This is a genomic window from Hallella colorans (genome assembly GCF_003096815.1).
GTDB classification, from domain to species: Bacteria; Bacteroidota; Bacteroidia; order Bacteroidales; family Bacteroidaceae; genus Prevotella; species Prevotella colorans.
On sequence record NZ_QENY01000006.1, the window covers coordinates 1 to 57,671 of the forward strand.

Annotated in this window: 40 protein-coding genes, 1 tRNA gene and 6 pseudogenes (1 of these 47 running past the window's edge); 18 read left to right on the forward strand and 29 right to left on the reverse strand. The window is 43.3% G+C overall.

All coding sequences use genetic code 11. The features are described 5' to 3' along the window. From C7379_RS04145 to C7379_RS04165, 5 genes and pseudogenes are all read left to right on the forward strand, one after another. Positions 1 to 186 (forward strand): helix-turn-helix domain-containing protein (locus C7379_RS04145; protein WP_133241868.1); only part of this gene is annotated, 186 nt, incomplete at its 5' end. Positions 187 to 209: 23 nt separating this feature from the next. Next, positions 210 to 521, forward strand: coding sequence for a helix-turn-helix domain-containing protein (locus C7379_RS04150; protein ID WP_004355529.1), 312 nt, complete (start codon positions 210 to 212; stop codon positions 519 to 521). A gap of 353 nt (positions 522 to 874) precedes the next feature. Next, a pseudogene (locus C7379_RS04155) lies at positions 875 to 1,255 on the forward strand (plasmid mobilization protein). Further along, positions 1,252 to 2,531 (forward strand): annotated as a pseudogene (mobB, locus tag C7379_RS04160) (conjugal transfer protein MobB). The pseudogenes C7379_RS04155 and mobB overlap by 4 nt, the downstream one beginning before the upstream one ends. 69 nt (positions 2,532 to 2,600) lie before the next feature. Further along, a pseudogene (locus C7379_RS04165) lies at positions 2,601 to 3,119 on the forward strand (YWFCY domain-containing protein); the annotation flags it as partial. A 154-nt stretch (positions 3,120 to 3,273) separates the two neighbouring features. Here the strand turns inward: C7379_RS04165 and C7379_RS04170 are convergent. The 4 genes from C7379_RS04170 to C7379_RS12905 all read right to left on the reverse strand — a co-directional run bounded on the left by C7379_RS04170 (position 3,274) and on the right by C7379_RS12905 (position 7,821). Then, positions 3,274 to 3,495 (reverse strand): TIGR04149 family rSAM-modified RiPP, encoded by a 222-nt coding sequence (locus C7379_RS04170; RefSeq protein WP_103002880.1) that lies wholly within the window; start codon positions 3,493 to 3,495, stop codon positions 3,274 to 3,276. A gap of 84 nt (positions 3,496 to 3,579) precedes the next feature. Further along, entirely contained in the window at positions 3,580 to 4,434 is an 855-nt protein-coding gene (locus C7379_RS04175) for a GLPGLI family protein (protein ID WP_116616134.1), read from the reverse strand. A gap of 13 nt (positions 4,435 to 4,447) precedes the next feature. Continuing rightward, positions 4,448 to 7,054, reverse strand: coding sequence for a peptidase associated domain and porin domain-containing protein (locus C7379_RS04180; RefSeq protein ID WP_116616226.1), 2,607 nt, complete (start codon positions 7,052 to 7,054; stop codon positions 4,448 to 4,450). Between the two features lie 485 nt (positions 7,055 to 7,539). Next, positions 7,540 to 7,821: a hypothetical protein gene (locus C7379_RS12905; RefSeq protein WP_229039243.1), complete on the reverse strand. Its 282-nt coding sequence runs from the start codon at positions 7,819 to 7,821 to the stop codon at positions 7,540 to 7,542. A 308-nt stretch (positions 7,822 to 8,129) separates the two neighbouring features. Here C7379_RS12905 and C7379_RS04200 point away from each other — a divergent pair, with 308 nt between their 5' ends. Beyond that, entirely contained in the window at positions 8,130 to 8,501 is a 372-nt protein-coding gene (locus C7379_RS04200; RefSeq protein WP_116616135.1) for a DUF2958 domain-containing protein, read from the forward strand. Between the two features lie 435 nt (positions 8,502 to 8,936). Here C7379_RS04200 and C7379_RS12910 read toward each other — a convergent pair whose 3' ends face one another. The 9 genes from C7379_RS12910 to C7379_RS04245 form a co-directional block, all read right to left on the reverse strand. Then, a complete protein-coding gene (locus C7379_RS12910; protein ID WP_229039241.1) occupies positions 8,937 to 9,113 on the reverse strand; it encodes a hypothetical protein in 177 nt (58 codons plus the stop codon). Continuing rightward, positions 9,113 to 9,421, reverse strand: coding sequence for a helix-turn-helix domain-containing protein (locus C7379_RS04210; RefSeq protein ID WP_103003047.1), 309 nt, complete (start codon positions 9,419 to 9,421; stop codon positions 9,113 to 9,115). Before C7379_RS04210 ends, C7379_RS12910 begins: the two co-directional genes overlap by 1 nt. A gap of 13 nt (positions 9,422 to 9,434) precedes the next feature. Then, positions 9,435 to 9,983: a hypothetical protein gene (locus tag C7379_RS04215; RefSeq protein WP_116616136.1), complete on the reverse strand. Its 549-nt coding sequence runs from the start codon at positions 9,981 to 9,983 to the stop codon at positions 9,435 to 9,437. Between the two features lie 63 nt (positions 9,984 to 10,046). After that, the gene (gene dnaG / locus C7379_RS04220; RefSeq protein WP_116616137.1) at positions 10,047 to 13,160 is read right to left on the reverse strand and encodes a DNA primase; all 3,114 of its coding nucleotides are present in this window, start codon (positions 13,158 to 13,160) and stop codon (positions 10,047 to 10,049) included. A gap of 108 nt (positions 13,161 to 13,268) precedes the next feature. Then, positions 13,269 to 13,472, reverse strand: a complete 204-nt coding sequence (locus C7379_RS04225) for a helix-turn-helix domain-containing protein (RefSeq protein WP_116616138.1) — start codon at positions 13,470 to 13,472, stop codon at positions 13,269 to 13,271. Then, positions 13,465 to 13,794 carry a hypothetical protein gene (locus C7379_RS04230; RefSeq protein ID WP_116616139.1) on the reverse strand — a complete coding sequence of 110 codons (330 nt, stop codon included), beginning with the start codon at positions 13,792 to 13,794 and terminating at the stop codon, positions 13,465 to 13,467. Before C7379_RS04230 ends, C7379_RS04225 begins: the two co-directional genes overlap by 8 nt. 538 nt (positions 13,795 to 14,332) lie before the next feature. Next, positions 14,333 to 15,397 carry a phosphate ABC transporter substrate-binding protein PstS gene (gene pstS, locus C7379_RS04235; protein WP_116616227.1) on the reverse strand — a complete coding sequence of 355 codons (1,065 nt, stop codon included), beginning with the start codon at positions 15,395 to 15,397 and terminating at the stop codon, positions 14,333 to 14,335. A 108-nt stretch (positions 15,398 to 15,505) separates the two neighbouring features. Further along, the gene (locus tag C7379_RS04240; RefSeq protein WP_102698271.1) at positions 15,506 to 16,222 is read right to left on the reverse strand and encodes a hypothetical protein; all 717 of its coding nucleotides are present in this window, start codon (positions 16,220 to 16,222) and stop codon (positions 15,506 to 15,508) included. Positions 16,223 to 16,381: 159 nt separating this feature from the next. Beyond that, positions 16,382 to 17,317 (reverse strand): DUF6383 domain-containing protein, encoded by a 936-nt coding sequence (locus C7379_RS04245; protein ID WP_133241869.1) that lies wholly within the window; start codon positions 17,315 to 17,317, stop codon positions 16,382 to 16,384. Between the two features lie 372 nt (positions 17,318 to 17,689). Between C7379_RS04245 and C7379_RS04250 the strand changes: the two genes are divergently transcribed. After that, complete coding sequence (locus tag C7379_RS04250) at positions 17,690 to 18,274, forward strand: REP-associated tyrosine transposase (protein ID WP_116616141.1); 585 nt, start codon at positions 17,690 to 17,692, stop codon at positions 18,272 to 18,274. Between the two features lie 352 nt (positions 18,275 to 18,626). On the opposite strand, the gene C7379_RS04255 is transcribed toward C7379_RS04250, so the two are convergent. After that, the gene (locus C7379_RS04255; RefSeq protein ID WP_243406705.1) at positions 18,627 to 21,872 is read right to left on the reverse strand and encodes a TonB-dependent receptor; all 3,246 of its coding nucleotides are present in this window, start codon (positions 21,870 to 21,872) and stop codon (positions 18,627 to 18,629) included. Between the two features lie 85 nt (positions 21,873 to 21,957). Then, on the reverse strand, positions 21,958 to 22,956 hold the full coding sequence (locus tag C7379_RS04260) for a FecR family protein (RefSeq protein ID WP_116616143.1): 999 nt from the start codon (positions 22,954 to 22,956) through the stop codon (positions 21,958 to 21,960). Positions 22,957 to 23,358: 402 nt separating this feature from the next. Between C7379_RS04260 and C7379_RS04265 the strand changes: the two genes are divergently transcribed. Next, complete coding sequence (locus C7379_RS04265; RefSeq protein ID WP_243406710.1) at positions 23,359 to 23,946, forward strand: RNA polymerase sigma factor; 588 nt, start codon at positions 23,359 to 23,361, stop codon at positions 23,944 to 23,946. On the opposite strand, the gene C7379_RS04270 is transcribed toward C7379_RS04265, so the two are convergent. Then, on the reverse strand, positions 23,936 to 25,171 hold the full coding sequence (locus C7379_RS04270) for a clostripain-related cysteine peptidase (protein WP_116616145.1): 1,236 nt from the start codon (positions 25,169 to 25,171) through the stop codon (positions 23,936 to 23,938). The two genes, C7379_RS04265 and C7379_RS04270, sit on opposite strands and share 11 nt — an antisense overlap. An 862-nt stretch (positions 25,172 to 26,033) precedes the next feature. Here C7379_RS04270 and C7379_RS04280 point away from each other — a divergent pair. Further along, the gene (locus C7379_RS04280) at positions 26,034 to 26,792 is read left to right on the forward strand and encodes a phage integrase SAM-like domain-containing protein (RefSeq protein WP_116616146.1); all 759 of its coding nucleotides are present in this window, start codon (positions 26,034 to 26,036) and stop codon (positions 26,790 to 26,792) included. Positions 26,793 to 26,885: 93 nt separating this feature from the next. Here C7379_RS04280 and C7379_RS04285 read toward each other — a convergent pair whose 3' ends face one another. The 5 genes and pseudogenes from C7379_RS04285 to C7379_RS04305 form a co-directional block, all read right to left on the reverse strand. Then, the gene (locus tag C7379_RS04285) at positions 26,886 to 27,146 is read right to left on the reverse strand and encodes a helix-turn-helix domain-containing protein (RefSeq protein ID WP_116616147.1); all 261 of its coding nucleotides are present in this window, start codon (positions 27,144 to 27,146) and stop codon (positions 26,886 to 26,888) included. Positions 27,147 to 27,374: 228 nt separating this feature from the next. After that, positions 27,375 to 27,563, reverse strand: a pseudogene (locus tag C7379_RS04295) (helix-turn-helix domain-containing protein); the annotation flags it as partial. A gap of 678 nt (positions 27,564 to 28,241) precedes the next feature. Further along, positions 28,242 to 28,991 carry a transposase gene (locus C7379_RS04300; protein ID WP_243406707.1) on the reverse strand — a complete coding sequence of 250 codons (750 nt, stop codon included), beginning with the start codon at positions 28,989 to 28,991 and terminating at the stop codon, positions 28,242 to 28,244. Then, entirely contained in the window at positions 28,966 to 29,310 is a 345-nt protein-coding gene (locus tag C7379_RS12915; RefSeq protein WP_243406708.1) for an IS110 family transposase, read from the reverse strand. Before C7379_RS12915 ends, C7379_RS04300 begins: the two co-directional genes overlap by 26 nt. A gap of 189 nt (positions 29,311 to 29,499) precedes the next feature. Then, positions 29,500 to 29,728 (reverse strand): annotated as a pseudogene (locus C7379_RS04305) (IS4 family transposase); the annotation flags it as partial. Between the two features lie 346 nt (positions 29,729 to 30,074). Between C7379_RS04305 and cas9 the strand changes: the two are divergent. From cas9 to cas2, 3 genes and pseudogenes are all read left to right on the forward strand, one after another. Further along, positions 30,075 to 34,535: a type II CRISPR RNA-guided endonuclease Cas9 gene (gene cas9 / locus C7379_RS04310; protein ID WP_116616148.1), complete on the forward strand. Its 4,461-nt coding sequence runs from the start codon at positions 30,075 to 30,077 to the stop codon at positions 34,533 to 34,535. A 4-nt stretch (positions 34,536 to 34,539) separates the two neighbouring features. After that, a pseudogene (cas1, locus tag C7379_RS04315) lies at positions 34,540 to 35,477 on the forward strand (type II CRISPR-associated endonuclease Cas1). 24 nt (positions 35,478 to 35,501) lie between these two features. Then, on the forward strand, positions 35,502 to 35,840 hold the full coding sequence (cas2, locus tag C7379_RS04320) for a CRISPR-associated endonuclease Cas2 (protein ID WP_116616149.1): 339 nt from the start codon (positions 35,502 to 35,504) through the stop codon (positions 35,838 to 35,840). A 1,894-nt stretch (positions 35,841 to 37,734) separates the two neighbouring features. Here the strand turns inward: cas2 and C7379_RS04325 are convergent. Continuing rightward, positions 37,735 to 37,807: transfer RNA gene (locus C7379_RS04325), tRNA-Lys, on the reverse strand. 511 nt (positions 37,808 to 38,318) lie between these two features. Continuing rightward, positions 38,319 to 39,986, reverse strand: coding sequence for a formate--tetrahydrofolate ligase (locus tag C7379_RS04335; protein ID WP_116616151.1), 1,668 nt, complete (start codon positions 39,984 to 39,986; stop codon positions 38,319 to 38,321). 368 nt (positions 39,987 to 40,354) lie between these two features. Here C7379_RS04335 and C7379_RS04340 point away from each other — a divergent pair, with 368 nt between their 5' ends. Beyond that, the gene (locus tag C7379_RS04340; RefSeq protein ID WP_133241870.1) at positions 40,355 to 40,720 is read left to right on the forward strand and encodes a hypothetical protein; all 366 of its coding nucleotides are present in this window, start codon (positions 40,355 to 40,357) and stop codon (positions 40,718 to 40,720) included. 465 nt (positions 40,721 to 41,185) lie between these two features. On the opposite strand, the gene C7379_RS04345 is transcribed toward C7379_RS04340, so the two are convergent. Both C7379_RS04345 and C7379_RS04350 read right to left on the reverse strand, forming a co-directional pair. After that, positions 41,186 to 42,097, reverse strand: coding sequence for a sugar phosphate nucleotidyltransferase (locus C7379_RS04345; protein WP_116616153.1), 912 nt, complete (start codon positions 42,095 to 42,097; stop codon positions 41,186 to 41,188). 297 nt (positions 42,098 to 42,394) lie between these two features. Further along, positions 42,395 to 46,789 (reverse strand): acyl-CoA dehydratase activase-related protein, encoded by a 4,395-nt coding sequence (locus C7379_RS04350; protein WP_116616154.1) that lies wholly within the window; start codon positions 46,787 to 46,789, stop codon positions 42,395 to 42,397. A gap of 175 nt (positions 46,790 to 46,964) precedes the next feature. Here C7379_RS04350 and C7379_RS04355 point away from each other — a divergent pair, with 175 nt between their 5' ends. From C7379_RS04355 to C7379_RS04365, 3 genes are all read left to right on the forward strand, one after another. Beyond that, the gene (locus C7379_RS04355; RefSeq protein ID WP_165815022.1) at positions 46,965 to 47,654 is read left to right on the forward strand and encodes a GIN domain-containing protein; all 690 of its coding nucleotides are present in this window, start codon (positions 46,965 to 46,967) and stop codon (positions 47,652 to 47,654) included. 426 nt (positions 47,655 to 48,080) lie between these two features. Then, positions 48,081 to 48,548, forward strand: a complete 468-nt coding sequence (locus C7379_RS04360) for a hypothetical protein (RefSeq protein WP_116616156.1) — start codon at positions 48,081 to 48,083, stop codon at positions 48,546 to 48,548. Between the two features lie 135 nt (positions 48,549 to 48,683). Next, positions 48,684 to 49,244 carry a DUF3256 family protein gene (locus C7379_RS04365; protein ID WP_207773389.1) on the forward strand — a complete coding sequence of 187 codons (561 nt, stop codon included), beginning with the start codon at positions 48,684 to 48,686 and terminating at the stop codon, positions 49,242 to 49,244. Positions 49,245 to 49,341: 97 nt separating this feature from the next. Here the strand turns inward: C7379_RS04365 and C7379_RS04370 are convergent, their stop codons facing one another. Then, a complete protein-coding gene (locus C7379_RS04370) occupies positions 49,342 to 50,808 on the reverse strand; it encodes an SLC13 family permease (protein WP_116616158.1) in 1,467 nt (488 codons plus the stop codon). 417 nt (positions 50,809 to 51,225) lie between these two features. Next, positions 51,226 to 51,621, reverse strand: a complete 396-nt coding sequence (locus tag C7379_RS04375; RefSeq protein ID WP_116616159.1) for a DUF1573 domain-containing protein — start codon at positions 51,619 to 51,621, stop codon at positions 51,226 to 51,228. 922 nt (positions 51,622 to 52,543) lie between these two features. Between C7379_RS04375 and C7379_RS04380 the strand changes: the two genes are divergently transcribed. Next, the gene (locus C7379_RS04380; protein ID WP_116616160.1) at positions 52,544 to 53,185 is read left to right on the forward strand and encodes an HAD family hydrolase; all 642 of its coding nucleotides are present in this window, start codon (positions 52,544 to 52,546) and stop codon (positions 53,183 to 53,185) included. Here the strand turns inward: C7379_RS04380 and C7379_RS04385 are convergent. Together C7379_RS04385 and C7379_RS04390 are read right to left on the reverse strand one after the other, a co-directional pair. Further along, on the reverse strand, positions 53,180 to 55,402 hold the full coding sequence (locus tag C7379_RS04385; RefSeq protein ID WP_116616161.1) for a tetratricopeptide repeat protein: 2,223 nt from the start codon (positions 55,400 to 55,402) through the stop codon (positions 53,180 to 53,182). The genes C7379_RS04380 and C7379_RS04385 overlap by 6 nt on opposite strands. A 41-nt stretch (positions 55,403 to 55,443) precedes the next feature. Continuing rightward, positions 55,444 to 56,361, reverse strand: coding sequence for an ABC transporter substrate-binding protein (locus tag C7379_RS04390; RefSeq protein ID WP_116616162.1), 918 nt, complete (start codon positions 56,359 to 56,361; stop codon positions 55,444 to 55,446). 217 nt (positions 56,362 to 56,578) lie between these two features. Between C7379_RS04390 and radA the strand changes: the two genes are divergently transcribed. Then, a protein-coding gene (radA, locus tag C7379_RS04395) for a DNA repair protein RadA (protein WP_116616163.1) crosses the window boundary here: on the forward strand, positions 56,579 to 57,671 show its 5' portion. The gene runs 317 nt beyond the window's last position; the window shows 1,093 of its 1,410 coding nt (coding positions 1-1,093); its start codon is at positions 56,579 to 56,581; the stop codon falls past the right edge of the window.

Sequence of the window (57,671 nt, forward strand, 5' to 3'; positions counted from 1 at the left end):
CTTATCGGCAATCCGCCCGAAACGGACGAATGGCTCGACAATGAAGCCGTATGCCGCAGGCTCGGCATCAGCAAACGCACCCTGCAATCCTATCGCGATACGGGTAAAATCCCCTTCTCCATCATTGGGCATAAATGCTATTATAAGGAGAGCGACATCGCAGAGTTACTGAATGCAAACAATTAATGAAATCAAACACAGAATGAACTATGGAAGAGAAAGAAATCATTACACAGCAAGACCCTCAAATGCAGATGTTTGCACAGTTGATGGAGGGAATATTGAAGAAACTGAAGCGTTATTGTTCTACAGCCCGTCCAATGTTAGGCGGAGAGGTTTACCTAACAGGCGAGGAGGTTTGCAGCCAATTACGGCTCAGCACACGCACGCTCCAAGAGTACAGAAACTTAGGAACGCTTCCTTTCTACAAAATCGGAGGGAAGATACTATACAAGCAGAGCGACATACAGACAATGCTTGAAAGGCATTATAATCCAATACCGCAAACAGGTAAGTTATGAGTTAAGTTAAGAAATCAGTCGCGACTTAAGTCAAATGGTCAATTGTGACTTTGGTCAAGAAATTAGTTTCGACCTAAGGTAAAATTAACTTTAGTCAAAAATATGTCAGCTCATAAAGTCAGTAAGTCAAGAGATTAGTCTAAACTTATCTCTTGACTTACTTCTTGAACTTTGAACTCTCGTCTATCAAAAGCACCCCAGAAAGGTTACTTTATGGAACATAACAAACTATCTCTTTCTTTATACTGGCAAGGTGTGTCTTTGTCCGACAAACTCCGTTTTTGCCGACAAAGACCCTAGCCCCAAAGGGGAATTAAATTACTCCAAAGTCGTAATTACAAAAAGGAAAGATAATGAATGACAAGATTGAACGTTGGGACTGATGGGACACCCGTCTTCCCAACCCCAAAGACCAGCAACGGGCGATAGATTTGTTTAAGCGTTCGGGCGCAGAAACCAAGTCGGATTTTGTGCGTGGGCGTATTCTTGGAGAGAGTTTCAAGGTGATAACGGTGGATAAATCCGCCGTAGAATACTACCGTAAACTCTCTGAACTGACGGCACAAATCCATAAGATTGGCGTTCTGTATAACCAAACCGTGCGTGCCATTAACTGCTATCATTCGGTCAAGACCGCACAGATTCTGCTTGAAAAGTTGGAGAAACTCTCGGCTCAAATCATTGCCTTGCAAGAACAGGCTATCCGTTTAACCATTGACTACCGCAAAAGATGATTGCCAAGATTTCATCGACGGAGAACCTTGGCGGGGCACTCGGATACAACTTCAAGAAGGTGGAGAAAGGGGAAGCAAGCATTCTCCTTGCCGCTGAGTTGTATCAGAACAAGGAGGGACGTTATACGATGGAGGACGTGCTTGCCGACATGGAGGCATTGATACCAGAGAAATGCCGAACAAAAAAGATGGTCTTCCATTGTTCCCTCAATCCGCATCCGGACGATAAATTCTCCGATGAGCAACTCGTGCAGGTAGCCAGGGAGTATATGGAGGCACTCGGCTACGGCAATCAACCTTATATCGTGTTCAAGCACAGCGACATCGCCCGTGAGCATATACACATCGTGTCGCTTCGGGTGGACGGAGAGGGAAAGAAAATCAACGACAGATTTGAAAAGCGAAAGAGCAAACAGATTACCGACACCTTGGAAAGGAAGTATAACCTTATTCCGAGTTCAAAGGTTAGTGAGAAAGCGGTAACAGAAACGCCCAAGGTGGATACCATAAAAGGGAATATCAAGGAACAGGTGGCAAATGTTGTCCGCATGGTGCTGAAACATTATAAGTTCTGTTCATTAGGAGAACTGAACGCCATTCTGAGCAAATATAACCTTGCCGTAGAAGAAGTAAAAACGGAGTTCCGAGGAAAGAAATATGACGGACTGGTCTATGTTCCGACAGATGACAAGAGCAATAAAGTAAGCACACCCATCCATGCCTCGGACATTGGCCGTGGTGTGGGCTATACTGCCATACAGAACAGGATCAGAAGTCGAAACAAACCGTCAAACCACTGATACCAACCATAAGGAACAAGGTGTTACAAACAATGCGTACCTCTCCCAATACGGAGAAAGAACTTCGGCAAAAATTGGAGGAACAAGACTTGCGTGTGGTAATCCGAAAGAATGATAATGGAAGAATTTACGGCATTACCTTTATTGATGACGAGCAGGGTGTTGCAATCAATGGTTCCAGATTGGGCAAGGGATATGCCGCCAATATATTCAATGGTTATTTCTCCAATCCTGTCCATAACCCATTCTTGGACGAAACGCTGTATGGCAGACCTTCTGCCCGTTTGGAACAATCGGCAACTGTCCAGCCTTTACAATCCAATGCAGAAGAAGGGGATAACCTTATCGATGAACTTATCGAGGACATGGTGGGTGACTCTTTCACATCTACGGGCAACGATGATTGGAAAGAAGCGGCTTGGCAACGTAAACTCCGCAGACAAAATAAGGTAAATCTTAAACGCAGGAAGCGCTAAGTACACTGTTCAAATAATATTCAAAAACTTTTCAAATAGTATTCAAACGATATTCTAAATAAAACAGCAATGACACAAGAAGATGATTTAAGGGCATTGGGTAAAGTTATGGACTTTATGCGAGGTATATCGGTGATATTCCTCTTGATTAACTGTTATTGGTTCTGCTATGAGGCTTTCCATACATGGCACTTTACAATAGCTATAGTGGACAAGATTCTGATGAATTTCCAACGCACGGCGGGCTTGTTCTCGTCCATACTTTGGACGAAACTCTTTTGTGTGGTATTCCTTGCACTGTCCTGTTTGGGAACAAAAGACGTGAAGGAAGAGAAAATCACGTGGCCAAAGATTTGGACGGTGTTTTTCTCCGGATTTGTCTTTTTCTTTCTCAACTGGTGGCTGTTGGCATTGCCTATTGGTAAGGTTGGGGCGGCTTCGCTCTATATCTTTACGCTTTCCGTTGGCTATATCTGCCTGCTGATGGGTGGTGTATGGATGAGCCGGTTGCTCAAAAACAACCTGATGAACGATGTGTTCAATACGGAAAATGAGAGTTTCATGCAGGAAACACGGTTGATGGAAAATGTAATTTGTTGAGTATTAGCGAAAAATAATTTTACGTCTTCTGCTGTTAATTGTTGCATTTATCTTAGTTTAGAAGGTAATATACTAAGGAATAAAGTAGGGGGCGCATGGCTTAGATCTAATTCATACGCCCCCTTCTAAAGGGTGTGACTGCTTATGGATTATGTACCACAACTTGTCCATCGCTCATATCTGCAATTACTACAGTCTGGGAACCATTAGATGATTTGTTCCCTTTGTAGTTAGCATTAGCATTAGCTTGGGTTGAAGACGGACCATGACATCCACAACCACAAACGTTGCCACCAGTAAGCGCATTCATTTCGCGTGCGCCCATAGCTCTTCTTGAGAGCTCAATTATACTGATCTTTTTCATAATCAATTATTTTAATTTATTAAACTTAAATTTATTAAACACATCAGTTGCTTTACAACTGATTTTGACATATTGATTTGATTTTTATTCATCTCCAATCTCTAACGATTTGTATGGAATGGTATAACTATCGGCATCATTTGATTTCTTTACCTTTCCATTTTTATCAAGCATTGTGATTTTTCCTCCGCCCATACTTGCAGAGATGAAAGATAGCGGTGATTTGAATATGCGAGCGATTGTTTTACTCGCTTCTTCTACAGAGCATTTTTTCTCTCCTTCATATTTGTATGTCAATATCTGGGCGTTTGATCTTTCAAAGCCAATAGCCTCCCAAATATACTGTTCTTCACTATCTTGTATTCTTAAAATTAATCCAGGGAGACCACCGAATTTATATGGTCCAAATGGCAACGGGATTTCTTGAGTGTACCATGCAGTATAATTTCTGCCTGCAAACGAGACTGTCGCCTTCGAGCATGGGTAGCCGATAATCGTGTCTGTTCCCTCTATGAATTTCCAATTGAACTGAGGCAGGTCCTGTTGGAAATTCAACACACCAATTTGTAGTGGCATACGATATTTAATGTCTGCCTTTTTGCCACCTTCAACGATTAATTCTATTGGCCATGGATTTCCTTGAATGTTGCTTCGTGTCACAGCTCCATGCCTGGAAGCTTCTGTGCAGAGTGAATCGAAATGGAATATGATGTCGCTAAAATCTCTTACATAACGTTTCCCTATATATACATTGCGCACGTCGCTGAGATAATTTTTGTCGGCGGGATGATTTTTATATTTCAAATTATATGTAACCTTGTATCGTGCCGTGTCAATAGCACTCTTCTTTTGAAGGTTTTGCGGAAACGGAGCTGTTATCTGTGCATGAACTGTAAATGACATGAACATATAAACAATGATAATAAAGAGCTTTTTCATATCTTAAATGGTTTTATATTATTCTAAATCTAACTTTCAGCAATATGGAGCGAGGACGGATATTATAAACAGAGCGAGTTTCGGTGAGAGCCGACTTATTCGAATACGAATATGTTTTAAGATTAAGCAAATTATCGCAAGAAAGTGCAAAGCTAAAACGTTTGATGGTGTAATTTGCTTCTGCGTTCAGCAAGAGAAATGACTTGTCCCCACTGTTGAAGTTGTTATAATAATGATTGAGAGAGGTTAAGAACATTATTCCAGCAGGCAGAGTGAAATTCAAAGAAGCACTGTTGTTTACTGTACGCAACCAGGGCAAGCGTTGTCCTTCATTTTGTTGCGTCTTCATCTGATAATACCCACCTTGATAAGAAACAGAGAGCCATTTGAATGGAGCAATAGTGATGTCCATATTTGCAGCTATAGCCCTGCCTGTATATCGAAGCACCACATCTTGTAACAGCAACGGATTGTCGTAATAAGAATAAGATAATGATGCACCGACTTTCAATTGTTTCCAATCGAACCCTTGACTTCCGTGGAGTTTTGCCGTAAAAGTGTTGGCTTTTTCTTTGGTGTGCCGGCTGATTGTGCGCATGGAAATATCATCATAGTAGGAGCCATAAAGCACTTCGGGTTTCTGATGATACCATAACAAATCAATTCCCGCAAAAGTCATCGTAAGGATATTCTTGAATGAATAGTCCAAAGAAGAAGATTGACTAAGCCCCTCAAACAATCCTGTAACGTCGTATGCAGAGAGCTGTCGATAGGAGGTAAGGATATTGTTTGTGTACAAATTCTCAATAATCGGAGTAGAATATGAAATATTGGAGTTCAAATTTAATTGATGATTACTATTGATATTATAAGTAAGGGAAATATTGGGTTCTACACGTAATCCGGATTTCTTTGTCGTTTGACCTTTCACTATATCTTCCAGTTGGAAATACTTGTATCGTATGGGCATATTGAAAGAGACATACAACTTCTCTCTATTATATGTAGCTCTTGCTCCAAATCCAGCATTGATGAAATTGAACTTCAAATCATTTCTGAAATTTGCCAGTGAGCTGCTCAATGTGTTATGTTGGTAATCTATAGTGGCAGAAGGATGTATGTTTACCTCGCCTATTCTCCATGCCGAAAGCAAACAAAAGTTGTTTTCTGTGGAAAAATGATGAATGTCTACTTGCTGGTCCAACACTGTGATTGGAATAACTTCAGAAAAAAGATTTGGAGAAACCGCAAGAGAATGAGGACGCTTTTCAAGGTTGATGAGAGAGAGAAATTCATAACCCTTATATTCTGAACTACGATTAGTGAGATGAAATTTATTGAGCAGACGATACGAATCAACCATACCCAACTGGTCAATGGGTTTATCCCCTGCCACTATTCGGCTATTGGCATGAGTTCTGTCCCAATCGAACTTAACCTGCTCCTTCATATAGTGTTGGTCTCTATTGTCCAAGTAGCTTATGTCTCCATAAGCCTTTTCTTGCTTTGCCGTTCCCGTCATAACCTCTTTGACCACATTCTTAGAACCATCGGGCAGGATATTGCTGATGTTCGACCAATGGCTCCGTTTGTCTTTGTCGTGAAAATACGCCGCATTGACTCCCAACTCGCCAAACTTCCCAACACGATAAGCGTTATTGAAAGTGATGCTATGTGAGCGATTGAAATAATAGAGACGTTTGTCTATTCCCGGAACAGATGGCATTGTAATGGAGGAAATCGTGCTCGTCCGTGAATAGTCCTCATCGAAAGAATAAAGTTCCTGCGACAAATCCTCGCCACTATTATTCCCTTTATATGTGGCAAGAAACTGCTTGTTGCGCTTGAAATAGGTGGCAATGGCAGCATTGTTCCATAGTGTCTCATTGCCATATCCTCCTCCGAGCGTTGCAATCAGGTTGAGCACTCCCTTCACACCCTCTTTCAGCCGTATATTAATAGAAGCTTGCTCCTCTGGTTGCAGCCCTTTTAAAGCTTTTATGTCTTGATGGCTCTCTAACACTTGTACTGACCCCACATTCTTTGGGTCTATGCTGTTTGTGGCAATGCCGTAATGACCTTTCATAAGGTCAAGCCCCTCTATGTAGAAATTCTTGATGGGTTTACCCTGATAAGAAATCTGTCCATTCTTTGAAACGGTAATGCCAGGCATTTTCTTCAGGACATCTGCGATGGTCTGGTCAGATGAAGAAAGGAAAGAAGCTACGTTATAATTAATGGTATCGCCTCGTGAATACACTTTCTTCGCCTTTACTGTAACTTCTTGCAACTCAATTGTTTTTGCATCTGTCTCAATATTGAATTCTCCCGAACGGTTGGGTATCTTCATGACAATAGACTTCATTTCTATCCGTGACACACGAAGCATCAGACTGTCACAGTCGCAACGTACAGTAATCTGATATTTGCCATCATCACCTGTATATGTTGATGCGAGTATCTTGTTGGGCAGATTAGGATTCATCACCACAATACTGGCAAAGTCCATCGCCTCGCCAGAGGTGTTTTTCACTTCTCCCCATAATTTAGTCGGTGCCGCCTGGGCATACGTCATACAGGGAATGAGCAATAAAAGTATGATTCCATATATTTTATTCATCAACCTTTTTCTGTGCAACAGCTTAACTTTGCTGTTAAAATCACTTGGTAAATATGCTTGATAACTTGTCATACTCAAAGATTTGAAGGTTCGAATATTACACTAGGCAAAGTTACTCGTTGCAATATTACGAAAAACAATTGTACCTATCTCTATTCTCATCTTTTGAGCTATTCTCTTTCAATCCCCTGACAAGCTCATTTACATAGTATACCAAGCAATCATCTATAGGACCGAAGTAAAGCAAAATATCTCCACTTAAGGTCCCTCCAATCTCCTCTATCTTATGAGTAAAGATACGCCTGATATGACTATCTATTTTCCCATTCATACTTAGTACTCCAAAATAAATATACTTGCATACTGACGACTTGCGTACAACAAAGATACAATAAGAAAATGCAATATCAATGAGTTACTAAACTTTTAACACACCACAATACCCACAACACGGCTAATTCCTACTGATTTTCATCAGAGAATCATTATCTTTGCAACATAAACAGCGTGATCTTTGAGGTACTGCAGAATGAAGAGAGGTAAAGAAACTTGCTCGTTTCCAACTCGTAACCCTTTTGCCCCACACTCTTTCCTACTCTATTGATTATCTGACAGATACAACATTCTTGAATCTTTTGCGGGCAACAAGGCCAGTGATGAGTTGAAGATGCCACATTCCATTTCAAACTTGCAGCAAGATGCCCAAGCATCCCTGCATGCAGTTCTTCCATTCCATTTCCGGCTCTCTTCAACTCATTACCTGCCATGGCGCTCTCTTTTTGCTGCGAGAAACTAAACTTCTTCGGTGTTCATCCATTTTCTTCGCGAAGTTCGCTATTGGCACATTATGATCAAGTACCAGTGCCTTATTTTTCAGGTTTTTATTGGCCGCTCTTTATTTTATCATGGTATGTGAATAAAAACTTGAAAAATTCCTTGCCCTTGAATGTTCCATCCAATAGCAACTGATATGCTCGAAAATAGTTTTCCCCGAAGAAGTCATTAGACTTCACAAGAGGGAAATGAGTCAGAAGGTAACGGGGTGGCTCACCACTGCTCCACAATAGCATTTTATATGGCAAATCGTTTGATGACGGCAAAACTCGCCGAACAGTTGAAAAACTTCCCTCTTTATTCTCAGGACGGGAAGCAGAAGGACGCCACTTGCGTCTGTGTGTTTGAAATTGGACTCATCCGCTGGTATGTACTGGAGGGGCAGCCAGAAGACGACGACTTTACTTTGTTCAGTATCGTTGTAGGGATGGCTGAAACGGAGTATGGCTATGCCTCTGTAAAGGAGATGGAAGACATCAAGGTGGATGGCTCACGGTATGGACTGGGCATGTTGAGCATTAGGAAAGTACCAGGCTTTAAGCCCTGTCTACTTACCGAGATACAGGATAAGCGACTACAGGACTTCCTGTCAAGGCTATATGATGAGCAGTAACGAAAGGCTTTGCAAGCGAGAGCCATGAAAGCTCGCTTTCAAATGGCCGAGTGCAGCTAAGCGTTATAGAAAAGGCGGAGCTTCCGCCTTTTTATTTTTTTGTAGGGCACATATATTTGGGCTGTCTTTTCTGTCTTATTCGTCATAAACACATAAAGTATTGATATTCAATAATATAATATTCTTTATTATTAGACAAGACTTATATTATTTGACTAAAATAGAAAGATTCTCCACTTCGACCATTTTCTAAGACAAGCAATGACAAGTCAAGACAACATCAGAGACATATAATTTATTGATACTCAACGACAAGACATATAAGACAAGCAAGACAAGCATTTTCGGGGTTTACTGAGATTTTTTTTTAGGGCAAAAATGAAGCCGCCATTACCAGGACAAATTACCTGGTAATGGCGGGTAGCCTATCATGACTCACAAGCAGTTCTTAGGGTATCCAGAGTGAGTCCCTGTTACTTCTCTTTTTTGCTCAATGAGCGTCTTTATCTTTTTCAAGAAGCGATTCGTTTTCTGCTCGTAAGCATTACGGGCAGACGTGTTTTTGCTGCCCAACACTCGATTGAGCATCTCGTCATGTGAGTATAACTTCATCAAACCGTTTCTACCTCGCTGGGGAGTAAGTGGAGTGAGAGGGCATCTTCTATCTTGCAAAGCGTCTCGATGGAGAGATTCTCTTTCCCTCGGAGTATCTTTGACACATACTGCTGCGAGCAGCCCATGCGCTGGGCAAGTTCTGTCTGGGTGAGATGGAGTTCGTCCATCTTGTCGAGCATAAGCATCGCAATACGCTGCGAGTGGCGGAGCCACGACTTATTAGCCTGTCGGTACTCGGCAGCCTCACGCCAACGAGAGGGTGTCTTGCTCTCGTGCGCCTCCAGTTTGTTTATAATTTGGTTCATACTTACCTCCTTTTTATATTGTGGTAACATAATCTATGAAAGAATCATCGTCGATAATATCCTCATTCAGGAGAAAACGGCGGACGTTTTCCAGTTTTGCCAATTCCACCTTTGTATGGTTTCGCTCTTCCATTTTGAGCGTAAGTTTAATAGCCCCACCTGTGATGACATACATGCCTTGTGATAACTTTATAGCATAGATGCGAAGCCACGAAGAATGACGAATCGTTCGTTTCAGCCTGGCTTTTTCTTTGCCGAGCACCATCTCCGAGGTGCGGAAGTTTTCCAATGGGTGAAATAGCAATTCTAAGTCTGAATCAGGATTTAAGTCCAGCATCAAACATTGCAGTTGATCGCTGTCCTCAATCGTGTCCTCTATGGCTTGGTTGATGTCTGTCACCTTGAAGTAGGCTATCAGATCATCCCAATTATCACGGAAGAATTGTCTAAGCCATACTACGTCGCCCCACTTGTCAAACAGCGTATAGAGTGCATTATCGCTCTCTCCATTGTATCGCACAGCCCATAGACGGCCGTCGTCAGTAATTTTATCGAACGTCATGTTCTTTCTTTTATGTTGCAAAGATAAGTTATATATTTGAATTATACAACTTATAGGTTGTATTTAACTATTATTTTCTTCCCTCGTCATCTCCAGATTGATGTCAAACGCCTCGACGAGCTTCTCATAGTCAAAGCAATAGGAACGTTGTTGGACGGACATTTTGGCGGGCTGCCCCTTGGCATCACGGTGATCGAAGTCAAGGATCTGGTTGCCCTTTTTGACGACATGATATGTCATGCGCTGCTCGCCCAGATACTCTTTGCTGTTTTCCAAATAGTAACGGAGCGACTCTTCGGGCAGTGAGGTCTCTCCGTTGCGGTGGGCATTAAGCTTGTAAAGCATGAAGATGCGGGTCTTTTGAAGATAGAGTATCTTGTGCGGCTCTGCCCATTCCGTTTCATTGATGATACTGGAATGGAACCGGCTGACAGTTCTAATTCTAAAATCGGCATCTTCGTAAATTTCTCCCTCACTATTGAGAAACTGCACCATGCGCCAGAAGCTACCCAACTCGTCGTTTGTCTTACATTCCATGTTTTGGTGTATAATGCCTTCAACCGTGATATTCAATACTTCTGAATACGAGAGAGGCAAATCCAATTTGCCTTCCAAACATCGGAAGGCTGTAAGTGGGACCACCCAGTTTTGCACAATGCGGTCGATGACATTCCTACTGCCTAACCGTTTGTTTACATCATCCAATATCAAATGATACTGATCATAAAAGGCTTTGACAAACAGTTCCCTATGAGTCAAAAGCTGTAGGGTTAAGTGCGTCATTCCTTTGGAACGCATCATGAGCAATCTTTGGTAGTTCTTCTTTTCATCATCTGTAAAGTCTGACTTGGGAAACGAGAGGAAGATAAGCCGGCTGAAGAGTGCGATGTCGGTCGTAGGCATCTCTTGTCCGGAGATAATCACGCCTGCATCTACGGCGGTGGTCTCCTTCTTCTTGTCGGTGGCCATGTTCATGCGCGTGCGACCAGTACCGTCCCAAAGGCCTTTGATAAACTCTATCTTGGCGGTGTCGATGCCGTTCTTGTATTCGTCGATGTGCACCAGAGCATTGGCAGCGGCAGCTACCGTGTCGTTGAGGGCGGGAATGGTGGAGTTCTGTATGTTAGGCGGTATGTTGTCAATCACGAAGAACGACATCAAGGTGTGTCCTAACTCACTCTTGCCAGAACCCTTCGGACCGAAGAGATCGAGGATGGGGAATGAGCGTGTGGTGAGGGTGATGATGTCACGGAAAAGGGTGGCAAGATAAAAGCAGAAGCCTATCTTGCCATTGTCGCCAAAGACGAGGAAGAGCTGACGGGTGAAGTCTCGGAGCAAAATCATTGAGAAATTGAAATGCACAAACTGACGCTCAAAACGGAAATAGTCAGTGTTTTCCTTATAAATCTGAGAGAAGGCTGGCAGGTAGTAGTTACCCTTCTCGTCCAGGTGTACGATACCGTACTCGTTGACTTCACTGAACTTGCCTCCATAATAGATGCCGTTGCCAAAGGCATAGAAGCCTTTCTTGTTCCAGCCGAGCTGCTTGATTTGGGCTGCTGTCTCAGTCTTTTCGTAGAGGAAGCACTTCAGTTTAATGAGTTCCTTCTCGCCAACCTTCCAGATGAAGTTGCCGAGAGATTCGAGTTTTTGGCGGAACTTTTGTAACGAGATAAGGTCTTCCTGCTCCATCTCTATAATTTCCTTGATGCCTAACTCGTTGGTGAGCAAGAAGAGTCGTTTGGCCATGAGCGGGTCCTTGATGTGGAAGAGTGGTGTCAGCGTAAAATTGCTCCATTCAATCACTCCTCCCTTCTCGGTGGTGGAGAAGTATTTGCCGTGGTCTATCCAAAAACCGTACTGACGGTTTAGGTCGATTTCGTCCTCCTTTGGGCTGTCGCACCTCGTCCTCTCGTTCTCGACGGCTTTCTGCCAGAAGAGTTTTCCTCGGTGATATTTGGTGAGGGCATCAATGAACATAGTGAGCTTGGTGTCGTCATCGATAAAGGACAACAGGTGGGCTATTTGCTTCACGGCATCACTCTTTTGCTCAGTGTTGCCGCTTGTTTCAAATAGTTTGGCGGCCAGCCACAGGATAAAGTCCTCTTCCTCTACAGCCTTGAAGAGCGTTTGATTCTTGAAATAGGTATCGGGATCTTCCTTCTTACCTTCCTCAGTGATGGGTATCTCCTTGACCGATACGATAAGGTGCTGTTCAGTGGCGAGCTTCCCAGCCTTCATTACGGCTTCGATACCCGTACCATAATCGGCGCCACCCTTGGGTGGGTCGTTGTCGGGAATGAAGCAAACCTTACTGACTGCCCTCTTGATGAGTTGAAACTGCTCCGCTGTCCATGCCGAACCAAGGTCGGCCACGGTGTTCTGCACACCAATGGCATGCAGACGCATACAGTCAGGGGCTCCCTCCACAAGGTACATCTGCTCGGTCTTTCCTGCCGCCCGCCATGCCACGTCCAAACCAAAGACCGTGTTACGCTTACTGTAAAGAAATGACTCCTTACTGTTGAGATACTTGGGCTGACTGTTGTCCATCACCCTTGCTGTGAAGCCGATGATGTGCTGGTAGCGGTCTTTGATGGGGATGACGATACGGTCCTGGAAGAAGTCGTAGCCCTGCTTGTTAATGAGTCCCAACTCCTGGAGAAATTCCTTTTGCAAGGGCAGATGAGCGAGGGCTTTGCCGTCGATGGGCGCAAAACCGATCTCTATCTCATCGCAATACTTCTGCCCCCAGCGGCGGTAGGCATAGTCCTGGGCAGGCTTGTAGCGCAGAAACACCTCACGGTAATGTTTATGTACGGTGGCATTGACAATCAGTAGCGACTCACGTTTCAGGCGCTGCTGCTTCTCATCGATGGTTTCCTCGCGTTCCTCCACCTCTATGCCGTACTTCCTGCCCAGCCACTTCACGGCCTCTGGGTAGGTCATGTTCTCATGCTCCATCAGGAAGGTAATCGCATTACCTCCTTTATGGCACCCGAAACAGTAGAACATGCAGCGGTTGGGCGTAACTGTAAACGACGGTGTCTTCTCCTGGTGGAAAGGACACAGCGCACGATAGATGACGCCTCGCTTCTGGAGTGACAGGAACTCGCCCACCACCTCTTCTATATGCGTCGCATCAAGTACCTTTTCTATAATGGCCTTGGGTATCATTTCATCCTCTAATCATGTTTGGGGTTACAAAAAAATGCCTCAGCCGACTGGCTTCTCAGCGGGTCGGCCAAGGGCTTCTACTTAGTCACTTGTTATTTAGAGGATTTGCTAAGTATCTCTCAATTCCGCCACCAGTTCCGACTTCAGGATATACCAGCAACGTCCCATCTTATGAGCTGGGATAAGGCCTTTTTCGATGCGCTTCCTGATGGTACACTCCTTGCGTCCGAGCATAAGGGCGATGTCGGGCACGGTATAGACCGTGTCCGAGGTGTTAAGTACTCCATGACTGGCAGCCATGAAATCAGTCATGCTCGCTTTCCGCTTCCCATTCTTTCTTTCCGTAGAAATCAATGGGGAGTTTTTCTTTCCATTTTCCTTCATCTGTTTCCTTGTTTAATTCCTGTTTACGTTCCTCTGATGATACTGCATAGATGGCCAGCCGGCAGCCATAGCTGTTGTAGCTGTAATGGATGAACTTACCAGCGATGGCTCCCCAAGAGCGGTTGTAATCGCTGATCATGTTCACAAAGCTGTGACGCTTGTCCAGTGATACATTGGTGATCTTCAACTGGCCTACATGAATTTCCCTAATCCATGTCGTTGGATGGATAACTCTTTCTACTTTTGGCATAATCTTCTGATTTTAAATGAGGGCAATATTGCACTGAGATCCAAAAGAGAATGAGCATCTATCTTGCTGAGGGAATATCAAAAATGCAAAAAATCCTTCCATGGCTTCCGTTTCATCGAATGTAGAATTTCTGGTTTCCTTTCTTGGGTCAAAATGGTTTGACAGGAAATAGAAATTAAATTTTTGCTACAAAAATATAAGCAAAAATGGTGGAAAACGAAAACCAATCAGTTTAAATCGACCAACCAACCAAGTATTTAACGTTACCCAACGCTTCCTATGAAGAAGGAGTGAGACTGCTTTTGTCAATTATCTGACGGACACGGATGGAATATTCATACTCAACAGGAATTTTTGATAAGGTTCAGGATTTTCTCCGCCATCGAGACTACAAGGCAAACAAAAACGCCTGTGGACGACCGCAGGGGTAAGTTGCGGTGCGCCACAAGCGTTCAAGTTATGAAGAATAAAAAAGTTTTCATGAGGAGTCCTCATGAGGGGATGTTTCTTTTGAGGACGTCAAAGAGGCGGGGGGGAGCTATTTCATCTTCTTGCCCTCATACGTCATGCTGTCCAGCAGACGTGCGGCGGCGGCAGCGGTGCGGGTGGGCAGTGGCGAGTAGAGCAGACGGGTGGTCAGCTCTTGTGCCTCTGGACTGAGCAGCCAGCGCAGAACGCTCACCGTCTCCTGTGCCTCATGATATGACCGCAAGGCGTAGCTCTGCTCCTGATACACCAACACCCAGGTGTAGCAGCTGATGGGGTATGCCCCGGCATCGGTGGCGTTGGTGATGTCGGTGGCATTGCCCTCCTGTTCGGCAGCAGCCATGATGCTCTCCTGCGTGGGCAGCACAAATGTGCCGGCGGCATTGCGCAGCCATGCCCGTTGCGTGTCGAAGGCGGTGGTGTATTCCGTCGCCACATAGCCGATGCTTCCTGGTATGCGTTCCACCAGGCCTGCCACGCCAGTATTGCCATTGGCAGCCACGCCCACCTTGCAGCCTATCTTCTTGCCCACGCCCATAGCGTTTTTCCATGCGTCGCTCACCTTTGAGAGAAACTGGGAGAACACGTAGGTGGTGCCGCTGCCGTCGAGACGGAACACGGGGGTAATCTCCCGGTCGGGCAGTGATAGCTTGGGGTTCACCGCTGCAATGCGGGCATCGTTCCACTTCACGATTTTACCCATGAAGATGTCGGCCAGCAGTTCGCCCGTCAGCCGCAGGTTGTCCGTACCCTTCAGGTTGTAGGCCACGGTCACGGCACCCATACAGGTGGGCAGTGCCAGCACCTTTCCCGGCAGGCTGTCGCGCTCTGCTTTGGTGGGCAGCACGTCCACGCCCGCAAAGTCGATCTGTCGGCGTTGCAGAGCTTTCAGACCCCGCTCCGAGCCGATACCGGCATAGGTCACGGGTACGTCGTTTTTCTCCCAGTACAACTCGAACGCTTTGTTGTAGAAAGGCAGGGGCAGCGTTGCTCCGGCTGCCGTCACCACCGTCTTGTGCGAGGCAGCCGATGGAGCCTTCACCACGCTCCCGTTCTCCGCATGAGTGGTGATGGAGAACATACAGAGCATCAATAAGATATTTTTTACTTTGAACATTGAACTTTGAACTTTGAACTTTGAGGTTTGATCTTTAAACTTTGAACCGAAGGTCACCGACCAACGGAAAGTAATGAGCATGATGAATTATGAATTGTGCATTGTTCATTAAAACGCATATTCAATATTTCCCGAATGTCCATTCACCTGCAAGGTCTGACGGGCATCGCTGTCAAACTTCATCAGCGTGGGCATAAAGCCGATACGCTTCTCGGGTGTCACGTCGGCATTGTACAGGCGAAAATAAAAATTTCCCTGCACTGCCGTGGTGTCTATCTCCACGAACTGCCCCGGCACGTTCTGTTCCAACGACACGGATAAGAGCTTCTTGCTGGAAAACGGATTTTTGCCACTGAGTATTTGCACACGCATGTGGTGAATGTCGGGATAGGTCTTGTCTGTGTAGAAGAAGCGGGCTTTAACGTGTCCCGGCTCTGTAGGCATCGGCTCGCCACCTTCCGACTCGTCGGGTGTCATGAGTTTCTGTCCAGGCAATTGCACGAAGGTGAAGTCACGCTGCTGGCTCAGGTCCACGTTCATAGAGAAATCGGGCTGGTCGGCTCCTTTGCGGAAGCCCTGCAACACGCCCTTCGCTTCTGCGCGGACGCGGTAGGTGCTGTTCGTCAAACCCCTATCCTTAAATAGACTTGCTGTCTTACTAGAAAAACTCTGACCATCCAGCATGAAATAGCAAGAGTCATACGAATAGGGCTCTGCCACCGTCAGATGATAGTAGCCGCCGTCCAAGGGCTCGTCGTTATAGCTGCAACCCGCAAGCAGCACCACGGCCGTTGCCGTGAGAAAGATTTGATTGAGTATTTTCATTCTTTACAATATTTTGGTAGAAACAAGGCGGAGTTGCCAGCAGAGTGTGCGGCACACCACCTTGTTGTTATGATTCCTCCGACCGATAGCATTTTTGTCCAAGTGCATGATAACAGTCCGGATGGAAATAATGATGCATTGTGAATTATGCATTATGAATTATCTCATCATTACTTTCGCTGTCTTGTTTCCAGCTTTCACCACCAACAGTTGGTTCTTGGGCAAGTTACTGATGTGGGTGGTTTCGCTGGTTGCCACAGTGTTGGCCACCGTCCTGCCAATGGCGTCGTACACAGTGATGCGGCTGCCTTTCACGCCGCCCACATACAGCTCGCCACCATCTACCTTCACGGGCAAAGGCTGATTGGCGGTTGTGGTCTCGATGCCGCTCGTGCCGCCTTTCACCGTCAGGGAAAAGTCATCGAGCAAGAGGTCGCCAGAACTAACTTTCACTCCAATTAATAAATATTTCATCTTGCTCTTGTCGTAGGTATAAAATTTGCTTGGAGCATATCTTGCCAAACGGTCTCCAAAATCATAATCGACAGTAGCGAACTTCCAGTCTCCCTCTATAGCCTCTCCATTTGTGACTATGCCTTGTGAATCTATGCCTTGGTCTGCCACAGCATCTACATTACCTATTTCATCGCTGTCGGAGGAGTGCCACATTCCAATGCAATATTTCCATTCTATAGGCCTCCCTTTATAGTTTTTCGCCTTGATTACTTTGTACCAGAAAGAAAACGTATATACCTTATCTAACCCTGTAACAGAGGCATCTATACACTGTATCTCATTACCTCCACTTGGATAACCTTCGGAAGCATACATCATATACAGCGCTGCGTTGCCGGAATGAGCTTCGGAGACAATTGTGCTGAAATGAACATCCCCTTCTTCATAATCAAATGGATTATACCAGCCTGTCGGACGAATGATACCGTTTACCTCATCAATGACGATTGTCTCACCTTCAAACCCTGGATTACTAAGTAGATTCTCCTGCGCATTAACAACAGTTGCGCTGCCAAGTAGCAGCATGGCAAAAAGTAAATTTTTGGTTTTCATTTTTTGTGTAATTCTTAATTTTTTCATTTTATTTTTTTTTAAAAGTTAAACATTTCGTTCATTCCGTCGGCGCGTGATTGAGCACGTTCCGCCGCAGATATTGTTGGGCATCTGATGTGTGGGCGTGATTGAGCACGTTCCAAATTAATGATGATCCATGTTTTGCAATTCATTATATTCATTGGTTGTTGTTTTTGTTTAGGCGGAACGTGATAAATCACGCCCTTACGATTGGCGGAACGTGATAAATCACGCATGGACGGACGTGATAAATCACGCCCCTACGTTTGGCGGAATGTGATAAATCACGCATGGACGGACGTGATAAATCACGCCCCTACGTTTGCATATTTGATGATTTTCCATTATTTTTGTTTTACTGATTAACTTCATGACGCTATGCATACTGACCAAACACAAAATGACGGACTGCCCAAACGCAAATTCATTCGTTGGCAAGGATATGACTACACATCCTGCGGTTTGTATTTCATCACGATGGTAGCCTACCATCGTCAACACCTCTTCGGACATATCACGGATGGCAAGATGACGCCGAGTAACATCGGACGTATGGTGCAACAGTGCATCGAAACGTTGTCCAATCGTTTCTCCGAAGTGGAGATAGACGATTGGGTGGTCATGCCCAACCACCTGCATCTCATCATCACCAACGAGGGTAATACCTATGTGCCTGAAATCATTCGCCAGCTGAAGGCGATGACGTCGTATCAATACCACAAACTGACACCCAACACTGCTGGTTCTTCTCTGTGGCAACGCAATTATTACGACCGCGTCATCAGAGACGAACGAGAGTACAATTTTGTCAGAAATTATATCTTCTGGAATCCCGAACGTTGGGAACAAGACCAATTGAACAATTTGTCCCAGGCTACTGATTTTGATGATATCGGTCTGATGCTGCACCAAATCCAGTTGCGAAAGGATTTCAACCCAACCGATTATTTCAAACGCAAGTGATTGCCGCATGCTGTAGGGGCGTGATTCATCACGCTCCGAATGAGATATCGTTCGCCAATCGTAGGGGCGTGATTCATCACGTTCCGTCGCAGATATCGTTCGCCAATCGTAGGGGCGTGATTCATCACGTTCCGTCGCAGGTATTGATTGCCAATCGTAGGGGCGTGATTCATCACGTTCCGAATCATCGATAATCCATGTTTTGCAATTCAATATATTCATTGGTTGTTGTTTTGTTTGGGCGGAACGTGATGAATCACGCCCCTACGGTTGGCGGAACGTGATAAATCACGCCCCTACGGTTGATGCACCGTGATGAATCATGTGTGGCGGAACGTGATAAATCACGCCCCTACAGGTTGTAACTTACCGTCAGGGAGAGATTCACCCCCTTGTTGATGCGGCTGATGACCCAGTCACCGGGGGTATAGTCCATACCCTTGTCCGTCCAATCGACAATATCCGACCAGTTGCCACTTGTATCGATGTACCCGTGGCAGTTGCGGTAGAGGATGTAGTCTTCGTGAAGCAGGTCACTGGCATTGAACTTCACCTCAAGCCGATTTTTCAGGAACTTGGCGGCAAGTTGTAGGTCAAGCACATTGCGCGGATTCTCGTAGATGTCATACGCGTCATTCTCCGCTGATAGTAGCAGACTGCGTCCTTTACGCCCATAGTTGACTGTAGCGCTAAACTTCTTACCGAAGTAGCCCAACCCCGCGTTCACGGTGTAGGGCGACATTCCCATTAATGGGCGTCTGCGATTCTTATAACTGTTCTGTATGCTCTCATCGTAGTTGAGTTTCACTGTACCATCGATAATCGAGAAGTTGCCCGTGAACCAAAGGTCACGGAGGAAGGAGCCAGGCAGCAGGAATCCTAACGACTTGCGCACGTTCAGCTCGATGCCCTTGGCGGTGGCTTCGGGCAGATTGGCATGAATCTCGTCGTAGTTGTGACCGTCCTGTCTTAGCCAGGTATAGACCTCTGCCGGATCCTTGAACTTCTTGTGGAATAGGCTCAATGAGACCACCTCGCCCAGGGATGGGTACCACTCGAAGCGCAGGTCCCAGTTGGTGATTTTGGACTGCTTGACGTAATCTCCAAATTTTGTATAGGTAATCATGCGGTCTTCCACTCTATAGTATGGGGTGAACGTGAGTTCACGGAACTCAGGGCGGGCAAGGGTCTTGCTGAAGGCCAGGCGGGCGTTGAGCGTGGGCGTGATGTTATAGACCAAGGTGGCAGCGGGCAGCCAGTCGGTGTTTTTAATGGAAATAGTAGTGTCGTTCCAGTTAACACTCGTAGAAGTCAGGATGGCTGTTCTCGTGGTGGTGCTTGTTTGGGCATCCTCCATACGCACGCCAGCGGTGAGGTGGAGACGGTTGAAGAAAGTGAAATCGCCCATCAAATAGGCGGCATGCACGTCCTGGCTGCCCTCGTAATAGTCAGCGTATGAACCCATGATGCCGACCGGCGAATATACCGCAAAGCCCTGTTCGAACCATTTGGGATTGAAGGCATCGTTGAGGGGTAAGCCTTTATCCGGTAATTGGCCGGTAGGGCTTGTTATGTGGGGCTTGATGTACTGCTGGAAAAAGTCGGACCGGCGAAAGGTACCCATGTAACCAGCCTTGACACGCTGCTTGTTGCCTGCCACCTCGAAAGGATGCTCCACGTTGACTCCTACGGTCTTCTTGCTTTCGTTCAGGTCGGAATACATCAGATGACCACTGGTAAGATCAAATTGACTGGCGCTGCCACTGGCAGGTCTCCAGCCAAAGATATTCGTCGTATAGCGGTCACCTACCATATTCGCTTCGACCAATGCAGTGTTGGGGTTGGTGCGGTTCACCTTGTTGTAGGAGGCATTCCAGGTGAGGATGAGCTGATCCTCCCAGAACTTGTGCTCGCCGTCCATCTGTGTCTGGAACATCAACGTGCGCAGCGGGTTGCTGTAGAGCTCTCTGGTCCACCATGCGGTGTAATCGGTGACGATAAATCGGTCGGTGGTGGTGTGGGTGAAGCGGTTATTGAAGAGATTGCGCCACGTAATTTTGTGGTTGCGCGCCTGCCAGCCCATGTTGAGTACGGCACCGGTGGCGGTGACGAAGTTGTAGGCTCGGTTGGTACGGAAGAGGGAGTCGGCGCTGATCATTCGTGCCTCCTTGATGTTGTGGATGGTCTGCTCGTTGCGGTAGGTCAGGGCGAGCACAGCGCCGAGCTTGTGGCCGTTGTGCAGGGTGATGGGAATGCCTGCCGTGAGCGAGTAGGTCTGCAGCGGCAAGGCCTTGTACTTGAAAAACTGGATGGGGTTGCGCTGTGCGGCGTTCTTGCAGTACACGTCAGCTGCCTCGGCGGAATGGTCCTCGGTGGCCCACTTGCGATCCTTGATATTGCCGAAGAGATAGTCGGAGGCGTAGTTGATGCCCGTCTCCATGGTTTTGCCGGTGGAAATGGTATTGATACCCGTGCCGATGCTCACGTTGAGAAACTTCTTGGTGGGCACGGACAGCGTGTTGACCTCCACCAATCCGCCCGTGAACTCGGCGGGCAAGTCGGGGGTGAAGGTTTTTGCGATGGTCACCTTGTCCACCAGTCCGGCGGGGATGACATCGAAAGAGAAGTTGCGCTTGTTGGGCTCAGTGCTGGGCAGGGCGGCCCCGTTGAGCTGCACGTTGTTGTAACGTTCGCTCATGCCGCGCACCACCACATATTTACCCTTGTCGATGGTGACACCCGAGACGCGGCCCAAGACCTGCGCCACGTTGTTGTCGGGGGTCTTGCGAATAAGGTCGGCACTGATGCCGTCGCTCATAGCCATGCGGTTCTTCTGCTGGGCGAGCATGGCATTGGTAGTGGCATTGCCGTAGGACGCTGTAACGGTGACACCCTGCAGCTCGTTGGTGGCCTCCTGCAGGATGAAGTCGAGCGGCGTGGACTTGCCGCCGCGCACCTTGACATCGGAGATGCGCATCTTTTGAAAGGAGATGCACGAGGCCTCGACGGTAAACGAGCGGGCGGGCAGGTTGGTAATCTTGTAGTGCCCTTTGATATCGGTGACACCTCCCTTGCCGCTCATGCCCACCACCATGACGGTGGCGCCGATGACGGGGAATCCCTCCTTGTCGAGCACGGTGCCCGCAATGGTGCCACGCCCTGTAGTAGCAGAAGCCTGTCTCTGAGCGGTTGGCGTGAGCCGTGGCTTGTTGGCATCTTTATAGACTACGTACGACTTGGCTCCTGCACCTTTCCTGTAGCTGTAAGGTGTGGCGGCGAGTGCATTGGCAAGATCGTTCTCCACACTGACTTTTCGCGAGGCCTTCACGCTGATGGTAGCCATGTTGGACGAGTCGTAGTTGATGTCTACACCGTATTGCTGCTGTATTCTCTTGAGTCGGCTGCTGAGTTTTTCCTTCGGATAGCCAGCTGTTGCCACTGGGCTTTTGACTGTTGCTGTGGGGGTGTTTGCTGTTGTGGTCATACTACTGGCAGATGTTGCATTGGCGCGTAATGACGGCCATACGACCAGACCTCCTACCAGCAGCAGAAACCCTGCGATAAAGGATTGGGGAAAAGTGTAATTCCTTTTTTTCATTGTTTTGTTTTTGTTTATTGATATTCTTGTTTTGTCGTAGGGGCGTGATTCATCACGCTCCGCTATTGATATCGTCCGCATGCCCTTACCGAGTTGAGATGATGATGGCATTGCCCAGGTCGGCATACTGCACATTAAAAATGACGCAGATATCATTCATCACGTTGGTCACGGTGGGACGCGCTGCGGTGGCCGAATAGTTGATGCGGGCAGAGGCATCGATGGCATTGTCGCGAATGACGATCTCCTTGCCGAAGTGGCGACGTATCTTGTCGCAGAACTGCTGTCGCGTGGCATCGGTCAGGCGAAACTCATGACGTTGCCATTCAGTCATGTCGTCCACGTCTACCTGATGTACCGTTGCCCGTGCTGTCCTGGCATCGTAGGCGATTTGGTCGCCGTGACGATAACGGCCGAAGGAGTGTCCACCATGGGCTTTCTTCACCTCGACACATCCGCTACTCACGGTAATCTCGCTGATAGCCTGCCCAGGATGGGCGAGCACATTAAAAGATGTGCCGTGAACTACGGCGTGGAGTTGCCCGGCTTCGACGGTGAACAGGCGGGCAGAATCGGTGGCGACGTCGAAGAATGCTTGCCCGCTTAGGGCGACCACACGGGAAGAACGTCCAAAATCGTCGGCGATGGAGAGGGAACTACCGGCCTGGAGATCCACCCGCGTGCCGTCGGGCAGGGTGATTGTGGTGTCGGTGACACAGTGAGCCAACTGCTGTAGGCGATGCTGCGGAACAGGCTGCAGGTCAAGCCAGGTGAGCATGATGCCTACACCGAAGAGGATCAGCACCGCTGCTGCAATGCCAAAGAACCTGGGCCTTGCCGTCCGTGGTGAACCCACGATGTTGAAGCCCAGTCGAGCAGACAGTGCCTTTCGGGTCATGTGCTTGCATTGCTCAATTTGCCAGGCTTTCAGTGGAGAGACCCTTGTCGGGGAATCTTCCGGCATGTCGTCTTCAAGGTCATCTGCCTGGAGAGGGGTGTCAGAAGACGATGCCATGTACTTATTGTAGAAGTCGCAGGCTTCCTTGCCGTGCTTCCTCTTTTCCTCGTTCATATACTCATTCATAATCAATCCATAATTAGTTTACATCGATCGGAAATCATGATGTTGAGTTCTTAACCGAACTCTGGTTTCATTTTCCATGAAGGGCATTGATGCTCCCAGTGCGCAGGCATGACGTCCGAATGGTACTCAAAAATGAGATGCCCCTCTATATATAATACCGAAGAAAAGGGGTGACCTTTACCGCAAATCACGTTACAATCATGTTAAGTTTTCTCTTGTCCTTATTTTAAAGGCTTTCCAGAAGAAAGGGCCGCATGAACGCTTCTATTTTTTATAACAGATTATTCATAAAATTGTATTGATATTTTAATAATCCCAAACTACCTTTGCCGCATGTTAATCTATGAACAGCGATCGATCGTAGGTGAGACAACGGAAATGGATGATCTTGAAGCGCTCCGGATGATTGCATCAAGATGTGAAGGGTGGCAGAAGGCTTTTTCCACTCTTTACACACGGTATGAGGATACTCTAATTACCTATTATTGCAGGACGCACGGCAAGGAGGCTGCCAGCGACATGGCGCAGTCTCTGTGGCTTACCCTCCTGGAAAGAGCAGAAGAATTGACGCACCTCGAATCGTCGGACGGGATTAAGGGTTTCCTGATGAACTTAGCCCGCTGTCAGGTCATCGACCTATACCGAAAAGAAGCACTGCAAAAAAAGTACGGTCTGGCATCCTTGGATGATAAAGAACAACTTAAGGTCGCCGTGAACAGCATGGAGGATGAGTCGGCGGATGCCTCAGGTGGCATAGCCAGTCGGGAGATTGAATCCATCGTCTCTAAAGTATTGAATAGATACAGAAAAAGGGAACAAATCGTGTTCCGCAAAATGGCGGAAGGCTGCCCTGCTCGTGAAGTGGGCAGGATGGTAGGCTATACGGAAGCCACTGTCTATAAGAAATATAGCCTCATGCGCAGGAATATCCGCCTTGCTCTGATTCAAGGTGGCTACATGCTCTTAGCCCTGCTGATGTTTACGGAGTGACACGACCGTAAACTTCGCTCCACTCCATTTCCTTGAAATAATACTTGTATTCTTTGGTAGCGTTCCATTGTTTCAAAGGGACATAAACACTCAGCCCACAGCAGTGGCTGGGGACGAGCGTAAGTTGATCAAGTAACTTGTTGGTGGCGGCCTTGTAGAGCACCGCATCGGACAGAGCTTTGTCGAATGCCGAAGTGGCTTGGTCCGCTGACTGATGAACCATGTCAGCCAGGTCGAAAAAGACGTGTGGATCATTGTCGCGATGGTAGGCTTGCAGGGTGCGGGTGTCCATCGTCTCCACGCCGGACAGCCTGTTCTTCAAGAGGACGTTCACATTCTGGTGGAGGGCATCCATCTTGGACGCATCAACCAGTGTAATCGTGGCAGAGCGCATATTGCTGTATTTCTTTCCCTCATAGTGGCGATAATAGGTCTTGCAGGCCTGCACCAAAGCATCCTTTCCACCGAACAGAAAAGGCAGCACCTTGGCATAGGGAATGCCCGAAACGTCGTACTGGGCTTCGGCAAGTACTACCGTGGGCGACCCGATGAGGTACTGGCACTTGTGGCGCAGCTGGTAGAACGTCTCGACATTCGCCATTAGACAGGCATCGAACCAAATGTAGTCAGCCACGTGGTCGGGCAGCAACTTGGCCAGGGCGTCTATCTCTATCAATGGAGAGGTGGTTGCCTCGTTGGGCGTGCCGTCAAGGCCCATATATCGGGTGTTGAGATTTTGCCGTGAAGGAACGCTGACCTGCATGATGTCGTGCGAATAGCCTCCCGGCAGCCATCCCGTGGCATGTCCCCACAGCACAAGCCCGAAATGGTCGGCAGGGACAAGCTGCTTAGTCTCACCAATGACACGCACCAGCGTTTCCGCCTTGGCCGAGTTCTCTTCTGGATAGTCTTTAAGGGGTATTTCTTCTCCCTGCCTTGAAATGCGGAACAGCCGTGGTGAAGCATCCTGTCGGTCGAGATAGACCACTGTGTTGCCCACATCCTTGCTTTTCATTCCCTGCTTGAGCTGACCGACCGCATAGTCCACCTGTGAATCCATGGAGTTGTCGGCCATCATATAGACCAGTGTCGTGAAAGAAAGGGGTGTGCCAGGCATTGTACCGTTCTCCTCAGACGAACAGGCGAGTAGGCATGCGGACAAGAGGAGGAGGTAGGCCAGCCGCTGTACCCCATGGACAAGGGAAAGTTTCTTTGAGCTCTTCATGCTTGAATGGTTGATAAATGGCACAAAGATAGTCAGCAGAAGTTACAAAGACTTTAAAAATAGAATAAAATACAAAAACACCTCTGGAAAAATTCAGGACGAGCCCCATGGGAGCGTGAGAGGTTTGATTACGAATTAACGGTTATCAAGAAACAATGAGACAAGCTGAGATATATCGAAAGGGAATCCTTGCTGGCATCCTGACTGAAGATGGTGGCGAATACCTCTTCTGCTATGATAAATCGTATCTCAACCCCACGTTAATATATGAATTAATAGAACCTACCTTAATTGTTGATGCTCTTTATTGTCATTCAATGATTATTTTTGTATTCTTTGATTGAATCTTTTATGAGTTTAGTTGTCATATTCAAGAAAAATAGCTATCTTTGTTTCGTTATTTAGATGGAGTAGGTGTTATGCTAAGTTTTTTAATTTTTGATGCACCTTGTCCCTCAAACACTTCGATATAAAATATGGTTGTGTAGCTCTTTGACCAAGTTAAAAACATCCTCAATAGAATATGTGCTAATGATTCTTGTTGGGTCATATACACAATGTGTTACTGGTGTGTTACCACCACAAAAACAACTGCAAAGTGAAAGTTTAGCAAAACAGTTTAACGCATTGTCGTATATCCAATTATATCAAAATGCAAGAATATTGGAAATGATTCCAGCCGAATCACAAAAGATTCCAACGGAATCACTTATTGGGAACTCCCTATAGTACTGTGTTTTAGGTACTTTCCATTTTTTCGCATTACAGCCGTTAAGCTATTCTGGAATAAAAAAACGCTTATTTTGTCCAAATTTGGACGGTGGAGCAAGTTTTTTCTATTCGTTTTTAATAAGAAAGCATAATGGCAACAATAAAACTCGCAGTGCTAAAGCATACAAAGACAAAAAATGGCTCATATAAAATTCGTATTTCCATTGGTCACAGGTCTGAGACGCATTATATCGTTACACCTTATTCCGTCACCGCCTTTTCAGAGTTCGATAATGGTATTGTGATAAGAGTTCCGAACGCACACGAAATAAATATTAAACTCCGCAACCTCCTTAATGACTATGAAGAGAGATTGCAGCGCATAGACTCTCCAGATGACTACACCTGCAAGGAACTTCGAGACCTTCTAAAATCAATGCGTTCGCACTCTTCTAAAGTGACATTCAAACAAGTATCTGAACATTATCAGATAGAACTAACAGAGGATGGTCGTGGCTCTTACGCAGGTGTGCTCAAAAACTCATTGAGGCTCTTCTTAGATTTTACGAACGGCGACATATACCTTTCTGAGATTAGTACTATTACCATATCAGAATTTGAACGCTGGCTCAAACGAAAAGCAGTATCGCAAACATATATCAGCATGACTCTTTCAATGACACGTACAATCATAAACCGAGCCATTAGAATGCAACTCGTTACCTATGACGTACATCCATTCACATACTGGAAACGACCAGCAGACCCGGAGCAAGAGATAGACATGTCGGTCAAGAGCAATCGCCCTATCTTTAACTATCTGAAGATAATGCGAAAGCATGCGGACGTAGCTTTCCGTATGATACTCGATAATCTTGCAGGCATACAAGTTACTACAAACAAGGATTGAACGCCGTATGCGCCGAAACTGGTTAAAATAAGGTAGCGAGATAACATAACTACTATTATTTGAAGACAAATACCAGTTACATTCATCTCGCTATTATTTATTATTCTCCTTGATTTGCTCGCACACCCATGCGGATATATTAGCAGGGTTTGCCTGTTGTAGCAGCTTTTCTGCTTCTGCATCAAACGCAATCGTGCGTCTGAATGCCTTCTGCCCGCTATGAAGAGGTATGTCACATTCAGACAAAATGCTGTACACTCTGTTGACTGATACGCCAGTAGCAGCGACAATCTTTGTAATGGGTGTTTTCTTTTTGTAAAGTTCGATAACGAGTTCTTCTGTCTTTGTCATCATGACTTCGTTTTAATGGCACTCACCGAGTGGGCGAGTGCCGTTGTTGCTTTTAATATTCGTTATTGTTAATAAGCCCAACCACATAGTTCTTTGTGTCGTAACTATATTGCATTGTTTTTTCCTTGATAGTCTCAACGTACACTTCACCGTCTGCAATAACGATTTCATCGTCAGCGGCTTTTGCTATCGCATTGTATAACACTCGTAATTCTTTCGTGTATTCTTCTATTGCTGCATGGCCATATCGTGCGCCTTCGTCCAGATATAGTTTCCCGATGGCGTGCTGTTTTTCTTTAGCTCACGACTGATCGTAGCTTCACTCGTGCCCACAATGCGGGCAATTTCTTTTCTCGCTGTTTTCTTTTGGAGTAAGGCGAAAATTTGCGACCTTTGCTCCGAGGTTAATTGATGATACATTTGCAATACAAAGTTAGTTAATCTTTGGGAGACTGCGGTCTCCTTTTTTTTATTTGTATTGCTGGTTGTTTTTTTCCTCGCCGAGAGATGCAGACAACCTCTCGCTACGCTTCGAGAACGTCTGCATCTCTCGGCGAGGGGACTCTTTTATTGCACTTCGTTTTGGAACTTACGTTCTAATGTTTTTTTTATGAATTATCGGGAGATCTTTAATTGCTTTGTATCTTGATTCTACATTAAACCACAACATATATGAGTACTACGCTACGTTCACTGAAGTTGCTTTATATCTTGATTCTACATCAAACCACAACTGTGGTCGCTAAGGTGAAACATAGCCCGTGTTACTTCATATCTTCTATGTTGCTTTCCAAATAATTGGAAAATATTTGTAATTTATTAACTATTCATTATCAATCACTTAGCGTGAAGTTTATTAGTACGATGACTTTAGAAGAAGCAACAGCCACCAGCCCGGCATGGGAACACCGGGTATGGAAAGGCTACGAACAACAGACCTATCAGACAAACTTCTATGAGTTGACACGGACGTATCCGCCCAACAATTTACTTCTTCAGAATATAGATAAAACGCAACAATCTTATCGGAGATGACACCCGAAGGTCCATCAATTATGAAAAGGAGTCGTTTTATGAAGTTGTCCGAAAGTCTGTATGTTATTCTTTATCCCATCTGTATGGCTCATATTTCCTACTGTTCTTGAGTACCGAGAAAATGATGTTGGACATCTTTCTGGCTATTTTGACTATGGCCTCCTGCGGTTTCATGGACTGCTTGTATCTAGCATAGGCCATTCCCAGTCCGTAATCTCTGTAGATGGCTATCCATGCAGCCTCTATGATCATCGGTCCGAGATACTTGTTGCCACGGAAGGTCTTCTCTCCGCTTGCGGTTTTCTCTCCACTGTTATGACAGGTCGGTATCAGGCCGAGATAACTGGCGAACTGGTTCTCGTTACGGAATCTCTTCACATCGTAGATTTCTGTCAGTATGCACATGGCTACACTTACACCTATGCCGGGTATCGACATCAGAAGCTCGTAATTGTTCCTGTACCTGTCGGTCTGCGCAAGCATTCGTATGGATTTTGTCGCGTCCAAGAGTGTCTGGCGTATCGTCTCCACCTGCTTGACGAGCAAGTCCAACGACAATCTTGAGGAGGAAAGTAGCACGACATCCTCCTTGAGCCATTTGATGAAAGCCCTTGACCAGTGCGTCCCCGGTCTTGCGAACCGCTCGGGTATCTCCACGCCATTGCAGTGCAGCAGGTGCTTCACCCTTGCCTTGTAGCCAGAGAGTTGTTTCTGTATGGTCTTCCTTATGCGGATGACTGACCTGTCATCGATATTCTCTTTCTCACGGATGTATATGGGACGGATGTCACCTGCGCGCAAGTTTGGCTGCATCTACCTTGTCGGTCTTCATCACCTCCTCGTACTGGGTAGTCGGAACATCCGCGGCATGGGTCACGACACAGTCGATGCCGTACTCCTTGAGGGCGTAGTATGTGGAAAAACCACTGAAGCCTGACTCATACACGGCATGGTACTCGCCATCAGGGAAATGCTTCTTCAAAAAGTCAAAGAGCGTCTTTGCGGAGGCTTGCTGCGGGTGCCTCTCTTTGTAACCCGACTCGGTCAGCACACAGACCTCCCAAGTTTTTGCATGCACATCAATTCCGATGTAAATCTTTTGTCCTTTGAAGGAAATTTTGTTTCTTTGCATATCGGTACGGTTCTAATTGTTTGTCATTTGTCGTTTGCACTACAAATATACAATCCAATTATTATCGTACCAACTTTTTCCTTGCAGACTATGAAAAACACCGCGGTGGTTTGCCATGCGGCCGGAGGCGAGAAGCCTCCGAAGAGCGGCATCCGACTTGTCTCAGTGTGTTAGCCTTTGCAAACATAGTAACTTATGTTTGCATATGCCGTGGATGCTCTGACCCACAATGCGGAAGAGGCAAAGAGAAAGAATCAACTCCGAAGCGGAAACTCCGTCACGTTTCTCCAATGACAGGCGAGATAACAGGTGACCGATGCCAAACTTGCCAAAAAAGATGAAATAAATCATCACTCATGCGGTTTTTAACACTCAAAAGTTTGGATAACTCACTTATTTTCTCTATTTTTGTTTCAATAATAGTTTTGTTATTTTGCCTTTAGTATCAGCTCTTTAGCGATTACTAATTTACAAAGACAATTCGACAAATTGTTATTTTTCTGTCTATTTATTAGGGTGGGAAACTTTAGTAATAAATATTTATGAAATTATGTGCATAAGAAAAGAAGACTTGCAACTGGGTTATAGGACTGGCCAAAAAGATGTCATATAAATATAGCAATAAAGTACAAAAAAAGGTGAGAATTACAAGAATCCCCACCTGAAATGTTTTCACAACGGAATAATCCTTATTGTGATTTGCTTAAAATATCTTGTTGCAAATGTAGAAAAAAAATTAAATAAACAAATAATAGTAATAAAATATGAAAAATATTTTAGGATTAGATCTTGGCTCTAACAGTGTAGGCTGGGCTTTAATAAAGGCAGAAGAGAATGGAAACCCTATTGGAAGTATAAAAATGGGTAGTAGAATAATACCTATGAGTCAAGATATATTAGGAAATTTTGAGAAAGGTGATACTGTTTCCCAAACGAAGCAACGTACTCTATATAGAGGTAAAAGACGTCTTATAGAACGTCATGTGTTACGCCGTGAACGTTTGTGCCGAGTATTACATATAATGAACTTTTTACCTACTCATTTTGATCAGTTATTGGGTTGGGATAAGACTGACAATAAAACCTACGGAAAGTTTATAGATGACAGCGAACCAAAATTAGCATGGAGGCAGAATAAAAATGAAATGGGGAAGATGGAATTTGTGTTTATGGACTCATTTCATGAAATGTTATCCGACTTTGCCAAACATCAACCTCAATTAATAGCTAATGGAAAGAAAGTTCCTATAGACTGGACTATTTATTATCTGCGTAAAAAGGCCCTTACACAGGTTATTAGTAAAGAAGAATTGGCATGGATATTACTCAATTTTAATACCAAACGAGGTTATTACCAATTACGTGGCGAGGAAGAAGAACAGCCTACTAAGAAAGAGGAATACAAAGTATTAAAGGTGATAAGTGTAGATGCTGACGAAGAACAAAAGGGTAATGGTATTTGGTATAACATACATTTAGAAGATGGCGGTATATATAAAAGAAAGAGTGACATACCTTTATATGATTGGGTTGGTAAAACATTACAACTTATAGTTGTAACTACTTACGAAAAAGATGGTAAAACGCCAAAGATTTTTGATAGTGGTAAGCAAAATCCGTCATACAGACTACCCAAAAAGGACGATTGGGGATTGGTAAAAAAACGCACAGAAAGCCAATTACTATCATCGGGCAAGACAGTGGGCGCATTTATTTACGATAATATACTTAGTAAACCTGCTGACAAGATACGGGGAAACTTAGTAAGAACTATAGAGCGCAAGTATTATAAAAAAGAGTTAATAGAGATATTTCAGCAGCAAGCTAAATATCATGATGAGTTGCATAATCAGAATTTGCTTGAGAGTTGTGCAAAAGAGTTATATGCCCATAACGATGTGCACTACAATGAAGTGATAAAGAGCGACATGATACATCTGTTAGTAGACGATATAATTTTCTACCAACGCCCACTTAAGAGCAAAAAGTCGCTTATAGCTAACTGTAAATATGAGAGCTATGAGTTTGTGGATAAAGAAACTGGTGAGGTAAAAGAAATGCCTATTAAGTGTATAGCTATATCAAATCCGTATTATCAAGAGTTTAGGTTATGGCAATTTATTCACAATCTACGATTATCTGATGTCGTTACAAGAGAAGATGTAACGGCGCAATATCTATCAACACCACAAGATTATTGTAACCTCTTTACATATCTTAATGATAGAAAGGAGATAAAGCAAGACATCTTGTTAAAGGATTTTTTCCAAATAAAGAAAGTACAGATAGATAAAGAAAAAGTATTCCCTATAGAGTGGAATTATATTAAAGACGCCACTAAAACATATCCTTGCAACGAAACCAGATATGAATTATTATCGGCTCTAAAGCGTGCTGGTATGGATAAGCAATGGTTAGATGACACACCTAACATGCAATATCGGCTTTGGCATTTGCTGTATTCTGTAGAAGAAAAAGAGGAGTCGGCTAAGGCTTTACGTAAATTGTATGATGATGACAACTTTGTATCGTCATTCCTAAAAATCAAGCCTTTTGAGAAGTGTTATGGTGCATACTCTGAAAAAGCTATAAAAAGACTTTTAACGTTGATGCGTATGGGTAAGGCTTGGAACGAACAAGCCATTGATGCTAAAACACTGAAATGTATTCAACAAATCATAACTGGTAATATTGATAGCAAGCTAAAAGAGAAGATAGATGATAGCAGATATGTTTTACATCATGTATCCGACTTTCAAGGGCTGCCTACTTACTTAGCTTCTTACGTAATATATGGACGCCATTCAGAAGTTACGGACATACGATGTTGGGATACTCCAGAAGATTTATTAAAATTTATTTACGACTTTCCGCAGCATTCTTTGCGTAATCCTATTGTAGAACAAGTAATTTTGGAAACGCTTAGAGTGGTATATGATATTTGGAAAGCAGTAAAGCATATTGATGAGATACACGTAGAGGTGGCACGTGAAATGAAGCTAACTGCGCAGCAACGTAATGAAGCTAATCTTAGAAATCTTAATAACGAAGCTACTAACTTACGAATAAAGTATCTGTTAGAAGAATTGAAGAACGATACCTTTATCAAAGATGTCAGGCCTTTATCTCCTATACATCAAGAAAAAATGCGTATTTACGAACAGGCTGTATTAGGTAACCTCAACAAGCAGGATAAAGACTATGACGAAATTATTAAAATATCAAAGAAAGAACACCCTACCAATGCAGAACTAATAAGATATAAATTGTGGCTCGAACAAAGATATTGCTCGCCTTATACAGGTAAAGCTATCTCGCTAAGTAAGCTCTTTACAACGGCATACGAGATAGAACATGTTATTCCACAAAGCAGATACTTTGATAATTCTTTTAATAATAAAGTTATCTGCGAAGCAGAAGTAAACAAAGCAAAGGGTAACATGTTGGGCTATGAGTTTATTAAAAAACAAGGTGGACAAAAGGTTTATTGTACCCTACTGGGCAAAGAAGTAACAATATTAAAAGCAGAAGAGTATAAGCAGTTTGTGAACGAGCATTATGCACATAACAAGCGTAAGCGTGATAACTTATTAGCCGAAAATATACCGGAGAGCTTTAGCAATAGGCAGCTTAATGATACGCGTTATATTACAAAAACAATTATGTCTTTACTTTCTAATGTAGTAAGACAGCAAGGCGAAGAAGAGGCTACGGCTAAGAACTTATTACCTTCATCTGGCTCTGTTACTGATAGGCTGAAAAATGATTGGGGGCTTAAAGATGTATGGAATAAGATAGTTACGCCAAGGTTTGAAAGGCTCAACAAGTTGTCTGGAACAAATGATTTTGGAGAGATGAAAGAAGAAAATGGTAAAAGATATTTTCAAACCAATGTGCCGTTAGAATATGAAAAGGGATTTAAAAAGAAACGTATCGATCATAGGCACCATGCTATGGACGCCCTTGTTATAGCCTGCACTACGCGAAACATGGTAAACTATATTAGCAATGCAAATGCTAACAGCCCTAAGCAAAGAGAAGACTTACGACAATTGTTATGTGATAAAAACAGGATTATTAACAAGCCATGGGATACCTTTACACAAGATGCCTTAAAAGCACTAAATGATATTGTAGTTAGTTTTAAAAACAATGTAAGAATAATTAATAGGGCTACTAATAGGTATCAACGCTACGACAAGAATGGAAAGAAAATGATATTTAATCAGAAAGGCGATGATATGTGGGCTATACGCAAGTCTATGCATAAAGAAACAGTGTTTGGAAGAGTAAATCTTATTAGGAAAGAAGTTTTACCCATTGATAAAGCCTTAGATAATATATCTGCTATATGCAACGCACAGTTAAGAGCTTATGTCAACGATTTGGTTGATAAGCATTTTAACAAAACACAATTAGTTGCCCATTTTAAGAGTTTGAATTATAAATGGAACCGACAAGATATGTCAAAAGTTGAAGTATGGATAAGTAGTGATAACAAAACTCCTATGGTAGCTGTACGCAAACCATTAGATACATCATTTGACAAAAAGAAAATTGCATCTATTACGGATACAGGTATACAAACTATTTTGCTTAACTACTTAGAAAGCAAAGGGGGAGATGCTTTAGTAGCTTTCGCTCCTGAGGCTATACAAGAGATGAATAACAACATCGAGCTATATAATAATGGTAAAGCTCACAAACCTATTAAGAATGTGCGACTGTCTGAAACGCTCGGTACTAAATATCAAGTGGGGGAAAGAGGAGCTAAAACTAAGAAATATGTAGAAGCTGATAAAGGTACTAATCTCTTTTTTGCTATTTATGAAGATGAAGAAGGTAAGAGGTATTATTACTCTGTGCCGTTAAGAGAAGCGATAGAACGACAGAAGCAAAAGCTTTCACCAGTTCCTGAATATAACGAAAAAGGTGCGGCACTGAAGTTTTATCTATCGCCAAACGATTTAGTCTACGTCCCCACTGAAGAAGAACGGATAATGGGAACATGCCAGATTGATAAAACAAGGATTTATAAGATGGTTAGTTCTACTGGATATAGTTGTTATTTTGTTCCATCTACTTTTGCTAAAGTGATAGTTGATAAGGTAGAACTCCAGTCTCTTAACAAAATGGAAAAAGCTATAACAGATGAATGCATTAAAGAGGTATGTTGGAAATTAAAGGTAGACAGATTGGGTAATATCTTAAATGTAATAAAATAAATGTATGATAAAGAAAACGCTTTGCTTTAACAATGCGGCTTACCTTAGCTTGCGAAACGAGCAATTGCTTATCCATATACCAGAGGTTGTAAGCCAAAAAGATTTGCCAAAGCCATTATTACAAGAAGCTGAGCGCACTATTCCAATAGAAGATATTGGAGTAGTGGTGCTCAATAGCCTACGTATTACCATTACCACAGGTGTCATGCAAGCTCTTTTGGCTAACAATGTTGCTGTTATAACGTGCGACGCAAAAGGCTTGCCAGTAGGGCTGCAATTACCTTTGTCGGGTAATACGCTGCAAAACGAACGTTTTAGACATCAGTTAGACGCTTCGTTGCCATTGCGTAAACAATTGTGGCAGCAAACTACGAAGCAAAAAATCCTTAACCAAGAGGCTATACTTCGCCATAACACCGAAGCAGAAACTAAATGTATGCGGGTTTGGGCTAACAATGTACGAAGTGGCGATCCTGATAACCTGGAGGCAAGAGCAGCCGCTTATTATTGGAAAAACATCTTTCCTTCGGTTCCGCTATTTACAAGAGAAAGAGAAGGAGTTCCTCCTAATAACTTGCTCAATTATGGTTATGCCATATTAAGGGCTGTTATAGCAAGAGCTTTGGTAGGTAGCGGACTTTTACCTACCTTAGGCATTCATCACCATAATAAGTATATAATGCTTATTGCTTAGCCGATGATATAATGGAACCTTATCGTCCGTATGTAGACAAAATGGTAATAGACATTATGCATCAAGAAGATAGCATTGATCAGCTTACAAAAGATATTAAGTTTAGATTGTTAGGCATTCCTGCGATTGATGTTATTATTAAAGGTAAGCGTAGCCCACTTATGATTGCTGCACAACAAACTACTGCATCACTTTACAAGTGTTTTTCAGGGGAGTATAAAGCTATATTATACCCCGAAGTTACATAATTACCTTTTTTCATATCATCTATTATGCCTTTAGACAGACTTAGCGAATATCGTGTTATGTGGATACTTGTATTCTTCGATTTGCCTACCGAAACGAAAAAGGAAAAGGAAACCTATATCGATTTTAGAAAATTTCTGATAAAAGATGGCTTTACAATGTTCCAGTTTTCTATCTATGTTCGTCATTGTTCAAGTATGGAAAATGCAGAAGTTCACAAAAAGCATATTCATGACAATCTTCCTAACACAGGAAAAGTTGGTTTGTTGTGCATAACCGATAAGCAATTTGCCGCTATTGAGTTGTTTTATTGCAAAAAGCAGAAGGCTCCTAACGCTCCTTACCAGCAGTTAGAATTATTTTAGGGCGGTTCTATAAATTAGCTTTGACAGATTGCGAGACTATTTTTGTGGTCAATTTGTTTGTGAGTGAAGGAGCATAGCGAGCTATACGACTGAACGAACAAGCAAATTGACCACGAAAAGAGACCGCAAGATGACAAAACGTAAACCGTCCAACATAAATAAAACTTTACGGTGGTAATTTATAGAACCGCCCTTTAATAGCTTATTATTGCTGTCCTTTCATATCACTGTATCGTACGGTTTAGTACACGAAAAAATCCCATTCTGTATGAATGGGATTTGTGTTTGTAGTAGCATTTTTATTTTTCTCTAATATCCTTACAATAGCTTGATAAACAGCTTGTTGTAGCGCCAAAGTTGTTTATGCACCTACAAAGGTAAGAAATTTTAAGCAAATCACAACCACAGGGTAGGGCACACGAATGCTGTCTCGGTTGTTTATGCACCTACAAAGGTAAGAAATTTTAAGCAAATCACAACCGTTACCGAGCGGCACAAAATAGCCGTGAGTTGTTTATGCACCTACAAAGGTAAGAAATTTTAAGCAAATCACAACCACAACAATAGGGGGGTGTGACATAGAGGTGTTGTTTATGCACCTACAAAGGTAAGAAATTTTAAGCAAATCACAACCTTATTCCAAAAGTAACCTTTGTACCGTGTGTTGTTTATGCACCTACAAAGGTAAGAAATTTTAAGCAAATCACAACTAATTAAAAAACAACCACCCGAACATTCTCGTTGTTTATGCACCTACAAAGGTAAGAAATTTAAGCAAATCACAACACTTTCTCCATTCTAAAATCAAGCTCTATTAGACACTTTGCTAACATTGTCATCGAACGATGACTTATGGTCATTTACACTCATTGCCTCTTCGATAGCGATATTGTTGATTCTGTTCATGATTGTTTTTCATTGTGGGCAGGTGGTTAATCGGCTCAGCTGATATTTAATGGGGGAGCTAAAGGCTCAGTAGGCATTTACTTTTGGGAGCACCGTAGGTTCCCCTACGATTGTGGCAACCATGTATAATCGCAAACAGGATTAAAAACAGGAAGATATGATGTAGGCATAAAAGTTCATACGTGTAAGTTTCTACTGCACTCAGACGCTTCTTGAATCCGGTGTAGTTGTCTTCATTCATTCTTTGCTCCCCATTCTTCACCCTTCACTCCTTAGTCTTCATTTTGTAAAATATAATTACTGTTTTTTGATCATTATTTTCGAGTCATCCAGAGCAAAAAGGGCTATCTTTTTTTGTCAAAACAAAGTCGAGCATTACCAAAAATCATAAGAGTGCCGCGATTGGTGCTTGCTCGTAGCATGATTAGGCCTTATTGGCAGCGCGGAAGAGCCTCAATCACACTGCGATTACAACCTTATCATCATGCCATTTGATACTCAACCGCAGACCACAAAATAGGAGAATAAAGGCTGTTTTTTAAAAGATGCTGAATGTCAGCAATTTACAGACCGTCGCAGATTTCGCGTATTTCGGACGATGGCAAACTTATTTTTAAATAAGCGAATTTGAGAGGGTTATTTGTTCAAATAATTGACTATTTCTAATTTTTCAAAAAATGCGTTCGGGACAAGCAGGGTTTTAAAGAGAAAAAACGAAAATGCGCAAACATTCTGTCGCCATCTCGAAGCGTACACACTCACCATTCGCCCCTCCTATGTTGTACAGGGCGAGTATCTCTTCAAAAAAAATACGGGCATTTATTGTGGGTTAATCTCAATAGCAAAATGAAACTCCATACTTTTTCTACTGAGCCATAACTCCTCTAAATGTGCTATTTAGCTAACAAGTGGCTTGTATAAACGGAAAAGAGGACTTCATTGCTGAAATCCTCTTTTTAGTACTTTGTGACCCGCATGGGCCATCAAGTGATCCGTTTGGGGCTCGAACCCAAGACCCCAACATTAAAAGTGTTGTGCTCTACCAACTGAGCTAACGGATCATTATTTATATACTTATCTTTTATAAGCGTGTGCAAAGGTAAGAAGTTTTTGTCACATTTGCAAATTATTTCATTCTTTTTTAACAATGAAAAATTCAACTCCAAAATACAACTATGTTTGACAAATTAAGAAAAAAGGTTCAAGCGGCGTTCTGAGCTCTAACTTCTTTCTTGGTTTTGCGTTTAGTTTGTATTGATAATTTTTGATTATTGCATCAGTAAACTCATTAATAATCACTTTGTTTAGGAATATGCCACTACCATATATGACGGAGGATAAGTTTGTCATCATATTGCCCATGAACTTCAAATAACAGACAACCCTTAATGTTGCCAAAAATTTAAGGGTTATTTTTTTAGTGTGAAAAACAGCAAAAAATGGATATTTACGTCCTATCCACTATATATAGCAAAAGGCAGGGTGCGTGGCGCATCCTGCCTTTTTTGATCTCTCTTGCCATTTGTCTATGTGGTAGATAATAGCAATAAGCTTAAATGAGAGGTGTGTGAATTATGACAGTCCTTGGATAAATCCATCGTCAATGTCTATGCGCTCAGCTTGCGGCGACTTGGGCAGGCCTGGCATACGCATAATCTCACCTGCAATAGCCACTATCATCTGAGCGCCCGCATTGATGACAAAGTCGCGAATGGTTATGTCAAATCCTGTCGGTACACCATAAGCCTTAGCATCATCAGAGAAAGAGTATTGGGTTTTGGCTATGCAGACTGGGTAGTGGCTGAACTCGCCACCCTCTATGGTACGCAGTTTGCGCATGGCCGATGGTTTGATTACAACTCGTACTGCACCATAGATGCCCTTAGCTATTTTTTCAATCTTATCCTGAATGGTGTCGTTCTCTTCGTAGACGTAATGTAATTGCTTGGACGGATGCTCGTCAATGGTCTTCACCACAAGACGTGCCAAGTTCTCGGCACCAACGCCGCCATCTGTATAAGCGGTATTGATGGCAAAAGGCACATTCAGTTTTTCGCAATGATTGCGCACGATTTCAAGCTCACTCTCTATGTCGGTGGCAAACCGGTTAAGACACACCAAGACTGTTTGACCAAAGCGACGCAGGTTTTCTATGTGCTTGTCCATATTAGCCAAACCATCAATAAGTGCGCTCTCATTAGGTGCTACAAGATTGTCTTGTGTCACGCCACCGTGCATTTTCAGTGCCTGCAAAGTTACCACGAGTACTGATAACTTAGGTTGTAAGCCAGCTTTTCGGCACTTGATATCGAAAAATTTCTCTGCACCGAGGTCTGCACCGAAGCCTGCCTCCGTGATAGCATAATCGCCAAAGGTCATAGCTGCCTTGGTGGCTATGATGCTATTGCAGCCGTGCGCGATGTTAGCAAAAGGTCCACCATGAATAAAACAAGGCGTGTTCTCAGTGGTCTGCACAAGGTTGGGGTTGATACTCTCATGCAAAATAGCTGTTATGGCACCCGCTACGCCCATGTCGCGCACCCGAAACGGCTTGCCGTCAAGGGTTGTGCCAAGCAGTATATTGTCGATACGCTCGCGTAGATCGGTCTCATCCTTGGCCAAACAGAGTATAGCCATAATTTCCGAAGCGGGCGTAATGTCGAACCCTGTCTCGCTAATCAAACCATTGGCATGGCCACCCACGCCTGTGACCACGTCGCGAAGGGAGCGGTCGTTAACGTCGAGCACACGTCGCCAAGTTTTCTCTTTAAGGCCAAATCCATCTTTCTGGTGTTGGTATTCGTAATTGTCCAACAATGCTGCAATAAGATTATTGGCTGCCGTGACCGCATGAAAATCGCTCGTGAAGTGCAGGTTTATCTTCTCCATAGGCACTACTTGGGCGTAACCACCACCTGCCGCGCCTCCTTTCATACCAAAACAAGGCCCCATAGAAGGCTCTCTCAGGGCAATAACCGCCTTCTTTCCTATACGGTTCAAGCCAAGACCCAATCCTATGCTCACCGTGGTTTTGCCCACACCAGCTTTTTGTGGCGTGATAGCAGTTACGAGAATGAGATTGGATCGTTTCACTTTTTCTTCGTCAATAAGTGTGTAAGGCACTTTGGCCACATACTTTCCATAGTGGTCTAAAGCGTCCACAGGAATGTCAACGCGCTCTGCAACGCGCTCAATGGGTAGCAATTTCGCCTCGTGGGCGATCTGACTGTCGGTTTTCATTGTTGTCGATTTATAAGATTAAAGGTGCCCTAATGATAGGTACACGTGTTTTTTCATAATAAGAAGTAATTTAACTTCATAGTAGTGAGCAATCACAAAATCACATGCAATGATACAAATTTCAGATGAGACTAACAAATGTTTGTCGTAAAAATTGATGTTTAAATCCAATAGTTTTCTAAATAATTTAAGAAAACTCACGTAATGTCGTATCAAACCATAAGATTTGACGTGTTTCTCTAATCGATTTGAGAACTGCAATTTCTATACTGATTTCTGTTGAAACACGGAAAAAGGCAGTATGGCAATCAGGGCCATCTATATCTGTTTCTTAACAACATAGGATGAGGTGCCACAAAACTATTGATGTGGAAATTCTGCTTGAGGTTTCGGAAAAAATCTATGTCCCACTTTTCCATGTACAAATTGACAATGTTTTCTGCGGAAAGTTTCATGTTACTGATCAGGAGTTCCATAATGAAGCCTTGCTCGGCATTATACACTGCAATTCTTCGTATATGTTTCGGATATTGTTCGTATGTTTCATTTCTTGTCAGGCTGACAATCTCATCAATGAGTACATCCGAATGAGCATTGTCGGACAATTCGCACTCTTCTATGTGCTCATAGAGCAGGTTGTTCTTCTCCCTGACTACGACGAATACTTTGATGCTGTCCCAAAAATTCAGCAGGAGCGTGGAAATTATCCCATATTAACCGCCATTGTGTGGTGAAAGCTTTTTATAATATTCTTTGTCCGAAAAACTTTATGTTCGCACTTCCAATATTTGCCGTCTATACGACAGATATTGGATGCTTACAAAAAAGATATTAATGTTATTATAAAGAAATATTTCTTAAAAAAAGAGATTTAAAAGTTTGTTATCTAAGAATATTAATGTTATCTTTGCATCTGTTATCCTGAAAACAATCTTTTTACCTTGAAAAAAACTAATTCCTATTGAAGATTAGAAGCGATTGCCTGTGAAGGCCATCGCTTTTTTGAAGATGTCATCTGAACTGTGTCATACTCTAAAATAATAAAGCATGTCCGCACCTCCTTGGGAGGGGATATTTGCTGCGCAAAAACATTGCACTTCTATCCTGACGCTTATCCTGTTTGTATTAAATCTACATTCACGGTGAGCTCTTATATCCATGTGCTATTACACGAATACCGAAGAAAAAGATGTAGTTTCTTAAAACAATTTTTCTGGATAAACACCTTCGCTCACTAATTTCTGTATCTTAGCCACCACTCCAGGGCGATCGGCGGCATAGGTTACACCAAACCACTTGCTTGTGGTATCTAACACTTTAACAGTAGCTGTGTTTTCATTAATGAGTTTGTTAACCATCAGTGGAATGAAAAACTCAGCTTTTTTGTTCTCCATATTTTCTGGGGACGAAAGGAACTCTTTGAAATATTCCATGCTGTATTCAAAATAATCGGGTGTAAATCCCCATACATTCATTGAAACAGGTGTGTTTTTATCCACCGTTACCCATTTCTCTTTTTCATCCTTGTATTGAATGTCCTCACCATGGCGTTCTATCTCAGTACGCTCAACGACCGTGGCAAGGTTTCCTTTCTCATCCTTCGTACAAATTCCTCGTGCTACGGTTCCATTCTCGCTCAACGTGTTATCAATGCGGAAGCCTACCATGGCATAACGATTCTTACTATCTTCAGGAAGGTCTGCCAAGAATTTCCCGATAACCTTGAAACAGTCTCGATTATAAAAATCGTCACAATTGATTACACAAAACGGTTCTTTAATAACATCTTTAGCCATCAGCACCGCATGGTTAGTTCCCCATGGTTTTTCACGCCCATCGGGTACCGTAAATCCTTCAGGAATGGCGTCTATACCTTGAAACACAAGTTCTGCGGGAATGTGTCCTTCATATTTGGATAACACTTGCTTACGAAATTGTTCTTCAAAATCTTTGCGTATCACAAAAACAATCTTTCCAAATCCTGCTTGGATAGCATCATAAATGGAGTAATCCATGATAGTCTCACCATTGGGGCCCAATCCATCCAATTGTTTGAGACCACCGTAACGACTGCCCATACCGGCAGCAAGAAGTAACAATGTTGGTTTCATAATACAAAGTTTGTTTTTAATATTAGTTGATTTCTGAAATGCAAATTTAGCTATTTTTATTGAGTATCTAATACCTAAAAGAGAAAATCAACAAATTATTTCTTTTATTATGAGCTCCTTTTAGTTATTTGGCTTTGATACTTTTTATTTTTCTTACATCATTTATAATTTTTATTTTTCCATAAATCATGAAATTAGTTAAATAGAGAGTCTCCGTAATAATTTTATATCTACGTAACCATTCTGTTTCACATATGGCTTATGCCCTGAGCAAATTTGGAAACGGAATAGTTACGTTTAAACCGCAATGCTATCGAGAAAGAGAAGCAATCGGTTGACAACGTTCACAGATGAAACTCCAGAGTCAAAATCAAGGGATACAAGATTAAGTTGAGGGTATCGGTTTTTGAGTTTCTTTTCGATGCCTTTCGAAACTATATGGTTGGCGATACAACCAAAGGGTTGTAAGCTCACAACATTAGTAACACCTTGCTTTACCATGCTTATAACATCACTCGGCAACAGCCAACCCTCCCCAAACTGCGCGGCTAATGAAACGATGCCATCCACTTCTTTTGCTTCTTCAAATATATTGGTAAATGGACGGAAATACCTAAAACGTGAGGCTATTTTGTTGATTTTCTTTTGTCTACGCCATATCAAGCTATAAATGCTTTTAACGACAAAGTCGGGTACATTCGAATGACATAGTCCCATTTGTTTCTCAACAATAACATTGACAAAGTTTTGCAGAAAAAATGGTGACAGAAGAGCGGGTACAACCTCAATATTTTTGGATAGTATTTTATCTACCAGGAACTGATGCGCAAAAGGATTAAATTTCAAGAAGATCTCGCCAACAATTCCAACTGTCTGCACGTCTCGTTCTTCTGTGATTGCATTAAATTCCTCTGCTGCTTGGGCAATTAGATTCATAAGTCCCTTGGGGCTGTTCTTTAGTATTTGTGTAGAGGCCAAATTTAAATATTTGTCGCGTAAAGCGAGGGCGGCATTGCTCGATTTAGCTCTAACTACAATGGCATCCCTTTTTAATCTTACCACTGATGAGTGGTAAAATTTTGAGATTGTATCACCATATAGAAATGTTGTCGTAATGATTGGGGCAAACTTAATCCAAGGCACATCAAGTTTGCCGCTTTGGTTTTTATCCTCCTCTTCCGCGCTCGTAGACACTCCAAGCGTGATTAATGGCACTTTGTCAAAGCCGTTGGCTTGCATGGCACGTCGAATGAGCGCGGCATAATTAGTGGCTCTGCATTGTCCACCCGTTTGAGTCATAACCACAGATATTTTGTCAAGGTCGTATTGTCCGGAACGCAATGCTTTGACAAAATCGCCAACAATCAGTGTCGCAGGATAACACACTTCGTTATTGGCATACTTCAATCCATACTTGGCACTTTCAGAATCGCTCGGAGGAAGCACCTCGACATCCCAGCCAAAAAGTCGGCAAAGAGATGGCAACAAAGGAGTGAGATACTCCGTAAAGTAAGGCGCCAAAATGTGACGTGAAATTGGCGGAAGCGCATTTGCCTCTTCATGGCTTGTGTTTGATTTTATGACACCCTTTCTGTCATGCGCGGATAACTTTCCTGCTTTGTTCCCCCCTCGAAGAGATTCGACAAGAGACCTTACGCGAAGTTTAAGACTGCCAATATTGCTTACATCATCTATTTTTAATAATGTGAAAGGTTTTCCATGGCGTTTCAGAATGCCTCGAACCTCATCTTGTATGAAAGAATCTGGTCCACATCCGAAAGATGTCATCTGCACAAAGTGTACATCGTTTGGTTGTTCTGCGCACCATTGGCCCGCTTTGATGATGCGACTCATGTAAGCCCACTGCTTAACAAGGTATGTGTCGCCAGCGCTTGTATTGAAATCGTTGCGCACTATATCCTCAGAAATGACATTTACGCCCAATGACGCTATCATTTCAGATAGTTTGTGTTGTACCAAGGGGTCGGTGTGGTAGGGGCGACCAGCCAGCAAAATCGTCAAATTGCCATTTGCTCTTCCATCTGCGAGAATTTCCTCCGCCATTTTTTTGACTTCACTTGTATAGGCGTCTTGTGCCAATATGGCGGCACTATAAGCTTTGTCAATAGTACTTTTGCACACACCGAGTTTCTTGAGATAACCGAAAATTTGTTTTTTCAAAAGAGCTTTATCCCTAAAATTGATAACCGGAGAATCCACATGCGTACGCAATTTCATGGCGCCTCGTATCACATCAGAGTACGCGGAGACAATGGGGCAGTTGTAGCTGTTTATATTTCTGTTATCGTCTTGCTGTTCATAAACAACATAAGGCATAAAGATAAATCCTGTTTTGTCACCGTTGAGTTTCGATATTTTATCATCAAGTTCTTGGATATGCGCATGCACGAGTTTGGCAGGGAAACAGATATTGTCACTCATCACGCTTCCCAATGCCTCCTCGTAGCGATGGAAGGTAGATTCATCGCTAAGCATTATACCAAACCCAGCTGTTGTAAACAGGGCGTGCCAAAATGGATAATCCTCATACATGTTCAACACGCGAGGTATGCCGACAACACGTTGGCAAGATGGTTTCTCTGCACACTTTCTGTCAAAAAGCAGCTTGTATTTGTAGACATAGATGTTTTTGCCTTTTGAAGCCCCCTTGCCCTTGTTGTTGAAAATACGCTCGCACTTGTTCCCAGAGTAAAATTTATGGGTGCCGGCAAATGTATACTGGGTTACGAAGCAGTTATTTTCACAACCTTTACAATTGAGCAACTTGGTATTATAAGCTGATACGGATAATAGGTCTGCTATGCTTCGAGAACACTTTACATTTTTTTGCTCAAACAGATTGATTGCATTGAGCGCGCATCCATACGCTCCCATCATCTCTGGCATGTTGCCACGGGCCACCTTGGTGCCAGTCAACAGTTCAAAAGCACGTACGACAGAGTCGTTTTTCATAGTGCCACCTTGCACTACTATCTTGTTGCCAAGATGTTCATTCCCATGAAGTTTCAACACTTTGTATAAGCAATTGCGTACCACGGAATATGACAATCCACATGCTATATCCTCAATTGTAACTCCCTCGCGCATCACTTGTTTCACCTTGGAGTTCATAAACACCGTGCATCTCGTGCCGAGATCGCAAGGTTTTTGGGCATTGCAGGCCAATCGGGCAAAGTCTTCCACTTCGTAACCAAGGTTGTGCGCGAAAGTCTGAATGAATGTCCCACATCCTGACGAGCACGCCTCGTTCAGCTCCATGCGCACTACAACCTCGTTCTCCACAAAGATAGCTTTCATATCTTGGCCACCAATGTCGAGTATAAACGACACATTGGGCATAAGATGAGCTGCCGCGCGATAATGAGCCATCGTCTCTATAATTCCGTCATCCAAATTGAATGCCGTTTTGATGAGTTCCTCTCCATATCCTGTAGAGCAAGAACCCACAATGTGTATATCAGCCCCCACCTTGTCCGCTGCTTTTTGCAGGCGTAGCAAACCGTCAGACACGGCCTTGATAGGATTGCCAAGATTCATGGCATAATCTTTGAAAACAATTTGGCCTTTACCCTCCTTGTTCATTCTTACAGCCACTATTTTAGTGGTGGTGGAACCAGAGTCAACGCCTATGACCACTTCTTCCACGCCACGTTTTAAGGGATAGAGTGGGGTAGCATATTGTTGTTTAGATTTCAACCAATTTTGGTAATGTGCCACATTTTCAAACAGTGGCGGCAGCCCTTCTTGAGCATCGGTTTTGTCGTGCCTTGACGTGGAGCCTGTGCCGGTGACTACTTTGCAGTTTCTTTGATCCGCTCGAGAGCGGTCAACGAGCTTTTGTGCAGACTGCGCCAACAATCCTTTGAACTCGGATAATTTCCTCGGTTTTGTATCGCCGGATTTAAATGCGCAACCCATTGCAGGTATCAGATTGCCATTTTCAGGTACGGTCAAATCGTCGTATGGTATCTTAAGGTATTCAGAAAACGCTTTTCGCAGAGCTGGCAGAAATGTGAGAGGGCCGCCACAAAGCAATATTGGAGGAGTGAAGTCGCATCCGCGGCTAAGCGTTGTTACAGTTTGAACGGCAATACTATGGAAAATACTGGCAGCAATGTCACTTTTTGGCAAATTGCGCGACATGAGATTTTGAACGTCTGTCTTAGCAAACACTCCACATCTTGCTGCCATTGGATAAACATGTTGGGCCTTTTCGGCCAACGCGCTCATTTTTGCGTTGTCACAACCCATAAGCACCGACATTTGGTCTATGAAAGCTCCCGTACCTCCCGCGCAGTTACCATTCATGCGCAGATCCATACTTTTGCCATTGAAGAAAACCACCTTGGCATCTTCGCCACCAATATCAACAAGTGTTTTAACCTTCGGATAACGTTCGCGCACAAACACTGTGGCCGCCACTACTTCTTGCACAAAATCGGCTTTTAGCTGCTCTTTTGTTTGCATACCTACCGACCCCGTGACGCATAGTTTCGTTTCTATATCGCCGAACCGCTGGTATATTTCATCAATATACTTGGACACCAATGCCATAACTTTGGCGTTGTGCCGCTCATAACGCGCAAATACCAAGCGACGGTTGTTATCCAAAACGACAATTTTTGCTGTGGTCGACCCCACGTCAAGACCAATCTGATATATATTGCGCATCTACCAATATCTATTAATAAATCTTTTTCTGAAATAAAGCTTTCTTTAATTTACAAATATACTACAAATACAGAGCTTAAACAAAGATTTTTTATTTTTTTGCAAAAACAGAACGATGCTTGCAACCATTTTTAATTCCATTTCGTCTAAATATAAAACAAACAATGCAGATGACATGAAAAAAACTTTATTATTATTTGTTTCAGTTGTTACGCTATGCTCATGTGGCAATTATTCAAAGACATTCAACAGCACAGAAGTTACCAGCGTGCGCCATGTAAGGCCATTTACAGCTATCAAAATTAAAGGAGCATGTGACGTTTTTTTTGCACAATCCGACACGTTTGGAGCCAAGGTAGTAGGTCCTGAAAGTCGTGTTAATGCCATAAAAACAAGTTTCTCTGGCAACACCCTTGTTGTGAGTGTTGAAAAGAAGTTCGTAGATGTAAATTTGTTTAATAATAATCCTTCTCCTGTGCTATATATCACCTCGCCAGATTTAATAGGCATCTCGATGGAAGGTTCTGGCGATTTTTGTATCAATGGCACGCTTGATACAGACACGCTCAACCTTTATCTAAAAGGGAGTGGTGACATAGAGATGGCAAATGTGATTTGTGACGAGTTTCATTCCACATTGTTGGGAGTTGGGGACATTGATATAAAGTCGCTCACAGCCAAACGAAGCGATGTCAAATTGAAAGGAGTAGGGGATGTTAACATCCATTTTGTAAATAGTGGTTATGCGTCCCTCGACTTGCAAGGCGTCGGCGATATATCTCTATCTGGCAACGTCAAAAAATTCCGAAAGAGAGTGCATGGAACTGGAGATATCAATTTTGACAAACTGCAAGTGGGACAATAGGAACGCTTTTATAACTTCTCTAATCTTTTGTTGATAGCCAGAGCTCATCTTTTAGATAGCTCTGGCTTTCCTTTTTTGTTTAGAACGATATAGTCCTCTTCTACGTTCTTGTCCGCATCTCTTGATACCACCAATTGTTATTACCAAATGTTATTACTCTTGCCACAGTGTTTTTTGTGAAAGTGAAACCATCTCACACTCTTAAAACAACGTCATTTTTTTTCGTGTTTACACGATAATATTAAGTAGACTATTCTTTGGTAATATATATAAAATTGTTTATCTTTGCAGTGCAAGGATAAAAATGGTTTGAAGTATATTATGACTTTTAACTGTTTGTGATATTTTTTATCTTTGCCTACTCAACTTACATAGACCGGTGGACGGATCTATTAAAATAATTTTATTTATTAACAGAAAAAGGAAATGAAAAAAATTCTGATGACACTATGCCTAATGTTTGCGACATTGACACAAGCACAAGAATTGAAGAAGTTGAAGTTCGGAACTATTTTTGATGATGCTATTATAAACATCAAATCTTCACTGGGCGAACCAACAACTTCCGACACTAGCTTAGTTGTTTATCAAAATATCCATTACAGAGGGCTCAAATGGGATAAAATCACTTTCAAATTTGCACAACAAAAGTTATGTGAAGTTCGCTGTTATATGAATAAAAAAAACAAACAGCAAGCACTCACCCAACTTTCTACCATTGCAAAAACTATGAAAAAAGATTATTCCATTACAATGGACTTTGAAGATGATGGCAGCGTTTTTTATGCTGGTGGAGTTTCGCCTATGGGATTCGGCCATCTTTTTACCATCTTTGTTTCTCCTCATAAAAATAGTTGGACTGCCCAAATGCGTTTCGGACCGTTTTCAATTTAATTTTTTTAATGATGTGATGGCAATATTCCTTCGTTTGTAAGGTTATTAATGCAACCAAAAAAAGCAAAGATGAAATTTAAAACGGCATTGTTATGGGGCACTTTTATGATATCCCTACCTACATTTTCGAAGTCAATGGTAGATTTATGGCTGTCAATGCCCATCAAAATGATTCCTTATATAGGGCACGACTCTCGATTGGAAATGACAAAATACGTTTCCACAAACACAAAAAATGAAGTGAAACATAGCTTAGAAGGAACGAGCAAGATAGATACAATCACAGCAGATTATCTCCATATTACTTTAAATAGTGCTGTCGAATTGGACATAAAGCGGCTGCCATATCAAAGTGATGACTCCATCATTTGTGTTGTTCAGACATGGAGTGCACCGCAAAAAGAGAGTAAGGTCTGTTTTTACAATCAAGAATGGCATCCCATACATTTGACAAACCCATTATCCGACAAAGCCAAGTTCTGCCAATTGGTTAAACCAGATACGATGACACAAGAAGATTTTACAAATATAAGTCAGAAACTCAATGTAATATTGGTAAGTGCTTCTCTATCTGTTTCCGACCAGACCATGGTTGTGCATCGCTCTGTTCCTATATTTTCGAGCGAAGAGAACGATAAGATAAAAAATATGTTGCCAACAATAACAATGAAGTGGAATGGATTAAAATTTGAATGAGTTTTCAATTATATACAACCAAAAGGAGCTGTCAAATAGTTTTTGGCAGCTCCTTTCGTTTTCTTTACCATTTAATGGTTTGTTTATTCAATGCTGTTTATAAGATACCCATCTTGCCTACCACTATTAATAATGAGAAACCAATTATCAGCGTGATAAGACCAACTATCAATCCGGTCTTAGCCATATATTTCTGCTCTATGAGACCAGTGGAGTAGGCTATAGCATTCGGTGGAGTGGAAATTGGCAGAGACATTGCTGCAGATGCGGCAATAGCAATACCAATGAGGACAGTAGATGTACCTCCGATAATATCCAACTTGTTGCCCATGCCTTCGCATACAACGGTCAAGATAGGGATCATCAAGGCTGCTGTAGCAGTATTGCTGATAAAGTTTGATAGGAAGTAGCATACCAATCCAGCTATAATTAAAATGACAATTGGGCTCCATTCTCCAAAGGGTATAGATTTGATAGCCACTTCTGCCAATCCTGTTCCATTAAGGGCAAGGCCAAGCGCAAATCCACCAGCAACCATCCAAATAACGCCCCAATCAATGTCACGTAAATCTTTTGACGTGATAACACCCGTAAAAGCAAACACTGCGATAGGTAGCATAGCCACTGTGTTAGCGTTGATACCAAACTGCTTGCCAAATACCCACAAGAAAATTGTTATGGCAAACGTAACTCCAACAACTACCGTGCGCCAATTGTGATGCATATCTCCCTCTATTTTCAATTCTATATTCTTTTTTGAAAATGGGAAAAGTTTGCACATTATGAACCATGCTATGATCAGCAATATGATAACTAACGGTGCCATCACCATCATCCACTGTCCAAAGCCAATGTTCATATCCATTCCTGCAGGATCATTTAAAACCTTGTAAGCGAAAGCGTTAGGAGGCGTTCCAATAGGTGTTCCCATGCCACCAAGATTGGCACCGATAGGGATTGCCATGGTTAGTGCTATACGTCCTTTACCATTAGCTGGCAGAGCCTTAAACACAGGAGTAAGAAAAGTAAGCATCATGGCAGCCGTCGCAGTGTTGGAGATAAACATGGAGAATAACCCAGTGATAAGCATGAATCCCAAGAGGACATTCTTGCTCTTAGTTCCAAACGGTTTGATGAGTGTCTTTGCCATCCATACATCAAGACCCGATTTCGTGGCCGCAATAGCCAAAATAAAACCACCCAAGAAAAGGATGATAGTTGGATCAGCAAAACATGCCATGATACCAACCGAGTCTAAAAGCTGACCGTATTCGCCAGTGTTTCCTTGTAGGAAATTAAAGGACGAGTCACTCACACAGAATAGCAGTACAAAAATAATTGTGACTGACGTTGCCCAAGCTGGGATAGCTTCGGTGAGCCATAAGATAATAGCCATCACAAATATGGCTATTACACGCTGTTGCACAATGGTTAGCCCAGCAATGCCAAAAACAGAGATTGGAAGGTTCCAAACTATCAGGGTGATAATGGCAGCGAATAAAAACCACAAGCCTTTTTTCTTGTTAAAATCTCCCGTAAGAGCTTTAGTTACAGTTTCTTGCATAGAATTTTATAGATTTTTATAGGTTATATAATTAAAAGGAAATTATCAGTTTTTACAGGCACTGACAAATAGTGGTAAGAGTTTGTGATAGGGTTAGGTTGGTCTAAAAAAAATATCTTGCAACATTTTGAGTTTATTTTCAAGGTAAAATGTTAAGTAAGTGATGGTACGTAGCGAGCCACTCAATAAAACGAGCTCGTGTTTTGAATCGTAAAGAAAACTAATGTTGACAAAACGTAATTCATGCTTTTACTTAATATTTATACTTCATAATTATTTTTAGATCCTGCCTTAAGGTTAGTCGTGGACCAGTCTTCGATAAACTCAACTTACAATTGAATATTTTTAGATAATATCAGTTTTATTTAATAAACAAGAAATTCCACATGCAACGACCGTCACATGTGGAACTCAATTCTATTTCTTATCATCTTTGGCTTCTTGCATATTACCTTCAATATACAAGCGTGTCATCTCCGGAACACCATTTGAGCGGATGGTGATAGTCTTCTTGAAATGACCTGGAAATTTACCCTTGCCATTATATGTAACGGTAATAGTACCTTTTTGTCCAGGCTTAATAGGTACCTTGGTGTAAGATGGAACTGTACATCCACAACTGGCTACGGCCTGATTGATAACCAAAGGTTGGTCACCAGCGTTTGTAAAACTGAACGTACATTTCTGAACTGAATTAGACTCTGCGAATGTTCCAAAGTTGTGACTCAATTTGTCAAACTTAATCTGTGCCTGTGCAAATGCTACATTAATGCTTGCAACAAACATCAGAGCTATGATTAAAATTTTCTTCATGTTTCTATTCCTTTTTTAATTTATAAAAAACATAATGCAGCGCAAATGTATGAATTATTTTTGATTTTATCAATTTTTTGGATAGCTTTAACAGTATTTATATATTTTTTATTTCTATTTATCATAACACCTATTATATTTGAACAAACCGTTTTTAGGTACGTTTAAAAACGCCTACAGTATCTCCATGTATTTTGAAGCGTGACATTAACTACCTTTGTTAAGTGAGAAATTCATATACATGCCAAAAAATATATAATTAAAATGATTGATATTTTCAAAGAAGTCTATCTCTCCTTTTGTTTCGAAGACGCTTTTTTAAGTAAGCAAAAAAACATTGAAAACATCTAACAAAACTATTACTGTAGATAAGCTATTTCAAAGCGAAGGGCCAGCTGAGCCCAAATTTGTAAGAAATGAAAGTTTTTTGCAACCATTTGTGATACAAGCACTTATATTTTATCTTTAAAAAATAGCAATAAAAAGTTTTCTAATTGCTTGGTGATCGCTATTTTATCACGTACCAAATAAGTATTATTCACAGCATAAACAGATACCAAACACAGCGTCATAAAGGCTTAATCGCAGTATCAATAGATATTAATAGCAACAGAACGGACCTTTTGATCTTTCTTCGAAGAATTTTTGAGATATATATTTGCCCTATAACGTTGTAGAATGATTGATTTTATAGGTATTAAATTTGTGATATTTTTTAAACATTTCAATTATTGCCATCATATCAAACAAATAAAAAATAAATATCTTTAGCTTTTGATAAATAGGAAAAATGGTAATGCTATATTACAGGAAAATAGTTTTATATAGCATGGTTTGCAGCATTGGCATTTAACAAAATATCGAGATGTTTCGAAAATTATTAGTATTTTTGCATTTCGTAGGGATAATTTATACGATTACAATGAAATACAATAATTATATCTTTGACTTGGATGGCACCCTTCTCAATAGCATTGACGACTTGGCGGCGAGCTGCAATTATGCCTTGAGCACCAACGGCATGCCCGTATATTCAGTGAAGCAGATACAAGGATTTGTGGGCAATGGCGTTAGGAAACTGATGGAAAGAACAGTTCCACATGGCACATGCAACCCTTTGTTCGAGCAAGTGTTCAAGTGCTTTCAAGAGCATTATTTAGTCCATAACGAGGATAATACGAAGCCATATCCTGGTATTTTAGAGATGTTGGGGCAACTCAAAGCCCAACGCAAAGGCGTGGCCGTGGTAAGCAACAAATTTGACCAAGCCACGAAAAGCCTTGTAAACAAATACTTTGGCGACCTTGTGCAAGTGGCCATCGGAGAACGGCGTGGCATCAACAAAAAACCTTCGCCCGACATGGTGCTTGAGGCTATGGTGCAATTGGGATGTACTGCGAAAGACACCGTGTATGTCGGTGACAGCGATGTGGACATAGAGACGGCAAAAAACAGCTCCCTACCCTGCCTGACTGTGTTATGGGGGTTTCGCGACCGCTCGTTTTTGTTGGAGCACGGAGCGAGCATCTTGTTGAGCGACCCTATGGACATACTGAAACTATAGAGTATCGCTTGCCACCACCATGTCAGCCACCAACTTGCGCTCCGTATTGCCAATATTATATTTATCAAGTAACTTTGCGTCTTGGGCAAACCAATCCATCATATCTTGAGTGGATGATACGTTGCCGCCGTCTTCCTTGACTGCAATCTTGAAAAGTTCTACTGCCCCGCCAACGTCGCGTAAAAACCAGTTACAGTAGCCAGCGTTGAGATGGTCGGACGAGTCGCAGTCGCCATCACATAGGATTTTGTCGTATAGCTCTTTGGCGCGTTCAACATTGCCAAGCCAGAGGTAACCCCAAGCCAAGGCGCGTTTCACATTGGCGTCCGAGGGGTTCTCATATTCAAGACGGTATAGCAACTGCATGCTTTCCGCGGCTCGATCGTCATTAATCAACGAGATGGCCAAGTTGAGAACGATGCCCTCACGTTGCGGATAGCGCTCGTATAGTTTTTTGTATTGAGTCGCCGCTTCCGCGTAGTTGTCAACATTGAACGCAGCTTGCGCCAGCCCCATGACGGCCCTGTCGTCATCCGGTGCCATCTCGACAATCTGAGAGTAGATGGCTTGTGCCTCAAGATATTTTCTCTCACGCATCTTTATTCGGGCTTCCATGCGCATGTCATCAATGTTTTCCAACTCTTTGTACTGGTAGAAGAGACGTGTTAGTGAGTCGAGCATCTTTTGCTTTAGCAAGAATCTCTGAATGCGTCTTGCCTCATTTGCCATCTTGCTTCTCATGGGTGTTTCGACCATAAACAAGAACCGTTGGCTCTCAAAAGGATTAGGAAACATTCCCCGAGCGTCGCACAGCGTGAAAAATCGGTATAGGTCTTGTAAATACATGCGGCGAACATAGCTTTTGTCAGTAGGATCTATATTTGCCGACTCCATGCCCATCATGGCCACATTGCCAGAGTTGAGCATCTCCTTGATATTGTCTGGGAGTTTGTTAAAAATGCTCGACGTACCTAAAACAAAGCTGTATTTGTCTGACTCACAAAAAGAGCCACTTGACATAATGGCTCTGACCATTCCCGAATGGAGAAATTCCGAGTCTATGTGCTGGAGCTGTGGATGCTCTGGTATAAAGGGCATGAACCAATTGCAAAGCGTGTTGAAAAACGAGAAACGTTTCATTTGGGAAAATCCGCCAAAGTAGATGTCCACTCCTTGGTCGCGCATCTCCATCATTTTGCGAATGCTGTTTTCCATCTCTTCCATCTTGCGGTCAGCGGCGTCTGGATTGAGAATGTCGTCTAAAGTATCATCCTCTTTCTCCCTGACGCTCAGTCCATCCATCTCAAAACTCTGATGACGGAGCAAGGTAGGCATGATGTCTTTGCGAAGTTTTTCGTTATCTCGCTGCGCATTTCGACAGTAAATGACTTGTATTTGAAGTTCTGCCAATTCCTCTCTCACTTTTGCGTCGTCCAAAAGGCTTTCGACCCGCTTAGCCAACGTTGGAAACTTATCAATGCGCAGGCCATGAAGTCCAAAAACCCATCCCACTAAAGCGCGCTGCTTAATATTGGTTTCTGTCGCGCGCTCATAAACATTAACCAAAGCCAACTCTCGCTCAGGATCGCCCGTCATGATGGCGCCAAGCATGATACAGGCCACGAGTGCCATCGCATCATTGGAGTCAATGGTAGGCGACACGAGCAGTTCGCCCATCCCTTGAGCAAACTCGCGCGACCATTGGTGCGAGAAAAGCAGCGCGCTGAATAGTGCCTGTATATATTGTTGATGATTGGCATGCAGCGTTTTAATCTTGGCCGTCTTCTCTTTCTCGGTTTCCAAGGAGGCCATGGCCAAATCCGTCACGAACGCCTCCAGATTGCTCTTGACACTTTCCATGTTCAAATCCACGAAAGATTTAGCGCGCGCGTAAGCTCCCACCTTGGGGTCATTGACTATTCTATAATCCAGCTCTATGTCGTGGGTCAAACTGTACAATTTGTCTAACAGCCTTTCGTACAACATCTCACGCTTTTCGTCCGGGAAACCTTTTCTCAAGAAATCGCACATCAAGCGGTAGTCTTGTTCTATTTCCGCCAACCTGTTCCCAAGTGCCTCGTGCTGGAAATTGTCGAGAAAGCAACGGGTGGCATGGAGGGCTTGTCCCAAATATCCATGCTCCACGATATCTTGCTGTATCTGCTGAATCGCTTGTAGGCGCACGACCCAGTCAGCCGTTTGCTGTTTATTATCCATAATATTAAAAGATATAGACTAAAATAGGGAAACTCCGTGAATTATCTCCAATATCCACGTGCCCGCATGACATCTTTCTCGCGTGGCGGAGCTGCATGTTGGTATCGCAGTTGGGGCAACGCTTTGACCACGCGATCATCCACAAACATGTATTTTTTTATAATCCGCCCATAGCGCGAAACCCCATTGATGTTGATGGAATCGCAAATTGCGTCGTACACCTTTATAAATAGCTTAAGTTGACGCTGGCGGTCCTTTTTGGCCAAGACCCGCTCGCTGAACGCCATAACACCGAGCCTGACCCCTTTGTCACGGCTGTCCATCAGCACTGGGCTTTTGAAGATGCGCGCCATGGTGGCTTGTGGCTCTGTCAACATGGCCGCATCCATCTCATTGTTGAGCAACATCTTTACCCTTAGGCTCACGTCATTGATTTGAACTCTGTACACGTCCGACTTGGTTTTTGCACCATTTATGGCAAGATCAGAAAGATAGTCAGTGGCAGAATACCGTGTCATGGCCACCATTTTGTCCGACATCTGACTTAATTTCTTGACACGTGAAAGGCGGTTGGAGACAAACTGCCAATAGCTGTTAGTAGCGGCCACGTAGCGCAGTGTTACACCTTGTTTTTTCAGGCGCTCGGTACGAACAAGATCGCTGACGACACCCGCTACATAATCGCCGGCTATCAAAGTGTCACCATCCAAGTGCGAGGTACGGGCGCAAAGCCTAACATCCACTCCTCGCTTTTGGAACAAGCTGTCTTCCACGCCGATAAACAACGGAAGGCAATCCATGGTGGGAGTCGTGGCAATCTTGAAAGCGGCGGAATCTTGTCGAGCCAGTTCCATTCTCTCTCTCATAGATTGGCGTTGCCGCTCGTTGTACGATTGGCCACAACCATAAAAGCCCAGCGTGACAGCCGCCAGCAGCAAGAGAATTAGGTATCTATTCATAATGTTGCAAAGTTAATAATTATATTTTGCAAATACGGAAAAAAAAACTACTTTTGCAATAGGCATACCAAACAAGCGTGGGCGCGCCACAAGCCTCTTATGTCCAAGCGCAACAAACGCGACCATGACAGAACGACGCCCCAAGCCCAGTGCGCTTAATCAAGTGAGCAAGCGCGACATGCTGTAGAATAATATTACATGTTTAAAATATTACATTGTGGCCAAAGAAAAAATAATGTATATTTGTAGCAACTGTGGCTACGACTCGTCCAAGTGGTTGGGCAAATGCCCATCTTGTGGAGAATGGTCTTCATTCAAGGAAATCAAGGTTTCAGGAACGACGGACACCAGCGCCGCGAGCAATGCGGCCATGACATTGCGCCACGGCGGCCGCCAGCCGGCCGGGAACATTGCGTCTCAAGTCAAGGTTGTGCGCTTGAATGAAATCGCCGCCAAGGACGAGCCACGCATCGACACGCACGACAAGGAACTGAACCGGGTGCTCGGAGGGGGGGTGGTTCCAGGCAGTATCACTCTTTTAGGCGGTGAGCCGGGCATAGGAAAATCAACTCTCACGCTGCAAACCATCCTTGGCATGCCAGAGAGACGCATACTGTATGTCAGTGGGGAGGAAAGCGCACACCAAATAAAAATGCGCGCGGAACGATTGAATTCGACTAACGCAGAGAATATTTTTATATTGTGTGAGAACTCTTTGGAGAACATCTTTGGTCATATTCAAGAAGTATTGCCCGAGCTTGTCGTCATAGACTCTATCCAAACCATGTGCACAGAGACGGTGGACTCGTCGCCGGGTAGCGTTACGCAAGTGCGAGAATGTGCCGCGACGCTGCTCCGTTTTGCCAAAACAAGTGGCGTGCCCGTCATTCTCATAGGCCATATTAACAAAGAGGGTACTTTGGCCGGCCCAAAGATTTTGGAGCACATCGTGGATACTGTGATACAGTTTGAGGGAGACCAACATTATATGTACCGCATACTACGGAGCGTCAAAAACAGGTTTGGCAGTACCTCGGAGTTAGGAATATACGAAATGTGCCAAGATGGGTTGTGCGAGGTCCCTAACCCATCGGAACTCTTGTTGACGGAAGATCACGAAGGATTGTCGGGCGTGGCCATCAGTTCAGCTATAGAAGGTGTTCGTCCTTTCTTGGTAGAAACACAGGCTCTCGTTTCTTCCGCGGCATATGGAACCCCACAACGCTCGGCCACAGGATTCGACCAGCGACGGCTCAACATGTTGCTTGCCGTATTGGAAAAACGCGTCGGTTTTAAACTCATGCAGAAAG

Bases quoted from the DNA above. Each gene is read 5' to 3' on its own strand.
- C7379_RS04270 (WP_116616145.1), bottom strand. From the start codon at position 25,171: ATGAAGAGCTCAAAGAAACTTTCCCTTGTCCATGGGGTACAGCGGCTG.
- C7379_RS04285 (WP_116616147.1), bottom strand. From the start codon at position 27,146: ATGATGACAAAGACAGAAGAACTCGTTATCGAACTTTACAAAAAGAAA.
- C7379_RS04210 (WP_103003047.1), bottom strand. From the start codon at position 9,421: ATGAACCAAATTATAAACAAACTGGAGGCGCACGAGAGCAAGACACCC.
- C7379_RS04300 (WP_243406707.1), bottom strand. From the start codon at position 28,991: ATGCAGCCAAACTTGCGCGCAGGTGACATCCGTCCCATATACATCCGT.
- C7379_RS04260 (WP_116616143.1), bottom strand. From the start codon at position 22,956: ATGAATGAGTATATGAACGAGGAAAAGAGGAAGCACGGCAAGGAAGCC.
- C7379_RS04360 (WP_116616156.1), top strand. From the start codon at position 48,081: ATGAAAAAAATTCTGATGACACTATGCCTAATGTTTGCGACATTGACA.
- C7379_RS04200 (WP_116616135.1), top strand. From the start codon at position 8,130: ATGGCAAATCGTTTGATGACGGCAAAACTCGCCGAACAGTTGAAAAAC.
- C7379_RS04255 (WP_243406705.1), bottom strand. From the start codon at position 21,872: ATGAAAAAAAGGAATTACACTTTTCCCCAATCCTTTATCGCAGGGTTT.
- C7379_RS04180 (WP_116616226.1), bottom strand. From the start codon at position 7,054: ATGAATAAAATATATGGAATCATACTTTTATTGCTCATTCCCTGTATG.
- C7379_RS12910 (WP_229039241.1), bottom strand. From the start codon at position 9,113: ATGAAGTTATACTCACATGACGAGATGCTCAATCGAGTGTTGGGCAGC.
- C7379_RS04375 (WP_116616159.1), bottom strand. From the start codon at position 51,621: ATGAAGAAAATTTTAATCATAGCTCTGATGTTTGTTGCAAGCATTAAT.
- C7379_RS12915 (WP_243406708.1), bottom strand. From the start codon at position 29,310: ATGCAAAGAAACAAAATTTCCTTCAAAGGACAAAAGATTTACATCGGA.
- C7379_RS04365 (WP_207773389.1), top strand. From the start codon at position 48,684: ATGGTAGATTTATGGCTGTCAATGCCCATCAAAATGATTCCTTATATA.
- C7379_RS04390 (WP_116616162.1), bottom strand. From the start codon at position 56,361: ATGAATAGATACCTAATTCTCTTGCTGCTGGCGGCTGTCACGCTGGGC.
- cas2 (WP_116616149.1), top strand. From the start codon at position 35,502: ATGCCTTTAGACAGACTTAGCGAATATCGTGTTATGTGGATACTTGTA.
- C7379_RS04265 (WP_243406710.1), top strand. From the start codon at position 23,359: ATGATTGCATCAAGATGTGAAGGGTGGCAGAAGGCTTTTTCCACTCTT.
- C7379_RS04370 (WP_116616158.1), bottom strand. From the start codon at position 50,808: ATGCAAGAAACTGTAACTAAAGCTCTTACGGGAGATTTTAACAAGAAA.
- dnaG (WP_116616137.1), bottom strand. From the start codon at position 13,160: ATGATACCCAAGGCCATTATAGAAAAGGTACTTGATGCGACGCATATA.
- C7379_RS04170 (WP_103002880.1), bottom strand. From the start codon at position 3,495: ATGAAAAAGATCAGTATAATTGAGCTCTCAAGAAGAGCTATGGGCGCA.
- C7379_RS04215 (WP_116616136.1), bottom strand. From the start codon at position 9,983: ATGACGTTCGATAAAATTACTGACGACGGCCGTCTATGGGCTGTGCGA.
- C7379_RS04350 (WP_116616154.1), bottom strand. From the start codon at position 46,789: ATGCGCAATATATATCAGATTGGTCTTGACGTGGGGTCGACCACAGCA.
- C7379_RS04385 (WP_116616161.1), bottom strand. From the start codon at position 55,402: ATGGATAATAAACAGCAAACGGCTGACTGGGTCGTGCGCCTACAAGCG.
- C7379_RS04250 (WP_116616141.1), top strand. From the start codon at position 17,690: ATGCATACTGACCAAACACAAAATGACGGACTGCCCAAACGCAAATTC.
- C7379_RS04355 (WP_165815022.1), top strand. From the start codon at position 46,965: ATGAAAAAAACTTTATTATTATTTGTTTCAGTTGTTACGCTATGCTCA.
- cas9 (WP_116616148.1), top strand. From the start codon at position 30,075: ATGAAAAATATTTTAGGATTAGATCTTGGCTCTAACAGTGTAGGCTGG.
- C7379_RS12905 (WP_229039243.1), bottom strand. From the start codon at position 7,821: ATGGCAGGTAATGAGTTGAAGAGAGCCGGAAATGGAATGGAAGAACTG.
- C7379_RS04225 (WP_116616138.1), bottom strand. From the start codon at position 13,472: ATGACTGATTTCATGGCTGCCAGTCATGGAGTACTTAACACCTCGGAC.
- C7379_RS04240 (WP_102698271.1), bottom strand. From the start codon at position 16,222: ATGAAAATACTCAATCAAATCTTTCTCACGGCAACGGCCGTGGTGCTG.
- C7379_RS04335 (WP_116616151.1), bottom strand. From the start codon at position 39,986: ATGAAAACCGACAGTCAGATCGCCCACGAGGCGAAATTGCTACCCATT.
- C7379_RS04380 (WP_116616160.1), top strand. From the start codon at position 52,544: ATGAAATACAATAATTATATCTTTGACTTGGATGGCACCCTTCTCAAT.
- C7379_RS04280 (WP_116616146.1), top strand. From the start codon at position 26,034: ATGGCAACAATAAAACTCGCAGTGCTAAAGCATACAAAGACAAAAAAT.
- C7379_RS04245 (WP_133241869.1), bottom strand. From the start codon at position 17,317: ATGAAAAAATTAAGAATTACACAAAAAATGAAAACCAAAAATTTACTT.
- C7379_RS04230 (WP_116616139.1), bottom strand. From the start codon at position 13,794: ATGCCAAAAGTAGAAAGAGTTATCCATCCAACGACATGGATTAGGGAA.
- pstS (WP_116616227.1), bottom strand. From the start codon at position 15,397: ATGTTCAAAGTAAAAAATATCTTATTGATGCTCTGTATGTTCTCCATC.
- C7379_RS04150 (WP_004355529.1), top strand. From the start codon at position 210: ATGGAAGAGAAAGAAATCATTACACAGCAAGACCCTCAAATGCAGATG.
- C7379_RS04345 (WP_116616153.1), bottom strand. From the start codon at position 42,097: ATGAAACCAACATTGTTACTTCTTGCTGCCGGTATGGGCAGTCGTTAC.
- C7379_RS04175 (WP_116616134.1), bottom strand. From the start codon at position 4,434: ATGAAAAAGCTCTTTATTATCATTGTTTATATGTTCATGTCATTTACA.